This window comes from Paenibacillus sp. JDR-2, from assembly GCF_000023585.1.
GTDB lineage: Bacteria > Bacillota > Bacilli > Paenibacillales > Paenibacillaceae > Pristimantibacillus.
Genome location: NC_012914.1, coordinates 5,254,007 through 5,311,677, shown reverse-complemented (window position 1 = coordinate 5,311,677; position 57,671 = coordinate 5,254,007). Strand labels below are relative to the sequence as shown.

The following is a 57,671-nucleotide window of genomic DNA, read 5'->3' as shown; positions in this document are numbered from 1 at the left end:
CGGTGTATGCGGAAGAGGAATGGCATAGCGGCGAGAACGCGATGAAGTCGCTCGGCGCGATGAAGGCTTGGACGATCCAGTTTGCCGCCAAAGCATCGGACTGCCTGGTTAAACAGGGAAAGGACGTGTCGAATACGATCGCCAAGGTACAGGGGTACATCGAGGAGAACCTGCAGCACGACCTGAACCGGGAGGAGATCGCGAGGCATGTCTATTTGAATCCCGCCTATCTGTCACGGCTTTTCCGCAAGGAGACGGGAAAGTCGCTTACCGACTATATGGTTGATCGGCGCATGTTTAGATCAATACGCGAGCTCAAGCTGACGAACCATAAAATCAGCGATATCGCGATATCTGTTGGATATGCGAGCTTCTCCCACTTCTCCAAGCAGTTCAAGAAATCGACAGGAATGACGCCGCAAGATTACCGCAAGAAATACCAGAATATTCGGTAAAAAGTCACCTGAGCAATAAGGTGGTAACGACGCCGCTAGAGAGCGGTGTCTTTTTTTGTGTACGATTATAGCCATAGTAGATAGACAAGGAGGACCTAACATGGCTAAAGCGGAAGCGGCCGCGCTGCAAGCGACGGGAGCCAAGACGCGCAAGGGGACGCGCAAAAGGACGCTCACCTACCTGATCCGAAACTATTGGATGTTCTATTTGATGCTGCTTCCCGGGGTGCTGCTGCTCATTTTCAACAATTACATCCCTATGCTCGGTATTGTAATCGCATTCAAGTCGGTCCGGTTCGATATCGGTATTCTGAACAGCCCCTGGGCGGGCCTTACCAACTTCAAATTTCTGTTTCAATCCAGCGACTCGTACATTATCATCCGCAACACGCTACTGTACAATTCAGCGTTCATCGTACTTAATCTGATTTTCCCTCTGGCTTTCGCCCTTATGCTGAACGAGATGAAGAACCGTTTTCTATCCAAGCTGCATCAGACGATCATGTTCCTGCCGTACTTCCTCTCGATGACGGTTATCGCTTACCTGGTATACGGCTTCATGAGCGATGAGCACGGCTATCTGAATGGCACGCTTCTGCCCGCCCTCGGTCTCGACTCGGTCCGCTGGTACTTCACGAAGGAGGTATGGCCGTTCGTCCTGCCGCTCATCAATACATGGAAGAGCATGGGCTACTATACGGTTGTTTACATGGCGGCGATTATCGGCATCGACGACGAATATTACGAGGCGGCAACGATCGACGGAGCCAGCAAATGGCAGCAGATGACGAATATCACGATCCCTCTCATTATGCCGGTTATCACCATCATGACCCTGCTGCAAATCGGCCGGATATTCAACGCAGACTTCGGACTTTTCTTCCAGGTTCCGCGTGAATCCGGCACTTTGTTCCCCGTGACTAACGTCATCGACACTTACGTCTACCGTACGTTCCTTACCGTTGGCGACATCGGCCTCTCGTCTGCCGCCGGGCTGTTCCAATCCGTTGTAGGCTTCACGCTCGTCTTTCTATCCAACTGGGTCGTTCGCCGTATTAACAGCGACAACGCCCTATTCTAGGAGGGAACCGGATGGCTGCCATCTCCGACAAAAACACTGCGGGCTCAAATCCGAAAAACCGGTTGTCCGCCGCAGCTTCAAGCGGCATCAATATCTTCTTCATCCTCTATTCCGCCCTGTGCGTCATCCCGCTGCTGCTGCTGCTCTCCGTATCGTTTTCCGACGAGAAATCCGTCCTGACGCACGGCTACCGATTCATTCCGGAGAAGTTCAATCTGGCCGCCTATGCCTTCCTGTACAAGGACATAGGACAGATCGCTTATTCCTACGGAATCTCTATTACGGTTACGGTCGTCGGCACGGCGCTCAGCATGCTGATCATCGCGCTTTACGCCTATCCGATATCGCGCAGCCAATTTCCGCACGCCCGATTCTTCACCTTCTTTGTCTTCTTTACGATGCTCTTCTCCGGGGGGCTTGTTCCCTGGTATCTCGTCTACGTGCAGATGCTGAATCTGAAGGATACGCTCTGGGCTCTCATTATGCCGCTTCTGGTGTCCTCCTTCTGGGTTCTGATCGTTAGGACATTTTTCAAGGAGACCATACCCGCTGCGGTACTGGAGTCGGCGAAGATCGACGGAGCCGGCGAGCTTCGGATCTTCATCCGCATCGTTCTTCCGCTTTCCATGCCGGTGCTGGCGACGGTGGCGCTCTTCCAGACGCTGACGTATTGGAACGACTGGTTTCTAAGCCTCGTCTTCATCACCAACGATCACAACATCTCGGTCCAATATCTGCTCTATAAAATGCTTGCGAATATTCAGTATCTCTCCAGCAATCCGACGGCTGCGGCCGAGATTGCCAGGGCGGGCGGCATGTTCAACTTTCCCAGCGAAACCGTGCGGATGGCCCTCGTCGTGGTTGGTATCGGCCCGATCGTGTTCGCCTACCCGTTCTTCCAAAAATATTTCGTCCGCGGCCTGACGGTTGGCGCGGTGAAGGGCTAATCCCTTCCCGGCTATCCTGCCGGAACGATCTTGCATTTGGCTGTAACCGGTAATCCGGTTAAGCATACAAATCAACTATTGGGAGGTCCATCTTTATGAAGCAGACGAAAAAAACAATTTCACTGGTTGTCCTGCTCCTGCTCGTTATCACCCTCTTCATGTCCGCATGCAGCAAAAACCAGCCATCCGGTTCCGGCGGCAATGAATCGTCTGCCGGCAACGCCGGAGCCAGCGCAGCGGCGAATGACGGCGCGGACGCACCGGCCGATCTCAAGCCCTATAAGCTGAAGCTGGTGTACGAGGGGCCGCCGCAGGCGGACGAGGCGATGGTGGAGGATGCTCTGAACAAAATTTTGACGGAAAAAATCAACGCCACCATCGACATCGCTCCGATCGACTGGGGGGCGTGGGACGACAAGGTGAATCTGATGATTGCCTCCCGCGAGCCGGTAGATATTCTATTCACGGCGCAGTGGAACGGCTATTCGAAGAATGTTGCCAAGGGCGCCTATAAGGAGCTCGGCGATCTGCTGGGCAAATACGGCCAAGGGATTATCGGCTCGCTTGATCCATCGTTCCTCGAGGGCTCCAAAATCAACGGTAAAAACTACGGCATACCGACGAACAAGGAGCTCGCGTTCGCAGGCGGAGTCGTCTACCGCAAGGATATTGCCGATGAGCTGGGCCTTGATATGAGCACGGTGAAGACGGCAGAGGATCTGGACGCCATCTACAAGGTGGTGAAGGAAAAGAAGCCGGATATGACTCCTCTTTATATGCAAGGCGGTTCGTTCGGGCAACTGACCGAATTCGATTCCTTAGGCGACGGCACGATTCCCGGCGTCATTTCTAAGGAAGACAGCGACACGACGGTAAAGATGATGGAGGACTTCGATATTTACAAGCGTTATCTGAAGCTCGCCCGCGACTTCTTCCAGAAAGGCTATATCAACAAGGACGCCGCGACCACGCAGCTCTCGAGCGGCGACGCCTATAAGGGCGGCAACGTCTTCTCGACGATCGAGCCGCTCAAGCCCGGCAAGGCGGCGGAAATCGCCAATGCGGCCGGCATCGGAGGGAAGCTGGACCAAATCTATCTGACCGGTAAAACGGTCTCCACTTCCGAGACGGCGGGTGCCATGCTGGCGATCTCGACGACGTCCAAGAACCCTGAGCGGGCAATGATGTTCATTAACCTGCTTCACACGGACAAGGATATCGTCAATCTGCTGAACTTCGGCATCGAAGGCGTGCATTATACGCTCAGCGGCGACGTCATGACGCCTACCGATAAATCCGGCCAATACGCCCCGGGCGTCGCTTGGGAACTCGGCAACCAGTTCCTCAACCATGTGTGGAACACCGAAGCGCCCGACAAGTGGGAGCAATTCAAGGCGTTCAACGAGGGAGCCAAACCTTCGCCGGGTCTCGGCTTTGTCTTCAACAGCGATTCCGTGAAGTCGGAGGTCGGCGCGCTCGCGAACGTCATCAAGCAGTACCAGAAAGCACTGGAGACCGGTTCGGTCGACACCGACAAGGTCCTGCCCGAATATATCGCGGCGCTGAAATCCGCAGGCGTCGAAAAGGTTATCGCCGAGAAGCAGAAGCAGTTCGACGCCTTCTTAGCTGCGAAGGGCAAATAAGAACGTAAGTCACTTCGGGCAGCGAAAACGCGCTGCCCAGCCCGCCGAAGCTGTATTCGATGGGGTACGCATTGCCAGCACAAAAAAAGCCGTTGCCCCAGCTGCCTCGAGCGGGGGAGCAACAGCTTTTTTTTTGCAGCGATCGCCGGCCCTAATGTTGACATCTCTTTCCAAAGAGACTATCCTTAAAACAAATGTTAGTGAGTACTAACATGCAGGTGGGGTAAGGGTGATTAGTTTGGACAACAAAGTAAAACTCATGCAGGCCGCGATCGATTTAATGGCGGAGAAGGGTTATAAAGGCGTATCCACCAAGGAGATTGCCACGGTGGCAGGCGTAAGCGAGATGACGTTATTCCGGAACTTCGCCAATAAGCTGAATCTGCTCGACAAGGCTGTTGAGCATTTCCATTATTCGATCGAAATGAACCGGATTTTTCAAGAAGAAGTGGTATGGGATATACGGGCAGATTTGCTGCTCGTAAGCGAAATGTATCACGAGTTGATGGAGCGCAACCGCAAGCTGTTTTTAATAGTTCTCGCGGACAACGATTTGGCTGACATTAGGCAGAAGGCGCAGAAGCATCCCCGGATTTTGCTCGAGCTTCTAATGAATTATTTTACGGAAATGCAAAGACAGCACAAAATGATCGACACGGATGCGGAAACGCAGGCCATCACGTTTATGTGGATGAATTACGGGGCTTTTATCTCACGCTTGTATACGGCTGAGGCTGTCACTAAGGTTACGAGAGAGATGTTCGCGGAATCCAGCGTTGATTTGTTTGTACGGGCTTTAAGCCGATAAATTCGAGGAGGATGAAGAATGGGATATTCCGAAAAAATCGTTGGTAAAACGGCCTCGGTCGGTTTTCAGATTGGAGTCCGCAGGACGCTGCCTGTTTCTCCTGAAACAGCTTGGACATTTCTCACTTCGGCTAAAGGCTTGAAGTTATGGATTGGAAACGTCAAAGATATATCGATTGAAGCGGGCGAGACGTTTCAAAGTACCGAAGGGATATCGGGAGAATTGAGAATTGTTAAGCCTCTGCAGCAGCTGCGCCTGAAGTGGTCAAAGCCAGGCTGGGAGAAGCCTTCGACCTTGCAAATTCGGCTAATCTCCAGCCATCCGGGGAAAACAACGGTAAGCTTCCATCAGGAAAACCTGGATCATGCGGCTACACGTGAGCAGATGAAGCTGCATTGGGAGGATGTACTGAACGATATGCTGCAGATAACGAAAGCAAACTAAATACTATTCAAAAATAACAGGGCTATGACGATCGAACGTCATGGCCCTGTTATTGCTGACGCACGTTGCTCCTGTATATCCAGCATCGGCGGCCGCCCGTACATGCGGGCATATTCGCGGCTGAACTGAGACGGGCTTTCGTATCCAACGCGGAAGGCGGCTTCCGAAGCATGCACCGTTTCCGTCAGCATTAAGCGTCTTGCTTCCTGAAGGCGCAGGGTTTTCTGATATTGCAGCGGGCTCATCGACGTTACGCGCTTGAAATGTTTGTGAAAAGCCGAAGTGCTGAGGCTTGCTACCTTGGCCAGCTGATCGATGACAAGCGGCTCCGCATATTGCCGGTTAATCATCCGAATCGCTTGCGCAATGTTATGCGAATGGCTGCCAATCATGGCAAAGGAGTGAATAAGCGAGCCATGCTCGCTTTGCAGCACGCGGTACAGGATCTCGCGGACAATAAGCGGAGCGAGAACCGGGATGTCTTCCGGCGTATCCAGCAGCTGAACGAGCCTGACGGCGGCTTCGAGCAAGCCCGGAGACGTGCGGTTCATCGTTATGCCCGGTGAGGCATCCGCTGGGGATGCAGCCGCATGGCTGCTTTCTTTTACCATATCGAGAATGACATCGGGGTCGAAGCTTAGCTTTAAGCTTAAATAGGGGGCTTCGGGCGAAGCCTCTACGATTTTGCTTATAATCGGCAATTCGGCAGCAATAACAACAAAAGTCATCGGGTCGTACCGGTATGTCTCGTCTCCTAGAGTAGCCGTCTTTGCCCCTAGTGCCACAAGACAAAGGGATGGCTTATATACGGATTCCAGGGGCTCCGACAAATGCGTGGCATGCATCAATGACAGATTAGGAACAGATGTGGGAAACGTGCCGCTTGACGGAGCATGGCGCAGGATCAAGTCCGCTAGTTGCCGTAATGCCTGCTCCATTCGCAAAGTTTCGTCCATAGCTTGTGAATTCCTTTCCGAATAGGTAGTTATTTTTATTTTAAAATAGAAGTGCGAAAGTTTCACTATACTATGCTTATATTTCATCCGCGAAGAGAAATAGGCAAGGAATGAACGGTTCTGATCTAACGGCTTTCCCCTTGTATTCCCTATAATCAATGTTGTAGCCACGGCAATTAAATATCCAAAACATAAAGGAGAGAATGAATCATGAGTTTACGTGGAAAAGTCGCAATTGTCACCGGTGCTTCGAGAGGGATCGGACGTCAAATCGCCGTTCAGCTCGGCGAAGCCGGCGCGAAAGTCGTTGTCAATTATTCCTCCAACCAACAGAAAGCAAATGAGGTTGTTCAATTAATCGAGCAAGCGGGCGGAGAAGCTGCTGCCATCCGTGGGGATATCGGCAAGGTTAGCGATGTGGAAGGGCTGTTCTCGGAGACGCTTGAGCGGTTCGGTCGCATAGATATTCTCGTGAATAATGCAGGGATTATGGATCTGGCGCCGATTATGAACGTAACGGAAGAAATGTTCGACCGGCAGTTCATGATAAATGTAAAAGGGACGTATTTCGCCTGCCAGCAAGCGATGAAGCATATGGCAAGCGGCGGGACGATTATTAATTTCTCTACCTCCGTATCCGGCGCGATGCTTCCGACTTACAGCGTTTATGCCGCAACTAAAGGTGCCGTTGAACAGTTAACCAGACAGCTGGCAAAGGAATTTGGCCCAAAAGATATTATCATCAACTGTATCGCACCGGGGCAGGTGTCGACCGAGCTGTTCCTGAACGGCAAATCCGAAGAGCTTGTGGATTCGTTCCGTCGCATGAACGCGTTTGGACGCCTTGGAGAGCCTAATGATATCGCCAATGCCGTAGAGCTGCTTGTCAGCGATAAAGCCCGCTGGATTACCGGACAGACGCTTCGCGTGAACGGCGGATTCAACTAATAAAAGATCGCCAGCACCTGATCGATTCAGGCCGCTGGCGATTTTTTAATTTTCCACCCGGATTCCCGTTGCCCGGAATGCGGCAGCCGTATCTTCAGGGAGGCCTTTGTCGGTTAGAAGAGCCGTCAGTTCGGATAACCTCGCGAACGTGCGAAGCGCGCTATGACCAAACTTATGATGGTCGGCAACCCCGTAGCATTCGCGGGCGGTCGTCATCAACGCCTGCTTGAAATCGATCAAGTCGCCGGTATAGACGGACAAGCCATGCTCGAGATGTACGCCGGTGGCGGAAATAAACGCTTTATTAATGTTCAGGTTACGGACATAAGCGACAGCTTCCGGTCCCGCTAGAACGTTGCGGACGCGATACCCGCCGGGGACGACGAGGCGGACGTTTTCTTTTCCCGCCAGCTCGCTGATGATGTATACATCGTTGGTAATGACGGTCACCGGAAAATCATTAAGCCGCCTTGCGATCTCAAGAGTTGTGCTGCCGCCGTCCAGCGCAATAATGTCATTGCCGGAGATGAACCTCATCGCCGTATCCGCGATGTCGGTTTTCTCGTCGGCATGCTTCGCGAGCGGCTCCTTCACCGGAAGAATGCCGAATTGGTCGCTGTTTGCCAGTACGGCGCCGCCATGAACCCGTTTTACCAGGCCTTGCTCCTCCAGCTTCGTCAGATCCTCCCGGATCGTCTTGCCTGTTACGTTCAGCCGCTCGCTGAGCTCCGCAACCGTTACTTCCTTCTGAGTCAGCAGGACCTCCATAATACTCTCGTATCGGCGTAAATGGTTCATTTCATGTTCATCCGTTCTCATTGGTATTGCCATTATTTTAAACTTAGCTTGTCGTCTCGTCCATAGCCATCAGATGTTTAATTAGGTTCATATGAAATTTTATTAATGATTATTTCTATTAAATGAACTAAAATACACATAAATGAACTATTGGTTAGATAGAGAGGAGTAAACGAAACTAATGAACGGACAACAGCAGCGTCAAATAGAGATCATTCAGGCTGTAGCCTTATCGGCACAGAGCTTGCCTATGCTTGCCAGCGGATTATGGTTCCATCACGATATTCGGGATAACTTCTATTATGCCTCTTACTTATTTGCGGCAGCGGTGGACGAAGAAATTCAATCCGTATTGGATAACCCGGCCGACTCGAAAAAGAAAGCGGAAGGCGTGCTTGCACGAGTGCTGCAGCTTCAGCAAAAGGATCCGGCTGAGCCGTTGTATGGCCATTTTCCGCTAAATTTGAATCCTTCGCCTGAGCTTGCGAAAGCCCATGAGCTCCCGGTAGAGCTGATGGGCAGCTTGATGGTTTATTTCTATACGCGGTTTGGACAATATCTAGGTGCGGAATTGCAGGAAGGCTTCGAGCTTGCGCTCCATCATATTTATGAAGGAGGGTTCTATAGGAATCCGCTGCAGCTGTTTCACCACCATGAAGCGAAATATACGGCAGCCAAGATCATATTCGGTCAACGCTATGAGGATCAAGAACTTCTCGAAGACGGTATCGCATCCCTGAAGCGTACAGTGGAGCGGGTAACGGCTCAAGGAATGCCGGAATATGGGGCTTTGCCATGGTTCTGGCATTGGGTTCAGGCATTTACCTGCGCTTGGGAGCTGACGGCCGAGCCGGCATTAAAGCAGCAGCTTGCCGAACTGCTGGATTACTTGTGGCGGGAGAGAGCGCTGCTTTACCTGAAGGGTGCATGGGTTGGTGCCCATTCCAGGGGCTGGCCGCATGATGCGCCGGCAGACCGCAACGTCTTGCATGATTATGTGCAATTTGGAGATTTTCCGCGGGGGGATCGTATGCCTCGTACCGAGTATGCAGGCTTTCTCTGCTATCCTGCCCCGGAGGATGCTCTTCAGAGAGCGCTGGAGCGGGACCAGCCCGAGGTGGTCCGAAAACAAATCATCAAAATTGATACCGGTGAACAAATTCCGCTTCATTCCTATGCTTACGTGACGAAGGACTATGCAGCCGGCGGCATTTGGGAGAGGGTAAAAGAGTTTGATAACGAGCAAATCCGTTGGATGGTCTCGTTCCCGGTTACGGGAGAGAATAGCGTAAATCAGCTTTACTTCTTCCATCCGGGTGATGGCTGGAGAGAAGGAGATCCGCGGCATCAAAGCGAGTACGCGGAGGTGCTGTACGACAAAAACCGGATTCTGACGTTGTTCCCTGTCCCGGAGCATGCCGAGCAGCAAGAGATTATCGGTGTTCTTCCGGCAGGTACTTGGATAAGGCAAGAAGCTGGGTTGTTTGGCCAGGTGCAAAATTGTTTTGTTTCTATTCTGCTGCATGGGCATTTTACTTTCGAGGAGCTTGAGGAATACAATTTGGTTCGTCTGCAAGGAGAGCCTGCCGCGGTAGCGGTAGAAATATTGGGGCGGGATGAAGCGGAAAAGCTTGGAATCGGTAGCCTGGCTGCGTTCGCTGAGCGGATGGGCGGGGTAGAATTCACCTTGCAGCAAGCTTCAAGAATTGGCGGCAAACTTATCTATACCGGCATCAGCCATCAGAATTCGCTTGAGCTGATTGTCGCAAGCCCGGGGCAATCGGTCGCGCGAATGAACGGGGAAGAGATGAAAGATTTCCGTTATTAAAGACATGAGGTGAATGAAGGTCCTGACGGAGCTTCATTCACCTCTTTTTTGAATCAGCTTGCCCGCCCAGCGATAACACTCCTCAAGCTGTTCATCGGATACATGCTCCGAGCGATGCTCGAACATGATTTTTACATCCGGATTCTCGCTGGAGATCATCCGTAAATACCGTGCAATGGGAGCCCAGCCATCGCTTGGCTGCTGAGCGGGAAGGACGGGCGCTCGGCTCTGCGTAATTTGTCCCTCAATAATCCGTACATTGGACAAATGAATGGTTGCGGCATACTTGGCGTATCGGCGGAGAATCGTTTCAGCATGGAAATACGGATCGATCCGGTCCTGGATGTACAGCCTTGCGGTATCGAGACAAAGCTTGATGCTGCTATACTCCTCCAGTTTGCGCTGCAAATAATCGTGGTCATAGACGTAGCGGTTCAGAGCATCGAATTCTAAGACAGGAGTAAATCCGTACCAGGTGCCCATAAGGGACAACCATTCGAACAAATTATCGCTATGCTTCCGAAATTCATCAAAGGAATATTCGCTTTCGAATTCGTATTCCATCCGGTTGTCGAATCGCCAGTTAGCCCAATCCGCGCGATTATCCAGAATAACGGGCTTAGGGTAATGAAAGAGCACATAATCTGGCTGCATTCGCGAATGGATGTAAGCAAGCTCTTGCTCCGCTATGGAGTAGGCATCCAATCTTACGGTATCATTCTTGGCGATAAACAGCGCATCCCTGAGCGGAGAAATCCCCGCCCGCAGCGGAAAATGAATCCCGATCCGAAACCCGGCAGCATGAGATTCTCGGATTAGATTCTCAATATCTTGCTCGCTCTGGAATAGACAAGCTTCAATTCCAAAAAAGTCGTTCTTAAAGTCCCTGCTATATTTGTTGTAGTCGAATTGTCCATACTGTCCGATAAGGAAACGAGAATTCATAAATGGGATTGCGCCCCTTTTCGATTTAATTCTGGAGATTATTCTTCATACGAAGGCCTAGAACCTTTTGAACAGATAAAAATGGAGCTGTCAGTAAGCATCTCCGCCTTCTGTACCCGTTAGGCCTCACTAACTATGAGCCTAGCCTCACTGTTGAGCAGAAAAGCCCGCACGAGGCACGGTTTAAACCGAAATGCCTCACTAATCGTGAGGCATCCCGCTTTAAAGTAGCGCCGGAGTTGCTCTGGAGAGCAAATAGTGAGTATCTCCGCCTTCTGTACCCGTTACGCCTCACTAACTATGAGCCTAGCCTCACTGTTGAGCAGAAAAGCCCGCACGAGGCACGTTTTAAAGCGAAATGCCTCACTAATCGTGAGGCACTCCGCTTTAAAAATACGTCTTATTTTTGTGCCGCAAGCTCGAAGAGACGCTCCATAACCCGCTGGTTGTATAGTCCGCCATGGTAACAGACAATGGTCTGAATATCAAAATCCAGCAGTCCGGCGATGGAAGCTTGGGCGGTCAACGGATCTAATGTAGTAGCAGGGTCAGCTCCATATAGCTCGCCGTCTCTTACCATCAGAGCATCTCCGGCAATTAGCGTACGGGAAGGCTCGTGGTAAAGACTGATATGTCCCGGCGTGTGGCCCGGGGTATCGATTACGGTAATTCCTCCGCCTAGAGGAAGAAACTCGCCGCCGATCACTTCCCTGTCAACATTGGCCTTAGGCGGATTCAGCATCATCCGTTTTAAACCGTTGCGGAACGATTCGGGCACGGAGTCCGGCATCCTGTCGATGCTGGCAATAGCCTCGTCCGTGAAACGGATAAGCCGTATATCGCCTTGAATGTACGGTTTCTCGAGCGGATGGGCCAACACTTCGATCCCGACTCGTGAAGTTAATTCCGGCAAATTCCCGATATGATCAATATCCTGATGGGTAAGAATAATATGAGTAAGTTTCTCTGGGCTGCCTCCCGCAGCATCAATTGCTGCTTGGAGCTGTGGAAGCTGGGCGGGATAACCGGTATCCAGCAAGATTTGATGCTGATCGTCCCAGATAAGAACCGGATGAACGGTGTCGATTGTGCCCATCACCGGGGCGCTTATGGACAGCATGGCAAGTTGGGCTTGCATAAAGGTCACACTCCTCGTACAAAATGAAGGGGACCCGGCCGAGGTCATGTGACTATATTACAGACTCTCGGGAATTGTGTAAACAGAAAAATTTATTATTATAACACATAAAAATATTTTTGTCAATACTCTAATTCTGGTTTGGTGGGATGGATACATGAGAACAGTCGTTAGAGATATACGTTGGAATCGATACAGTAAAACTGATCAATATGAGGTAATAGTGTGGGCTACATTGGATGGCATACAGTATAATCTGTCAAATAAGCATTCGGAGAGCTAAAATGGACTTTTCACTGGATAGAATCCAACGTAAGCAACCGATTAAGCCATATTTCTTGATTTCATTGGACTGAATCCATTGTAGCTATTTTGCAGCAGCGTGCTATAAGTTACTTGACTTTTCATTTTGTTGTAACTACAATTGTTACAACGGCTAATCAATCAGATCCGGCCAGCGGAGGTGTTGTGCTCTTAAACGCCAGGCGGAGTGTTGTTTCGAGTTGAGTGCGACTTTGTACGTTTGTTCCAACCCTTGAAAATGATAATTCGAGGAACAAACTACATGGAGCAATCAACCGAAACAACACGTAGCCTAATCAACCGAAACAAACGCAGCCCCAACGCGGAGCGTCCTTGACTTCTATCCCAGTTGTAACTACAATTGTCACAACAATATTGGCTTTGTATTCGGTTTTGTGCTCGGTCTTGTGCCTTTTAAAAGGGCCAGCGGAGTGTTGTTTCGAGCTACATGGAGCAATCAACCGAAACAACCGGAGCCACACAAGAAGGTGACAATCATGAAAATCAGCAGCCGCTTCTCCATTGCGGTCCATATTTTATCGCTGCTGGAGATTTCCAAGGACGCTCATAACACTTCCGAATGGATTGCCGGCAGCGTCAATACCAACCCGGTTATTATCCGCCGGTTGTTGGGACAGCTGAAGAAGGCTGGTCTCGTTCAGGTCCGTGCCGGCACCGGCGGTTCGTATCTGACCAAGGAAATGAGCGAGATTACATTGCTGGATATTTTCCGGGCGGTAGACGTCGTAGAGGAGGGACAGCTTTTTCATATACATGAAGGGCCGAATCCCGACTGTCCGGTTGGAGCTAGCATACAGGTTGTGCTGGAGCTTGTGCTGAAGAAGTCGCAGGATGCCATGGAGAGTGTTCTCGCGCAGATTACTTTGGAGGAACTGGTCGCAGATCTGATAAGAACGAATCAAAACAAATAATTTCATTCTATTTAGGAGGTTTTTTATATGAAAATTGCAGTAGTAGGCGCTACAGGCAAAGCAGGTCAATTTATAGTGAAAGAAGCGCTTAGCCGCGGACATGAAGTAACGGCGGTTGTACGGAACCGTGCCAAGGTAACGGAGGAAGGCGTTCAAGTGATCGAGAAGGAAGTTTTCGATCTGACTGCAGCCGACCTGCAAGGCTTTGACGTCGTCGTGAATGCTTTTGGCGCACCGCTTGGACAGGAACAACTGCACGTAACAGCCGGCAAAGCCTTGATTGATGCCTTGTCCGGAACGGATACGCGCCTGATCGTAATTGGCGGAGCAGGCAGCTTGTACGTGGATGAAGCCAAGACGGTTCAGCTCTTTAACACGCCTGATTTCCCTGAGATGTTCCTTGCCACGGCGAAGAACCAAGGACAAAATCTTGAAGATCTGAAGCAATCGACAGGTCTGAAGTGGACCTTTGTCAGCCCGTCCGCTTTCTTTGATCCGGCAGGAGAGCGTACCGGTTCCTATACGAAAGGCAAAGACCATCTGCTTGTTAACTCGAAAGGCCACAGCTATGTCAGCTACGCGGACTTTGCGATCGCCATTGTGGATGAAGCCGAGAATGCCGCGCATGTCAACGAACGTTTCACCGTGTCTTCCGAAAACTAAGCAAACAAAAGAGGCTGCTCCCGTGAGGGAACAGCCTCTTTTGTTCATAGCAGGGCACCGCGTTTTTTTAGATGACGGTATAACGCGATCGACATGACCGAGCACAACAGGGCGCATGCGCCGATGAAAATATAACCCGCTTGCAGGCCGGCAATGAGACCCGCCTTCGGATGAGCCTCTTCCGCAAAGCCGTCCTTGAACAGCTCGATAATAAGCCCGATCAGATAGTTCCCCGCAACCGTTGCAACCCCCATTAAAGTCACCGTAAACGTAATGGCCGTATCGCTTTCCTTCGAATAACGTCTGGCAATAAGGGCCATAACCGTCGGATAGATTGGCGCAATGCCGATGCCGGCTGCCGCAAACAGGAAGGCTCCGGGCTCCCCGAGAATAACAGCCGCAATCGAGCAAAGACCGGAGAAAGCCGACAGCACGATAAGCGACATCGTATAGCCGATTTTATCGGTGACCGGACCAAGAACAAGTCTCGCAAAGGTAAAACAGAGGAAAAAGGCGGACAGCATAGCCGCGGACGTATCGCTGCTCCAGTCATAGGCCTTCTCCAGAAAGTTGACGAGCCAGCTCCCGATTGACATTTCGGATACAACGCCAAGGGAGAGAACGCCTACAAGCAGCCAAGCCGCTTTATCCCTTATATATTCCCGAAGCGACAGACGTTCGCCATGCTTCTCTTCCTGCTTGGGCGCTTTGGCGAAGATGGTAGGAATCATCGGCAGCAAAGTCAGAGAAAGCATCAAGCAGTACATTCCCCTCCAGCCAAGCTCGGAGCTTGAGCCGAACAGGTGAATCCCCATCAGATTAGCGGCCAGAAGCGGGGCGACAATCGAGCTGAGCCCGTAGAAGAAATGGGCCAGATTCATCATCGTACCGGTGTTTCGGGTAAAGATCTGGGCGGCCAGAATCGCAAGAGCGATCTCTAGCAGGCCGTTTCCGATATACATGAAGAAGTAGGACAATACCATCGTGGAATAGCTGATAGAGAAGTACAGGCACAAGCCGGATATAACCATCGAGCCAAAAGCGATAAGGGTCGTCAGCTTGATGCCGATTTTTTTCACCAGCCAGCCCGTAAAGCTGCAAGCGATCAGATAGCCGAGGGAATTAAGGGCAAGCAGCATGCCGATCTGCGCTTCGTTCAGCGAGAAGTCGGCCTGCATGCGCGGGATGGCGGGACCTTTAATATTTTCCGAGAAACCAAATATGAGAAAGCCGCCAAATACAACGGCCAAGAGCAGCGTGTAGTTGCTGAACAAGGACCGTTTCGACCGTGCTTCAAGTTCGGGTTGCATGTTATCCTCCTGGATCTGCGTTTATTTACATCTATGAAGTCCGTCTACTAATGTACCATTGATAGGGCCTTGGGGAAATATTTTCAGGAAGGAAATCGAGAGAAAAAAGCGAATATATGTACGGTTAAGGGTCTCGAAACGGAAAGGTACATGAGTAGCGGAAGGGAATGTTCATAGAGTGAAATTTTTTCATACTGCAGACTGGCATTTAGGCAAGCTTGTGCAGGGTGTATATATGACGGAAGACCAGCGGTATGTGCTGGAGCAATTTGCAAGCGCGGTAGAGCTTGAACGGCCGGATGCCGTTATTATCGCAGGCGATCTGTACGACCGGGCTATCCCACCGACGGAAGCGGTGGATCTGCTCGACGAGCTGCTCGAGAGGATCGTTGTTGGGCTGGATACGCCGGTGCTGGCGATCTCGGGCAACCATGACAGTCCGGACCGGATTGACTTCGGAACGGCAATGATGGAAAGCCGCGGGCTTCATATCGCCGGAAGACTAAGAACGGAACATAAGCCGGTTGTGCTGAAGGACGCGTTTGGCGAGGTGCATGTGCATCTGGTGCCTTATGCCGACCCGGCCCAAGTACGGATTACTTACGAAGACGAGAATATCCGGACGCATGATGAAGCCATGCGCGCGATCACGGGTCGGATTGCTTCGCATATGGACCCGGCTGCGAGACATATTGTCGTGGGACATGCTTTCGTCACGGCAACGGGCGCGGCGGAGCCTAATACAAGCGACTCGGAACGCCCGCTTTCGATTGGCGGAGCCGAGCATGTGCGGGCGGACTATTTTGCACCGTTCCATTATACCGCTCTTGGGCATTTGCATCAGGCGCATTTTGTCGGCAGCGAAAAAATCCGTTACGCGGGTTCCCCCCTCAAGTATTCGATCTCCGAGGAGCATCACAATAAAGGCTACCTGGTGGTGGAGATGGACGCGGGCGGGAATGTGGCCATTGAGAAAAGAGAGCTGAAGCCGCTCCGCGATATGCGGCGGATTGCCGGTCCGATTGAAGAGATCGAGACCCATCCGGTGAACGAGGATTATGTCTTCGTTACGCTGCTGAACGACAACCCCGTCTTGTTTCCGATGGAGAAGGTTCGGGCGGTTTACCCGAATGCCCTCCATGTGGAGCGCAGGGTAACGGCCGTTCGCGGCATTGGCGAGGATGGCGATGCCCCGGAGACGGCGGTGCGGAGGAGCGAGGCCGATCCGGTAAGCTTATTCGAATCTTTTTATCTCGAAGTGAAGGGTGTAGCGCTGGATGAGCCGAAAAAACGGCTGTTCGCCGATACGTTTGGCGGATTGCTGCGAGAGGAGGGGGACGCAGGGTGAGACCTCTCAAAATTACGATGACGGCCTTTGGCCCGTACCGCGATGCGGAGACCGTGGATTTCAGCGAGCTTGGGGAGCATCGTCTGTTTGTTATTTCGGGCAGTACCGGTGCCGGCAAAACAACGATTTTTGACGCGATTTGTTTTGCTCTATACGGAACTGCAAGCGGCGAGGACCGTTCGGAGCCGCGCATGCTGCGGAGCCATTTCGCCGATGACGAGAAGCATACGGCCGTTGAGCTGGATTTTGCCGTGGGGCGCCGGATGTACCGGGTATTCCGCCAGCTTCCCCACCGGAAGGGCGCGAACAAAAGCGAGACGGGCGGCAAAGCCGAGCTGTATGAACTGACAGGCGGCGAAGCCGTTCCGGCGGTAGACCGGTTTATGGTCGGCGACGTTAATGCCAAGCTGGAGACGATTATTGGCCTGACGAAGGAGCAGTTCAACCAGATCGTGATGCTGCCTCAGGGCGAATTCCGGAAGCTGCTCACTTCGGATACGGATAATAAAGAAGAGATATTGCGCCGGATTTTCCGGACGGAGCTGTACCAGCGGCTCGAGACGCGATTCCAGCAGCAGAACCGGGAGCTGGGAGACCAGCTGAAGGAAGCGAAGATCCGCGTGGACCACTTTATGAAGCAGGCGGCGGATAACCTGCCGCGCAGAGAAGACAGCCAGCTTGCGCAGACGCTTGCGCAGGAGCTGTACAATGCGGCGCAGCTGTCGGAAGCGCTGGAGCAGGAGATTGGCTACTACCGCCAGCTCATTGCGGAAGGGGAATCGGGCAAGCGCGAACTGCAGCGGCAGCTCGGCGAGCAGGAACAAGCGCTGCAAGGCGAGCTGGCGCTGCAAGCGCGGTTCGCGGAGCTGGCAAGCGAGCAGGCGAAGCGGGAGCGGCTCGCGGCGCAAAGCGGCGAACATGCGGAGCGTGAGCGCCGGCTGCTGCTTGCCGAGCGCGCGGCGCTGCTGGCGCCGTACGCGGAGCAGGCGGTCCGCGCGGAGCGGGATGCCGCGGCGAAGCAGCAGGCCCGCGATATGCGGCGCCAGGCGGCGGAGGCCGCGAAGGAGGCGCTCGCGGCAGCCGAGGAGCGGTATCGCCGCGAGGAGGAGCGCGGCGCGGAGCGGCAGGCGGCGGAGCGCGAGCTGCACCGCCTCGCGGAGCTGGCGCCGGCGGTGCAGACGCTGGAGGCGCAGCGCGTAGCGGTCGAGCAGCTGGCGGCCGCGGAGCAAAGCGGCGCGGCGAAGCTGACGTCGGCGGAGGCGTTGATCGCCGAAGCGAAGGAAGCCAAGCTGACGCTAGCGACGCAGCTCAAGGCGATAGAAGGCGCTGTCGAGGCGCTGCCGAGCGTCGTTGAGCAAAGAAATCAGGTCCTTCAGACGGGCAAATATATTTCCAAGTTAATCGAACTGGAGAAAGAGCTCGTCTCCCATTCCTCCGTGATTGAAGAGCGGGCTTTATCACTTGCTCAAATCCGCGAGGAGCATGACCGGCTGGAACGCAATTGGATTGAAGGGCAAGCGAGCCTCTTGGCCGCCCATCTTCATGACGGTCAGCCTTGCCCGGTCTGCGGCAGTCAGGAGCATCCTGGCAAAGCCGTTGCGGCGGAAGCCGTACCGTCCAGAGAGCAGCTTCAGCAGGCGAAGGAGCAGCTGTCCCGTTACGAACGCGAGCTGAATGAGGCGAAGCTCCAGGCGGCGGCGACGCGTTCGAGCTGGGAAGGAAGCGCGGCGGAGCTTGCGGAATACGGGGCGGAAGCTTCCGGGCTTGCCGAGCAGCAAGGCGAGCTTCGGAAACGCTGGAAGCAGCTGAATGAGGAAGCGGAACGGCTTGGCGCGCAGGTCGAGCAAGGCAAGCAGCTGAAGCAGCGTGCGGAAGAGATCGAGCAGAAGCTGGAGCAGCTGCTGCAAGAGAAGGACAAGCTGCAAGCGGAGCAGCAGCAGATTGCGGTCGAGCGTGGTGCCAAGCAGTCGGCGCTCGAGAAGGAGCTTGAACGTATTCCGGAGGAGCTGCGTTCTCCGAAGCAAATGGAGCTGCGGCTTAAGCAGCAGCGCAGCCTTGCGGAGTCTCTTGCCGCAGCTTGGAAAGAGGCTCAGGATGGACTGCTGCGGATGCGCGCGAAGTTTGCCGAAGAGCAGGCTCATGCGGAGCAGACCGAGCAGCAGCTTGCTGAAGCCCGGGTCAATGCGGCGCTCGCTGCCAAACGGTTCGAAGAAGAGCTTGCGAAGGCGGAGTTTAGCTCAGAGGAAGCTTTCCGCGAGGCTCATCTGCCGGATCAGGAGAGACGGGCTCTGAAGGAGCAGCTCGAGGCGTACAATACGGCCTTAGCAGCCGCTCGAAAGCGGATTGAAGAGCTGGAGCAGGAGTTATCGGGCAAGCAGCAAGCGGATATTGAAGCGCTGAAGGCTGCTATTGCCGAGCTGAAAGAGCGGATTGAGGCAGCAACGAATGCCCTGCAAATTGCTTCCCGGTTCGCCGAGGACGCAGGCAAGCTGAGGACGGCTATTGATCAGGCAGCGGCCAAGGTTAAGGAGCTGGAAGCAAAGCTTGAGCAGGTGCTGGATCTGTACCAGATGCTTAAAGGCGACAACGCACTCAAAATCTCATTCGAACGTTATATTCTTATCGAATATCTGGAACAGATTTTGCATGCCGCAAACGTCCGGCTCCGTCATTTATCCGGCGGCCAGTTCGTTCTGCAGCGTAGCGACCGGCTCGAGACGCGAGGCAAACAAAGCGGGCTTGGCCTTGATGTCTACGATGCCTACACCGGCCAGAACCGGGATGTGAAGACGATGTCGGGCGGCGAGAAGTTTAACGCTTCGTTATGCCTTGCGCTTGGCATGACCGATGTCATCCAATCGTTCCAAGGCGGCGTCTCCATCGAGATGATGTTTATTGACGAAGGCTTTGGCTCGCTGGATGAGGATTCGCTTAACAAAGCGATTGAGGCGCTTGTGGATCTGCAGCGTTCAGGCCGAATGATTGGCGTTATCTCTCACGTGCAAGAGCTTAAAGCAGCCTTCCCGGCTACGCTCGAAGTGTATAAGACGAAGGAAGGCTACAGCCGGACATCCATTGCAGTAAGGTGAGTCGGCTTTTGCGGAGCGATGTAAAATAATGGGTTGACACTTTTGCCGGTCAAGCCGTATAGTGAAAAGACATATGCGGCAACGCAATTTGAATTCGAACGGGAAGCACCCTTCGAACCAGCCTTTGGGCTTGGTTTGAAGGGTGCTTTTTTTGTTTTCGGCTGCCGCTATGAATATCTTCCAAGGAGGAGTTACACGTATGACATTTCGAATGCCGGCAGCGGCCTTGCTGCTAGCCATGCTGCTGTCTGCCATTCTCCCGGCGGCAGTTGCGGAGGCGGCTGTTCATTCCTTGTCCGCAACGGCGCAGAAGCAGTTCGACAAGACAAAAGCAGGATTGACGTCAGCTGACGCGGCGAAGCTCCAGTCGCTGTATCAAAGCTTTGTCCAGCAGCAGACTGTGATTGGAGACAAGGATACCCGGATAAAGACAACTGCCAAAACCAATGATGAGAAGGAGTCTGAGCTTCGGCAGAAGATCCGGCTGATCGACAAGGCGAAGCTGGATTCGCTGGACAAGAAGGTTGCGCAATTAAAGAATTATTATCAGCCTTTGTTTAATCGATACGAAGCTGCCCAAGCGGAGCTGAAGGCGGCGCGGAAGTTCGGCATCAAGGAGCTGACGGCAGCCGTACAGTTGAAGGTAGACCTGCTGGAGATTTCGGTGAAAAGCGCCAAAGAGGAGATTCGTGCCGCACAAAGCGCGTTAAGCTCGGCCAAATCATCGGCAAGCGACAAGATGAAGCGGCTGCGCGGCCAACTTGACGCCATTACCGAGGAGGAGCGAAAAATCTCTGTTGCGAAGTCCGCGATCAGCCAGCAGAACAAGCAAAAATCGGCGGAGTGGAGCGATCTGCTGTACGCGCTGCGAAGCTATGACGGCAAGACCTCCATTCGTTCCCTTACTACGCTGACCACGGTAGCGAAGCAAATAACGGATCAACAGGTGAAGATAGAAGGCTACGAGAAAAAGATTGCCGATATTAACAAGACCGTTGCTGGCCAGCTGAATTAGGGCGGAAATTCAAGAAGAGGCTGTTCCCTAGGGAACAGCCTCTTTCTTTATCAAAGATTACTCATTTGTTGCTAAATTGTCGATTGCGCAGCAGCGGAGACAAGGCCTATAATGACAAGGCCGACTGTTCCTAGCACGATCAGGCCGTTCAGCACGATGCCGATAATGGCAAATACTTTGCGGCGGTTTTTCTGAACGGCGCCAACAATGCCGAGGATCAGGCCGATAATGGCAACGCCGATGGATGCGATAATACATAATCCGGCGATCATAATCGGTACCAAGTCAGACGGAAGCGTGCCCTCGCTTTCGATATTCTCGACTTCATTCAGAAAACCTTGAGCATCACCGGTTACATTGCTGACAAACACAGTAGCGCTGATCACGCATCCAACGACAAGTAATAACGTTACGAGTGCCAATATGAAGGAAGCGATGCCAAGTCCCGATTGCTTTATCGGTCCATTCTCCCTAACCGGAGCAAATGGATGGGAAGGCCTTGATGCGTAGGGATTATCATAAGGTTGCTCGGGATTTGCGGATGAGCCGGTTTGCGGATCTGGCTGTGAAGGATTGCGCGGTTCTTCCAAGAATGATCGACTCCTTTGTAATAAGTGGATTTACTTGTAAGATTATACACAAACGAGAAAGGGATGAAAACAAGATGTCTAATAAATATTTCGCTTACGGCGCGATAGGCGCCGCATTAGCCGTAGCTCTCGGGGCGTTTGGCGCTCACGGCCTGAAGGATACTTTGTCCGAGGATATGCTGGAGGTCTATGAAACCGGCGTCCGCTATCATATGTATCACGCGATCGGCTTAATGCTGGTGGCTTTGTTAGCCGACCGAATTGGCGACGTCAAGCTTGTGAGAGTGGGAGCGCGCCTGCTTATTGCAGGGATCATTTTGTTCAGCGGCAGCCTGTACGTCCTTGCGTTAAGCGATGTTAAAATATTGGGCGCCATCACCCCTCTTGGCGGTGTTGCCTTCTTGGCCGGCTGGGGCTGCATAGCGGCCGCTGCGCTTCGTTCCGGAAAAAAAGCCTAGCAAAATAGATTAAGCAAGGCCGCTCCTAGATGACTTGGGGCGGCTTTTTTTTTGATATTCTCTTGCTCCGCCAAGGACGGCGATAGCCGTTTCATCTTGTGCCGAAGTATGAATGTTACTTGTCAAATATAGGTCTGTAAAGCTACATGTTACATGCAGTAAATGGCGAAATGCCTTGTTTTTCGACATAAAACGCCTTTATTCTACAAGAATTATTTATTGTTTTAGTAAATATTTCTATACCGCAAAGACCATTTCGTTTATAATGAATCTAACCTTGCTTGACCTGACAAGAGGAAGGAAGTTGGTGCGTGACGAAACGGATGGACGGTTCGCCTAATAGACGGTATCGGGCTTCGCAGCCACAAGTCATGCTGCGGACAGCCGCTCTTACGATAGCCATTGTGGCTGTGCTATTCTGTGCAGCAGCCTTGTATAGGAATGCCGACCCCGTGTTGGAATGGACTTCGTCAATGATTGCCGTATTGGCGATTGCAATAACGGCAATCTTGTTTGCCAGGAACGGGCAAATGATCGGATTCCGGAATTTCCATACGCCTATTGTAGAGACACTGCTTCAGTCGGAAGCTGTTCCTTTGGCGATTTTGGACCGGGATGGCGTAATTATGGAGATGAACGTTGCCTCCAGCAATACGCTGGGCTACATACGCCAGGACCTGCTTGGCAAGCCGCTTGCTCCGCTGCTCGAGCCGGGCAGCCGCAACAGCCTGCAGGAGATGCTGGATCATGCGCTTCAAGGAAAATCGGAGCAGCGCAATATTAATATTACGCACCGTTCCGGCTTTCCGCTTGAGCTTCAAATCATCAGCTCCCCAATGATGAGGGAGGATGAGGTGATAGGAACCGTCATCGTCAGCCAGGATCTGAGCGACCGGAAGCGTAATATCGAGCGGATCCGTTACATGGCTTATTACGACGATATGACGGGGCTGCCTAACCGTACCTTATTCCATATCCGGATGAATGAAAGCCTCGCTTTTGCCAGAGAGCATGACCGGATGATTGGCCTTTGTTATTTGGATCTGGACCGGTTTAAGCTGGTTAACGCTTCATTTGGACGCGAATTTGGCGATATGCTGCTACTGCAGGTAGCGGAGCGTCTGACGAGAGCGATCGGCGAGCAGGGAATCGTAGCCCGAATGGAGGGCGATGAATTCGCCTTGCTGCTTCAGGATATCGAATCGGAAGAGCAGCTGATGGAATTGTCCCGCGGCATGCTGCACGCCATTGACGAGCCGTTTGAGCTGAAGGGCTTTCCGCTGCATATTACGGGCAGTCTTGGAGCGGTGACCAGCCTTGTCAAAGAGGATGACGGGTATTCGCTTCTGAAGAAAGCCGATATTGCCCTGGTCAAGGTGAAGGAGAGCGGAAAGAACGACTGCATGCTCTACTCAGAGAGCTGGAGTAACTCTTCCTTCGAGCGGCTGACGCTTCAGCACGAGATGTACCGCGCTATTCAGCGCAAAGAATTTATTCTGCTCTACCAGCCGCAATACGATCTGGTCTCGGGCATGATGGTAGGCGTCGAAGCGCTGGTCCGCTGGAGACATCCGGCGAAAGGAATGATTCCGCCGGGTGAGTTTATTCCGATCGCGGAAGAGAGCGGAATGATCGTCCAGATCGGCGACTGGGTGCTGGAGGAAGCCTGCCGGCAGAACAAAGCTTGGCAGGACGCCGGCCTCCCGCCGATGCCGGTATCGGTGAATCTCTCGATCCGTCAGTTCGTGCAGCAGGATCTGGCGAGCAAAGTAGCTTCGGTGCTGGAGAAGACCGGGTTAAAGCCGGAATATCTTGACCTGGAAATCACCGAATCGATGACGATGGATACGGGCCATGTATCCCGCTGCCTGCTCGAGCTTACGGATATGGGAGTCGGCATTAGCGTAGACGATTTCGGAACGGGCTACAGCTCCTTCCATTACTTAAAGAACTTCCCGATTGACCGCCTGAAGATCGACCGCTCCTTCGTAAGGGATATTCAACAGGACCCTAGCGACGCGGAGATAGTCGCGGCCATTATCGCAATGGCGCATAACCTGAACATTCAGGTCATTGCCGAAGGCGTCGAGAACGCAGAGCAGATGGAGTTTTTACGGAAACATAACTGCGATGAAATGCAGGGCTATTTCTGGAGTCCTCCGGTGTCAAGCACCGACATCGAGCAAATGCTTGGAGCGGCCTATATTCAATAAATTCCTATAACGAACAAAGAAGCTGTCCTTTCGTCAAATACGAGAGGGCAGCTTCTTCATATTAGTCTTGGAAATCCTCGATCTCATTAAGCCTGAACGTATAGACCTGCTTCTCGTCCACGTGATAGACCGTGATCAGATTTCCTTCCTCGTCTATATTTAGAATGCGGCAAGGGATGCTGAGCTTGATTCCAAGTCCTTTGTTAACAATGAGGCGAATCAATTTATTGCTTTTCATGAAAGCCCGGATGGAATCGAGTCCATTGCTGGATGCGGGAACGACAGAAGAGACAAAAGCGACGGAAGCGGTAGAAGGTACAGGCGCCGGAGCGGCAGGAGCAGCTGATTTCGCAGCCCGAGGTACAGGAACCGGCTGACTGCCGGGCAACTCTGTTTTTCGTTGATCGATAAGCTGTCCGAGCTGAATGCCGTTAAGTATGCGATAGTCGGCGTAAGCACCTTGGTTAAGCGATTTCAAAAGCTTCTCCAAGGCTGCAGCGTTGCTGTCCCCTTCAACGAGCAATTCAACCTGGAATACGTATGAGTTTGTGCGGGCCGGTTGTGTTGGTTTCATAGTTCCTCCGGACTAAGAATTAATAATATCTTTATAAATATATCATCAAAAAGGTTGGACACATAGTCCTAAAAATAAGCAAGTAAACCAACACTGCTTTGCAGCTTCTGCATATAATGTTGTTGCGGTTCGAACTGACCTGTCATGGCCTGTAGTGAAGGAGGTGTCCAAAATGATGAGAATGGTTCCCGTACCCCTTGGGGACGGTATTACTGCGCTTGGCGTTGAGGTGAAGCTGCCGAAAACAACCCTGCTTGCGATCTCCACGGATAGAGGTTATATCATGTGCGGCGCGCTTGATGTGGGGCTGCTTAACGATCGGCTGAAAGATAGAGAAATAATCGCGGGTAGAGCAGTTGGCGTAAAAACGTTGGAGGAACTGCTTGCGGCGCCTCTTGAATCCGTAACAACTACTGCGGAAACGCTTGGCATCGCTGTCGGGATGAATGGCGCAGATGCACTCCGCTTAATGATATAGCACTCGAGTGCCAAACGAAGAGGCAGCCTCCCGCCCAAGGAGACTGCCTCTAATTGTGTTATTGCTCGAACAGCTTTTTAAGGTTGACGTCAAAAGGCGCTTCGATAATGCCCTTCTCCGTAATAATGGCCGTTACGTATTCGTTAGGCGTAATATCGAAGGCCGGGTTGTAGACCTTCACGCCTTGCGGAGCGGTACGTTTGCCGAAGCCTTCCGTAATCTCTTCCGCACTGCGCTCTTCGATTGGAATTTCAGCACCCGTAGGGGTATTCAGATCGATAGTCGAGAGCGGGCAGGCTACATAGAACGGAATGCCATGGGCTTTCGCCAGTACGGCAACGCTGTAAGTGCCGATCTTGTTAGCCACGTCGCCGTTGGCGGCAACACGGTCCGTGCCTACGATTACGGCGTTTACCCAGCCTTTGGACATGACATGACCGGCCATGTTGTCGCAAATAAGAGTAACGTCAACGCCTGCTTGCTGCAGCTCGAACGCCGTTAAGCGAGCGCCTTGCAGAACCGGGCGAGTCTCGTCCGCAAATACGCGGATGTTCATGCCTCGTTCCTTGGCCAGATAGAAAGGCGCAAGCGCAGTACCGTATTTCGCCGTAGCGAGTCCGCCTGCGTTGCAATGCGTGAGCACTCCGATATCGTCCTGGAACAAGGACAACGCATGCTCGCCGATCAGGCGGTTTGTTTCTTCGTCTTCGCTTTGAATGGCAATGGCTTCATCCAGCAAGGCCTGCTTCAAAGCTTCGAGCAAGCGGCCTTCGGAAGCCAGAGCTTCAGCGCGTGCTTTCATCCGGTCCAGCGCCCAGAACAGATTAACGGCAGTAGGGCGGGAAGTAGCCAGATACTCTGCAGCTTTGCGTACATCCGCGAGCCATTCCTCAGCGGAATTCGCATCGCGGCTTCCCAGCACAACGCCATAAGCGGCGGAAATACCGATAGCCGGTGCGCCTCTAACCTTCAGGTGGCGAATGGCTTCCCATACATCTTCTTGCGTTACGAGCGGCAGATAAACGATTTCTTCCGGCAGCAGCCGTTGGTCGAGCAGATCCAGCTTATCGTCATGCCAGATGACGGATTGCAGGCCAGCATAATTTTCTGTAGTCATGTTGTAAATCCTCTCCTGATTCAATATGGCTGTTACTGCTTAGCTTCGGCAGTCAGAACAACATCAATGGCTTGTTCAATGGATACCGCGCGGCGGTTCAGATGAATGAGGGAAGTACCGATTTCCAGGGCAAGACGCTGCGCGCGCTCGCGTGCGGCCGCATCCGGAATCGTATCGATATCGGCAACATGCGCCAGGCCAACGATGCGGCGTACAACCTTGCAGCCGGCATAACCGATCGCATCCTGAAGCAGACGGCTCATGTACAGATCCTGATAGCCCGGTGTTTCGTTAGCCATGCGGTCCACGCCATGCTCGTTCCACAAAGCGCGGAATTTCTGGTCGAACTTGGTCCACGTATCGCGGATAGTCTCGAGCAGGTAGCCGCGGAAATCGGCAAGCTCCTTCTCATCCGGAATCCAGTGGCCTTGTCCCGCATAGTTCAGCAGGAGATTCGCGATAACCGCGCCGATATCGAAGCCGATAGGGCCATAATAAGCAAATTCAGGGTCAATGACTTTTGTTGATTCCGGTGTAGCGAAGACGCTTCCGGTATGCAGATCGCCATGCAGCAAAGCTTGCGCGCTTGTCAGGAACTTCTCGCGGAGCAGAGCAACTTCAAGATGAAGAGCTTTATCCTCGCGGAGCGCTGCGGCAGCATCTTCAATGGCTGGTTCAATATTATTATTGGAAGACACCGTATACGGATCGTCGAAAATAAGATCTTCCGTTATTTTGCACAAATCCGGATTGATGAACTCTTTAACGCGTTGCTTTTTATCCTGCTGGTTCATGCCGAGATCCGAGGTGAAGAACAGCGTATTTGCCATAAAAGTTGAAATATCTTCCGCGAATTTCGGATAACGAATGCCTTTGACAAGACCTTGGCGCATAATCAGGTGATCGCTCAGATCCTCCATGATCGTAAGCGCAAGCTCGGCGTCATACCGGTATACAACGGGCACCAGGCCAGGAGCAAGCTTGTTCTGAAGAATCAGGGACTCGCTCTCGATCCGGGCGCGGTCAAGGGACAGCGGCCAGGATTCGCCGACAACCTTCGCATAAGGAAGGGCCTGCTTCATAATGAGGCTTTTGCCGCTTGCCGGATCGGTAATATGGAAGACGAGATTCAAGTTCCCGTCGCCGATTTCACGGCAGTTAAGCTTAGCATCTGCAGGGAAAAAGCCTTCGATGCCGCCTGCGATCTCAATCGCTTCTTGTTCGGTTAATGCATGATAAGCAGACATGGTTCGTCCACCTCCGGTTTCGTATTTGAAAAGGCGTCTTAATGCCTAGTAAACTCCTCAACATAGTATAGCGGATATTATTTCGCCTTGGAATACCTCCAAATGATATAATGTTACATGATTAAGGACAAGCGGGCAATGAGTGGAAGCTCTATAGAGCAAGAAGAATCAACATTTATATTCGAAGGGGGTCCTGTAATGTCGAATAACGAACGGGAGCCGGTCGCGCTTAAGGAATGGGCCGTCACGGTAAAAGCACTGCGGGAGGGGCATCTTATTCTTGTTATGCGCAAGGGCGGGATTATCGAGGAGACGCGGGATTTTCAGCTGGTGAGCAAAGGCTTCTATTTAATGCCCGCATACGAGCATCAGAAGGAGCATTTGCTGAAGGAGGCTTATCAGGGGCAGATACAGGGTACCATGCAGGGGTGGTCGCCCGACATGCCGTCCATGGAGCTGAACGCCTACGCGGAAGCGGTAGAGGATATCGAGATTACGGATCAGGAAACCTTGGACCGGATAAGGGATTTCCACATCTGGACGGATACGTTCGCCGAGGAGCGGCTCAAATGGAAGCGCACGAAGCCGCTGCATTTGCTTTTGCTGAGAGTGTACCGACTGGAGGAACCGGTAGAGCTGCCGATGCAGCCCGCTTATAACGGATGCAAATCTTGGGTAAAACTGGATGAGGGGATGCAGCAGCCGATTATGACACCCGTAATGCCGGATGAGCAATTCAATCAGCAAGTGGAATTAATCAAACAAGCATTAATAGGAAGAGATATTTCAGAAGGCTCCTAAATCCAGCCCATGGACGTTCCCGCATTGATTAATAACAAAACTTATAATAAAATAATTATTGAGAATCAATGAGAATCACTCTATAATATTCCCATTTGGAAAGCTTTTATAGGGATGAGCCTAAAAACCGATTACCAACCTTGGAGGGATAAGTATATTATGGCAACGCATTTTGTCATCGATGGCCTGAAAGCAGAGATCGAAGGAAAAGAGATTTTGAAAGGCATTAACCTTGAAATCAAGGGCGGAGAAATCCATGCGATCATGGGTCCTAACGGTACTGGTAAAAGTACTCTTGCGTCCGCGCTGATGGGTCACCCGAAATACGAAGTAACAGAAGGCTCCGCTACGATTGACGGCGAAGACCTGCTGGAGATGAGCGTTGACGAGAGAGCACGCGCCGGCCTGTTCCTTGCGATGCAATATCCTAGCGAGATTCCTGGCGTAACCAACTCCGACTTCCTGCGCAGCGCAATCAACGCACGCCGTGAAGAAGGCAGCGAAATTTCGCTTATCAAATTCATCCGTCAAATGGAAAAGAAAATGAAGGAGCTTGAGATGAACCCTGAGTTCGCTCACCGTTACCTGAACGAAGGCTTCTCCGGCGGCGAGAAAAAACGTAACGAAATTCTTCAAATGGCTATGCTTGAGCCGAAAATCGTTGTTCTTGACGAAATTGACTCCGGCCTTGACATTGACGCGCTGAAAATCGTATCCAACGGTGTTAACGCTATGCGTTCCGAAGACCGCGGATTCCTGATCATTACTCACTACCAACGTTTGCTGAACTACATCACGCCCGACTTCGTACACGTTATGATGCAAGGACGCATCGTGAAATCCGGTGGTCCGGAGCTTGCAGAGCGTCTTGAGAACGAAGGCTATGATTGGGTTAAAGAAGAACTCGGCATTGTTGACGAAACAGTAGGCCAAGCTTAATCGGCGGAGAAGGGAGCATAACGGGATGAGTACACAATTAACGACTCCGACGGACCGTCATTCGGCCGAAGCGCTTGCACGCAGCAAAGGCGAACCGCAATGGCTCGTCGATCTTCGCGGTGAAGCGGCTGAGCTGGCTGGCACATTGGAATGGCCTAAGCCGGAGAAAATGCGCATCGACCGCTGGAATTTGACAGCCGTCGGAGCTTATGAGCAAGGGAAAGCGGTAGGTTCGGTTGCCGAACTGCCGGAAGTAGTCCGCGAGCTGGTAGCTGAAGGTACGGAGAATATCGTTGTTCAGCACAACTCGAGCGCGGTTCTGAAGCAATTGTCTGCAGAGCTTGCCGCTAAAGGCGTTATTTTGACGGATCTCGAGACGGCATGCAAAGAGCATGCGGATCTCGTTAAACCATATTTGTTCCAAGCGGTATCCGCGGGCGAGAACAAGCTGACTGCCATGCATGCAGCACTATGGAACGGCGGCGTATTCGTATACGTGCCTAAGAATGTTGAAGTTGAGCTTCCGCTCCAAGCGGTATTGTTCAATAACAAGCCGGACGCTGCATTTGCTCCGCACATTCTGATCGTTGCGGAAAGCAACAGCTCGGTTACTTACGTGGATTACGTCGTATCCGAACCTGGTTCGATTGATGCGCCATTCGTTCATCATTCGATCGTGGAAGTATTCGTGAAGCCAGGCGCGCATGTTCGTTTCGGTTCCATTCATCATATGGCTGACAACGGCGTTGATATGACGCTCCGCCGCGCGGTTATTGAGAATGACGGCCAAATGGAATGGGTAATCGGCGACCTGAACGACGGCTATACGGTATCCGATACAGTGTCCGTGCTGAAGGGCAACGGCTCGAATTCGGATGCGAAAGTAATCAGCATTGGCGGCAGCGACCAAAAAATGAGCCTTACGACGCAAGCGACGCATTTCGGCCGCAGCTCGGAGAGCAACATGGTTACTCGCGCGGTTATGAGAGACAATGCTACAGCCATCATCAACGGCATCACGAAAATCGAGAAAGGCGCTACGAAAGCTAACGGCGTGCAAACGGAAAAAGTTCTGATGCTCAGCCCGAAAGCACGCGGTGACGCCAATCCGATTCTTCTGATTGACGAAGATGACGTTAAAGCAGGCCACGCGGCGAGCGTAGGCCAAGTTAACCCGGAACAGGTGTACTACCTGATGTCCCGCGGAATCAGCAAGCAAGACGCTGAGCGTTTGATTATTTACGGATTCTTGGCGCCTGTCGTATCGGAGATTCCGATTGATGCGGTACGCGAGCAGCTTCAGCGTTTGCTCGAAAGGAAGCTTGAAGGATGAATATAGAAGCGGTAAGGGAGCAATTCCCGATACTGCATCAGCAGGTAAACGGGCATCCGCTCGTTTACCTCGACAGCGCGGCGTCTTCCCAGAAGCCGCGTTCCGTCATTGATGCGGTTAGTCGTTATTACGAACTGGATCACTCCAATGTGCACCGCGGCGTTCATACCCTTGGTTCAAGGGCGACGGATGCTTACGAAGGCGCACGGGAGAAGGTAGCCAAGTTTCTGAATGCGAAGTCGGCGGAAGAGATCGTGTTTACACGAGGTACAACGACGGCGCTTAACCTAGTCGCATCGAGTTATGCCCGCAGCGTTTGCAAAGAAGGCGATGAGATCGTCATTAATCAGATGGAGCATCATGCCAACTTTATTCCATGGCAGCAGGCAGCCAAAGCGACGGGAGCGACTTTGAAGTTTATCCCTCTTCAACCGGATGGCACGATTTCGCTGGCAGATGCGGAGCAGACCATTACGCCAAATACGAAGGTTGTCGCGATGACATACGTATCCAACGTGCTTGGCGTCGTAAATCCGATTAAGGAAATTACGGCTATCGCCCATCGCAACGGTGCAGTCATGGTTGTAGACGGTGCGCAAAGCACGCCGCACATGAAGGTGGACGTACAGGATCTGGACTGCGATTTCTACGGATTATCCGGTCACAAGATGTGCGGCCCGACCGGTATTGGCGCTTTGTACGGCAAGAAAGAACTGTTGTCGAACATGGAGCCGATCGAGTACGGCGGCGAGATGATCGACTTTGTTGATTTGTATGAATCCACTTGGAAAGAAGCGCCGTACCGCTTCGAGGGCGGTACGCCGATTATTGCGGGCGCTGTGGGACTAGGCGCTGCGATCGATTTCCTGGAGCAGATAGGTATCGATGAGATTGATAAGCATGAGAGAAAAATGGCAGCCTACGCGTATGATAAATTGTCCACGATCGATGATATTACGATCTACGGGCCAAAAGCGAACCGCGTTGGTCTGGTTACCTTCAATCTCGGGGACATTCATCCTCATGACGTATCGACAGTACTTGATTCTTACGGCATTGCGATTCGAGCAGGCCATCATTGCTGCCAGCCGCTGATGCGCTGGCTGAATGTTTCGGCAACGGCGAGAGCAAGCTTTTATCTATACAATAACGAGGAAGAGATTGACCGCTTGGCGGAAGGTCTCATCCGGACAAAGGAGTTCTTCGGGGATGCAATTGGATGATTTATATCGTCGAGTCATCATGGATCATTATAAAAATCCACGCAACCGCGGAACATTGAATACCGATGCTGTCACCATCAACTTGAACAATCCGACTTGCGGCGACCGCATTTCCCTTCAGCTGCAAGTCGAGGACGGCAAAGTAATCGATGCAAAGTTCAGCGGGGAAGGCTGTTCCATCAGCTTAAGTTCCGCTTCAATGATGACGGAAGCTGTTAAAGGCAAAACTTACGAAGAGGCGTTAGGGCTTGCTGAACGATTCTCCGGCTTGATGAAGGGCGAAGATGTCGACTTCGAAGAGAACGAAGATATCGAAGCCTTGTCAGGGGTTAATAAGTTCCCCGCGCGGATCAAATGCGCGACGCTGGCGTGGAACGCCCTGCGCAAGGGGATCGAGCAGAAGCAGGTTTAATACGATCGACTAATTAAGGAGCGTGAATACCATGGCAGGGACAATGCCCGAAATGGAAGATTATAAATATGGTTTCCGTGATGAGCATAAAGCGGTCTTCCAATCCGGTAAAGGATTGACGGAGGAGATTGTTCGCACGATTTCCGAGATGAAAAATGAGCCGCAATGGATGCTCGAATTCCGTCTGAAATCGCTGGAGCAATTCAACAAAATGCCAATGCCTAACTGGGGCGGGGACATGGCTGATCTGGATTTCAACGATATCCAATACTATGTTAAGCCATCCGAGAAACAAGGCAAGACATGGGAAGAAGTACCGCAAGAGATTAAAGAAACTTTCGATAAGCTGGGTATCCCTGAAGCGGAGCAAAAGTTCCTCGCGGGCGTATCGGCTCAATACGAGTCCGAGGTCGTATACCACAGCATGCAGGAAGATCTGGAGAAGCAAGGCGTTATCTTCACGGACATGGATACGGCGCTTCGCGAATATCCGGACCTTGTAAAAGAATACTTCAGCACGATCATTCCTCGTACGGACAACAAATTTGCCGCTCTGAACAGCGCGGTATGGTCCGGCGGCAGCTTTATCTATGTTCCGAAAGGCGTGAAATGCGAAGTTCCGCTGCAAGCTTACTTCCGTATCAACTCCGAGAACATGGGCCAATTCGAACGTACGCTGATCATCGCCGACGAAGACAGCTTCGTACACTACGTAGAAGGCTGTACAGCACCTATCTACAGCACGAACTCGCTGCATAGCGCGGTTGTAGAGATTCTCGTTAAGAAGAACGCTCGCTGCCGTTACACAACGATCCAGAACTGGGCGCCGAACATCTACAACCTCGTTACAAAACGTGCGGTTGCAGAAGAAAATGCGACTATGGAATGGGTTGACGGCAACATCGGCTCCAAGCTGACGATGAAATATCCTGCGGTTATCCTGAAAGGCCGCGGCGCAAAAGGCATGGTTCTCTCCATCGCCGTTGCAGGCAAAGGCCAGCATCAGGACGCAGGCGCGAAAATGCTTCACCTGGCTCCTGACACAACTTCGACGATCGTATCGAAGTCGATCAGTAAGCATGGCGGTAAAGTAACTTATCGCGGTCTCGCATCGTTCGGACGCAACTCCGAAGGATCGAAATCCAACATCAAATGCGATACGCTCATTCTCGATAACGAATCGACATCCGATACGATTCCTTACAACGAGATTATGAACGACAACATTACGCTTGAGCACGAAGCAACCGTATCGAAGGTATCCGAGGATCAGCTGTTCTACCTGATGAGCCGCGGATTGTCCGAAGCGGAAGCGACGCAAATGATCGTAATGGGCTTCATCGAGCCGTTCACGAAAGAGCTCCCGATGGAATACGCGGTTGAGATGAACCGTCTCATCAAGTTTGAGATGGAAGGCTCGATCGGTTAATAAATGGTTTGGATACGTGTCCGAGATTCTCGGGCACGTATTTTTATTTTGGAGGGGAGGCAGGAGTGTGAGTGATCTTGCCTTATGTGAAAATATGCAAAAAACGAGAACGCCCGTCCAACCTGGACGGGCGTTCTCGACGGACAGTTATTCCTTTAGAAAATAATTTCCTTGATCTCATACTCCCGGTCAACGGTAAGATCGATAAACCGTTCACCCGTTTGAATAAGCGGGCGGAAAAATTCGGTTGGATGGGTCATGACGATCGTTCCCACTTCGCCGGATTCGAGGACGGCTTTTTTGCCGATAAAGTTAGGGATCATATGCTTGATAAACGTATGGGTCGTATGCGCATCGAGCTCGTTAAAGCTCATCTTGTACAGTTCCTTTAATACAAAGAACAAGTCGCGCTTTTTCTTGTAGACGCGTTCGGAGATCATAGCGCTGTAAATATCAACGACGGCAATGAGCTTGGCTACCGGGTGAATCTCGTCTCCCCGCAGGCCATGCGGATAACCGCTGCCGTCATTGCGTTCATGATGCTGAAGAGCGCTGACCGCCATTATTTCCGATTTGTCCTCAAACGATTGTTGAATAATATCATAGCCGTAAAGCGTATGCTTCTTTACTTCCTCAAATTCCTCGTCGGTTAGCTTGGCGGGCTTGTTCAGAATGCTGGAAGGAATTCTACTCTTGCCGATATCATGGAGATAGCCGGATTTCGAAATTTCAAGCGCTTCCATTTCCGTATAACCAAGCCATGAGGCCAAGTAATAAGATAACATGCCCACTTGTACAGAATGCTGATACGTATAATCATCAGCCGTATTTAACAGAAGAAGCATGGAGACAACATCGCGCTCCATTTGGAAATTTTTAAGAAGAGGCTGGAAGGCGGCTGCGACCTCGTCCTGCTTTACGACCCCGCCGTCCGTTGCCTTCTGGAACAAACCCTGGAAGCCTTTGACGGCATTCTCGTAATCGGGCCGCACATTGGGCAGCCATTTGGGATTTACGGTAGTCTCAAGCGTACGATGAATAGGTTGCTCTGTAGTCTGCCGGTCCTCAATGTCAACATAGTCAACTTGATGCTGAAACAGCTTCGCAATATCCTTCTGCGCCAGGACGGTACCTTTGGACAAAACGTGCAGGCCGTATCCGTTAAAGGTGTCCTTAAGCAGGATATCTCCCTCTTTTAAATCTGAAATATGCAGCCTCATCGTTGCACCTCTATAGTAAATTATGTACAGAATATATGAAATAATAGTAACAATGAATGAATGCAATGGCAATAAGAGGGATGCGAAAACATGACTATTGTCCTATACGTTTAGCACCACTCTCCAGTTTTCCATCCATTAATTGGATAAGGAATCAATCGGATTCCATGGGCTTCCCTGCTGGTGCCCTTTCCACTCGGAACCATCTTCCCAGATTTCCTTTTTCCAGATTGGAACGATCTGCTTCAATCTCTCGATAGCATACCGGCTTGCTTCATAGCAGGCATCCCTATGGGGGGAGGAAACAGCGATAACGACACTGGTCTCTGCCAGGTCAACAACACCGATCCGGTGGGAAATCGCCGTTAGCGTGCCTGGCCAGCGTTCTTCAAGCTCCACGCCAATCTGTTCCATTGTACGTACGGCCATAGGCGCATACGCTTCGTATTCCAGACGGACCGTGCGCTGTCCATTGGTCCATTCGCGCGTCGTCCCAACAAAAGCAATCGCTGCGCCATGTTCGGGCACAATGACTTTTGCGAGTACTTCATCCGAGGTGATCGTCTGCTTCGTAATGACGTAGCGGCCGTCCGAAGAGGAGCATTCCGATCCCTCTGCTTCGTTCTCCTCCGGCTCTCCGCCCGAGACGGGAGGGAGGACCGCAAGCTCGTCCGATGCTTGAATAACGGTATCGTCGGAGGCATAAGTCTGATTGCAAGCCACAAACGAAATTCGCACAAGATCTGCCTGCTCCGGAAAACGGCTGGCGAGCTCCTGCTTGAGGGCCGCTACCGTCATCGAGGGAGTGTCTGTCTCTATTTGAATAACCGGGCTTCCGAATCGGTCGGAAAGCCCGGCGAATAACTGGATTTTCCAAGTGTATGCCATGTTATATAACCTCTCATCGCTTAAGGGTGAACTCCGTATTAGCATACCATATTCATGTGAAAAATGTTATTCTAGTAAGAAGAGAAAAGGAGTGAGAGGCATGCCCCCATTGTTGGACCGTTTCGGGAGAGAACACGATTATTTGCGTATTTCGGTTACGGATAGATGCAATTTGCGTTGTTTATACTGCATGCCTGAGGAAGGTATGGAATTCGCTGACGCCAGTCATCTGCTCAGCTATGATCATATTGTGGAGGTCGTTCAGACCGCAGCGGAGCTTGGCATTACCAAGCTTCGGATCACTGGCGGCGAACCGCTTATCCGCCCGGACCTGGATAGTCTGATCCGCAGGCTGAAGGCGATTCCGGGCATTGAGGACATCGCCTTGACGACAAACGGCATGCTGCTTGGCAAATACGCCGAAGCTTTAAAGGCTGCGGGTTTGAACCGCGTGAATATAAGCCTGGATACGCTTGATCCCGCGAGGTTCAAGTTTATTGCCCGCCGCGGCGAGCTGAAACGGGTAATTGAGGGGATTGAGGCGGCCGGCAGGGCTGGTCTTGCTCCGATTAAGCTGAATTGCGTATTGCTCAAAGGAATTAACGAGGACGAAATCGCTTCGTTCCTGAAGCTGGCTTACGAACAGCCGATGCATGTCCGATTTATTGAATATATGCCGATTGGCCATGCGGACGATAATTGGCGCAACCATTATTTGCCGCTGTCTCATGTGCTGGATACGGCAGAACGCGAAGGCTACGCGATTGCAAGGCGTACGAACGTAAAAGGAAACGGCCCGTCCGATGATTGGCAGATGGAAGGCGGCAAGGGATCCTTTGGCCTTATTCATCCGGTCAGCGATCATTTCTGCAAGAGCTGCAACCGGCTGCGCCTGACGGCAGACGGTTCGATGAAGCCCTGCCTGTATTGGGTCGATGAGCTGAATGTGAAAGCGGCGCTTGGCGATCCGGAAGCGATGCGCGACATTTTCTACAAGGCAATGGATCTGAAGCCTGAAAATCATGAAATGGCGGCTAAGCTGGCGAATGAGGCGTTGTCCCATACGCCAACCGATCGCCGGATGTCTCAAATTGGCGGGTAAAGAACCGGAGGAGGCAGGCATGACATTCTCAAATCGATCAATCCTAATTTTGCACAGCAACGATATTCATAGCCGTCTCGAGAACGCAGCAAGAATAATGTCTTATATAGAGGAGCAGCGTGCCGCCTATGGCAGCGAACGTATTCTCTGCTTGGATATCGGCGATCATATGGACCGCATCCGGCTGGAAACCGAGGGCAGCGACGGCATGGTGAATGTCGAGCTGTTGAATGCGGCAGGCTATGACGCGGTGACGCTTGGCAATAACGAAGGCCTGACGTATTCGAAGGATACTCTTGAGCGGGTATACCGCGAGGCGAAGTTCACGATTCTTGGCGCCAATATGCGTGAGCTTGAAAGCGGAAAGCTGCCGGGATGGCTGCTGCCCAGCACGGTTATGGAGAAGAATGGCATCCGGATTGGTCTCGTCGCCGCTACGGCCCGTTATACGGACTTTTACGAGCTCCTAGGCTGGGATCTGACCGATCCGTTTGAAGCCATTGGGGAAGAAGTGAGGAGGCTTAGAGATCAGGTAGACGTGATAGCCGTGATGTCCCACCTCGGGATTAACGTCGATAAGCAGATGGCGGAAAAAATACCGGGCATCGATCTGATCATGGGCGGACATACGCATCATTTGCTTGAGGAGCCGCTTGTTATCGGCGGCACCTCAATCTGCGCCGCCGGGAAATACGGCGAGCAGATCGGACGCGTCGAGCTCGAGCTTGACGAGAGCGCGAAGCGCCCCATTATTCGCGCAGCATGCGTGCCGATGGCCGCCTATGCGGAGCATTCCGCAGCCGCCGCGATTATCGGCGGCTACCGCGAGGCGGGCGAGCGGCGGCTCAGCCGGGTAATTGCCCGGCTGGATGCGCCGCTGCCCGCCCTCCCCGAGCGGGAATCGCCGCTCGGGAACCTGCTGGCCGCCGGCCTGCGCCGCCATGCCGATGCCGAGATCGGCATCGTGAACACGGGGCAGCTGCTAGGCGGCCTGCAGCAGGGCGACGTGACAGAGGGGCAGCTGCATGCCCTCTGTCCGTCGCCGATTAATCCATGCCGCATGCTGCTCAGCGGCGCGAATATCCGGGCAGCGCTGGAAGAGGCGCTGCTGCCTTCCTTCACGGGCATGCCGATCAAAGGCTACGGCTTCCGCGGCGAGGTGCTCGGGACGCTTGCGATTGACGGCATAGAGGTCGAATATGATCCGTCCCTTCCGGAGCTGCATCGAATCGTGTCGATTCATGTTAACGGCGAGCTGCTCTCCGATGAGCGTGAATACGTGGTTGGCTGTATCGATATGTTTACGTTCCATATCGGCTATTTGTCGCTGGGACAGGCGACGGAGGTGTCCTACTATCTGCCCGAATTTATCCGGGATCTTCTGGCTGCAGAGCTGAGGGAAGGGCATGGAATTACGGCATGCCACCAAGAAAGATGGAGAATATTGTCGAATTTTTAGTATAAAATGGTTGCCAAGCGTGAATTTATACCTTACATTAACAATACGGCTAGTTTTGACCGAATATAGAATGTATAAGTCTTTTCTGTTAGTATAGACACCGTTTTGTTAAGGGGAAGGATCAGGAACATGCGCTTGGTACCCATATCGCAATGCCAGCCTGGCATGAGACTTGCCAAAAAGATTTTCTCGGGCGACGGACTCGTCCTCTTGGGAGAAAACATGGAATTAACGAGTCGCCATATTTTCCGTCTGGAACAATATGGTATTCATTATGTGTTTATTAAGGATCCGAGGACGGATGATATCGTAGTTCCGGAAATTATAAGCGAAAATACGATCAGTCTCGCCTTAAAGGAGATCAAGACGAATTTCCGTGCGATGATGGATTTGCCGAAGCAGAAAAAAGGCGCTCCTTACCCGTACATCGCACAGCCTTTTAAACAGATCATGAATATGATTATTGATGATTTGTCCAATCATAAAGATGCCATGATTATGCTGATGAACATGGGGATTGTCGATGAATATCTCTATCAGCATTCGCTGAATGTCTGTGTATACACGACATTGCTGGGCTCTGCCCACGGATATTCAAGGGATGAATTAATGAAGCTCGGAATGGGAGCATTGCTTCATGATATAGGGAAGACGCAAATCCCGATGGACGTGCTGAAAAAGCCGGGATCATTGACCGATCATGAATTCCAAATGATGCGCAATCACGCCAAAATCGGATTCGAGCTTCTGAAGGATGAACCTAATATGCCGCTAATTGTAGCGCATTGTGCTTTCCAGCATCATGAACGGGTTGACGGCAGCGGATATCCGCGCGGGATTAAAGGGGACGAAATCCATGATTTTGCCAAGTGGATCGGCCTGGTTGATTCCTACGACGCGATGACAACAAACCGTGTATACCGTGCGCCTATGCTGCCTCATCAAGCAATTGAATTGCTGTATGCCGGCACCGGCACTTTGTATGAGCAGCATATGGTGCAGCTCTTCAGAGACAAGGTGGCTATTTATCCGATCGGGATAACGGTAAAGATTCATACTGGCGAGACCGGAGTTGTGGTCGATTTCAACCATTCGTACCCACATCGGCCTATTATCCGACTGCTCTACAACGAAGCGGGCGAAGAACTGGCTGTACCTTACGAAGTTGATTTATCGAAGCAGCTCAGCACGATGATTGTCAGCGTAAACGGCGAGCAGTCGAATGTTGGTTTAGCCTCGGGAATATAATAGGAGAAAAGGAGGCTGCTTGGCCTCTTTTTTCGTTTTTTATACCTATTTCCATTTGCTTCATTCCCCTTCGAACATTACAATGGTATAAGCTATACCCAATTTAACCATGTAAGTCAGGTGCTGATATCAATGAAATTAGTGAACGCGATAGATTTTGCTTTGAAAAATAATTCCCTCACGCCATTATCTCCCCTTAATGATCCTTGGGACCCGATCCGATCCTTGCAGCAATATGGACGCCATACATTGACCAGTGTCGAGATGACCGTATCCAACCTGTGTAATATGCGCTGCGAGCATTGCGCCGTAGGCGATACGCTTGTGATGTCGGAGCCGGCTAAGCTTCCGCTGGAGCTGATGATTAAACGTCTGGATGAAGTGAAGCATTTGGAGACTATAAGCATTACGGGCGGTGAGCCTTCTTTCTCGGACCGTACCGTGAAAGAGTATATGGTTCCGCTTCTTCAATATGCCAGAAGCCGCGGCATCCGTTCGCAGATCAATTCGAATGTCACGCTGCCTTACAGCCGTTATGAGCAGCTCGCTCCTTATTTGGATGTGATGCATATTTCGTTCAATTACACGAATGCGGACGATTTCCACCAGATTGGCTTCGCTAAGGCCGGTCATGCGGTATCCCGCGAAGCGGCTGCCAAGCTATATGACCGGATGATTGATAATGCCAAGCGTTTGAGCGATGCGGGTGTTCTTGTATCCGCCGAGTCGATGATCAACTACCGGACCCATCAACAGATTGAAGAGATTCACCGGCTGATTATCGAGATGGGCTGCCAGCGCCATGAGGTGCATCCAATGTATCCAAGCTCGTTCGCGAAGGATCTCCCGGTTTTGTCGAAGGAAGATATGCAACGGGCGATTAGCAGACTGCTCGATACAAGAGACAAGAACGTATGGATGCTGTTCGGGACCTTGCCATTCTATCAATGCAGCGACAATCCGGAGGAACGGAAGCTCTTGTCGAGACTGGCTTCGGAGCCGAACGTGACGGTGCGCAATGATCCGGATGGCCGTAACCGTCTGAATGTGAATCTTTTTACCGGTGAAGTATTTGTAACCGACTTCTCTGATGTGCCTGCATTTGGCAATATTAATGATGAGCAGCTGGACCAATTGTTTGATCGCTGGCTTGACCATAAGCTCGCAAGAAGCGTGAACTGCCATTGTCCGGCGGCCGCATGCTGCGGTCCAAACCTTCTGGTGAAAGACATGTATTATAAGGATGAGGATTTCCACCAGAAGAAAGCAATTCTTTAAATCCGCGGATAGAAAAGGGGACATTACTTTCGTAATTGGGCGTATGCTGATAGTGGACGAAGCTCTTACGAAAGTCATAGCCCCGCTTACATAACGGCTCGCAAACTTTTCCAGAGGAAAGGAGGGTATCGTTAAAGTGTCGATAAAAACGCTAGTCATGGTTGCGTTTGGGCTGTTCCTTTTGTATCTGCTATTTACGGTTGGGGCGCCGTTCCTGCTTGCTTTGGTAGTCGCTATTTTCCTGGAGCCGCTGACTCAGTTTCTAATCCGCCGGCTTAAGACCAACCGTCTCGTAGCTTCTACGATTTCAAGCAGTTTGTTTACCGTGATCTTAATTGGATTAATGGCACTGCTGGGAGTTAAGGTAGTCGCGGAGCTGATCGCTTTCGCGCAGAAAGTCCCTAACTATGTTGGGGATGCAAGTACATACGTAACCGATCTAGTTGAGAATGCAAGATCGCTTTATGCGAATTTCTCTCCGGATACCGTAGGCCAGATCGAGAATTGGCTGACCGATATGAGCAAGTCACTCACGGGTATGGTAGGCTCATTATCGTCCTCCGTTATTTCTTTTGCTTCCGGGATTCCGAGCATGTTCATTTTCTTTATCGTCTTTCTGGTTGCGGTTTACATGTTTGGGTTCAGCCTCAATACGATGAAAGATACGTTCCTGACGCTGTTCGAGGAGAAATCAAGGCCGCAAGTAAATGAAGTGCTGGATAATTTGAAAAAGTCGATCTTTGGCTTTCTTCGCTCGCAAATTATTCTGAGTGCACTTACTTACATCCTCTCGTTAATCGGTCTGATTATCCTGGATATCAAATATCCGCTTGCGATTGCCCTTCTTATCGTAATCGTGGATATTATGCCAATTCTGGGCACAGGTACGGTGCTTGTCCCATGGGGAACTTATCTGGTGATAACCGGTGACTTGTATGCCGGGATTGGACTCTACATCCTGTTCTTGTTCATGACGGTATTCCGCCGTATCGTAGAGCCTAAGATTCTGGGCGATTCGGTAGGGATCGGGTCGTTGTCCGCATTGATCAGCTTGTACGTTGGTTTTAAGCTGGTGGGCGTAATCGGGGTCTTTCTTGGACCGTTGGTTGTTATTATCTACATGGCGATCCGCAAAGCAGGCTTGTTCAAAATTAATATTAAGCTATAACGTGATCCGGCAAATTCTGCCGGATTTTTTTATTGGATAGTACGCCAAGGACAATAATAAAAGGGCGAAGAATTTCTCTACGCCCTGCTTTTACCAATTTAATTGATGGTTGGTATATGGATATTATTCTCGGTGTGAATCATCGCCACTATCTTCAATAGCATCCGTAGCTTTATTGCCTAATGCTGCGCCGACGATACCGCCTATAACCGTTCCTACAGGTCCTAAAGCAGAACCCGCAACAGCACCAACAACACCGCCGCCTACTGTGCCTGCTGTTTTTCCAACTCCAGCTGTATTGTTGTGGTCAGAATCGTGTCGATCGCGGTCATTGTGATTAGTCATATGTCCCACCCCCTATGATTTTAGGAATGAAGCTACACTGTAACGACATTCTTATCGTATCTTTCCCCATCCTGGTTGAAAAATTCTTTATTGTAAAACAGTCCGGAATGGCGCAACGCTTATGCCTATTCCGGATTATCTAATTTCCAGTGAAACTCAGCAATGACCTTGATAATAATGATCCTGATGCGACGAAAGACTGTACCTTGGCTGAGACGTGTTCTGTCGGCATGTTTTCAGTCTCGCCGTTAGATGCTCCTTCGCTCTTTGGATCCGCCAATGTACTGAATATCCTGAATATCTTTAGAATAATCGGATAGCGGCTTAGAATGGCATTACCATATTGACGAGGGTACATAAAGCGCGCTTTGCGAATTTACGATACCTATGGTCGAATTTGACGATATTCATATGTGCTCATGTTTGTTGAACTTTGAACATTAAATATAAGATTCCCGGCAGATTCTGCCGGATTTTTTTTATTGTAATAATGGGGAAAAGCCCTGCTGGCATACAGTTATTAGGAGATGTCTAATTGTCAGGAGGGATATCCGTATGACCACCGAGAGTAATGACCGCGTGGAGAACAACGGTAATATGGCTGCTCAGGCTGTGAACAGTGCCCCAAGTGCTGCGAATGCTGCAAACGCTGCAAACGTACCTAATGCAGAGGCTAGTGCAGCTAATGCGGAAAATGTTGCGGCTGCAGCTAATAATGCCCCTATGCCTAATATGGCGGCAGTAGAGAATATGGCATTGGGTAAGGAAAATAAGGGGTACAAGACCGCGAATAACACAAACCCGCTTAATCAGGTCCATGTGTATGAGCCTTTTATTGGTCCATGCGATCCATGTCCGCCGATGAAGCTAAAAACCTATGTCGTACCGCCTAACCTATTCATCCCGTATCAGCCGCAGGGGCTGCCCCAGTACCCTATTCATGAGGCATTAAGGCGGGGGACACTCTGGCCGGCATTGTACAGCTCTTATCAATCCAAGTTTTACTTGTAATATTCGAAGTAAGAATGATCACAAATGGCTAAGAAAACGGCCAAATGTGTGACAATTCTTAAGGTGTATGCTTTCGAAGTAAGAATTGCTTCGCAATTCTTTTGAGGAGGTTGATTTTCTTGAGCATTGTTCTGGACGAACAATACTACAGCAAGCTGGAAGAGCTTCAGGCAATAGGTTTTGCCCTGGTAGAATTGACCTTATATTTGGACACCCATCCGCATGACGCACAGGCGATTCAGCAGTTTAATCAGCTTGCAATGCAGCAGCATCAATGCAGGCAGGCGTTTGAAAGCCTATACGGGCCAATGCTTCAATTCGGGAACAGCTTCTCAAATTATCCTTGGCAGTGGTCTCAAAGCCCATGGCCGTGGCAGGTGTAATAACGGATTAAGCCCGTATTTCCACTTGAGAAAGGGGACGTGTCAAACGGATGTGGTTATATGAGAAGAAGCTGCAATACCCAGTAAGAGTAAGCAAATGTGATCCGAGGATGGCCAGATACTTAATTGAGCAATATGGTGGGGCAGATGGCGAATTATCGGCTGCACTGCGGTATTTAAATCAGCGGTATTCGATTCCGGATAAAGTCATAGGGCTATTAACGGATATAGGCACAGAAGAATTTGCACATTTGGAAATGATCGCTACAATGGTGTACAAACTAACGAAAGATGCAACGCCAAGACAACTCGAGGAAGCGGGACTTGGAGAAAATTACGTTAATCATGATAATGGAATGATGTATGTGAATACTTCCGGGGTTCCGTGGACTGCGGCTTATATTCAGGCTAAAGGCGACCCAATCGCTGATCTATACGAGGATATTGCGGCTGAAGAGAAAGCACGTGCCACCTATCAATGGCTGATCGATATGACGGATGACGTTGATTTGCAAGACAGCTTAAAGTTTCTGCGTGAGCGAGAGATCGTTCACTCATTGAGGTTCAGGGAAGCGGTTGAGATGATAAAGTCCGACTGGGGCACCAAGAAAGTATTCAAGGTGTAGTTCAGAAATTAAGATCACCTAGAAATAGCATGTAGCAGCCGATATCGGCTGCTTTTTTTTACGCTAACGGGCAGGTTAGTTCCAATATATGTCGAAATTAAGCGTCTGTAAGGTGGAAGAAGAAATTAGAGGTGGTGATGGAAGTATTGCTTTTGGACGGTATATCCGGATTCCCAGTCGATGATAGAACAAGGGTTGATTCGTTACAATTCAAAAGACTTTGTTACACGTTGGCAAGTTATTCTAATGGGAAGCTTTTATCCTTTGAAGAACCACATGTATCACAGAACTTTTATAAAGTAGAGCTTGGCTGGGAAAACAAGAGCACAAGCACTTACATCCTGTTAAACAGTTCCTATCCCTTCGTTGCATTTGCTTCTTCAGTTCGATATTTCGATATTGACTATATTGATGACCCACTTTCTAATGATGTAAATTCCTTTAGCACTGGATTTAGGGTACTGCCTGTATTCGTGCTTAATCAACGAGTAATACTCGAAGAAAGAACTCAAACCGTGCTAAACGAAAACAGCCTTAATAAGGCCGAACTAAACCAAATCTTTCATTGGAAACCTAAAACAGTCGGGGATATAATCTTTAATTTTTGGGATTAGTGATTGATTAAGGCATTAAACTATCTGGGAACTTTAGTCCAAAACAATAAACCGGCAGCAGATCAGAGATCCGCTGCCGGTTTTATTGAAGTAAAGGGCAGCATAGTTCAATCACTTAACGAATAATCAGGTACATAGAATTTGTAAAGTACTTGAATAAGAAATTATCTGAAGCTACTCGAAGGCGGGAAAGAAAATTCTGGATCATGTTACATTAACCAATCAATTCTTATTAATTTGATTCGTAAAGGTAAGAAAAAGGCAAAAGAACTTTCCTTAAAGGTCGATTTGACTCAAAAATTAACTAGTTATCAAAAAAAATTAGGGGAACTTGAAAAGATTGTAGAGCACAAATCTTTTAAGTGGATCAGACTAGAGCATATGAACCAAAAGGCAAACTTCGGGATACGATTTGCAAGGTAGGATTTTAGGTGAGAATTAATAATTTGTGATTGTGAGAGATTGTATACCTGTCCAGTTTAAAGGGATTTAAAGGGATAGGTTTTTTATTGGAACGGAGCTTACGTTGGATATAGCATGTATATTTCATCAGTTGAGTGATTACGTAATCTCATGGTAGCGAAGCTGAAGCGGGAAGATCATTTGACTACTTCTAATGGTTTAATTTCACACCAACTATTTCAGTATCTTAATCGAAATTAAATCGATAGTCACTATACATATTAAAAATGCGAAACTTTGTGTCGATAGTAACCATATAACTCTCGTTATTATCACTCTAAGTGTTAATATAAATAGATAATTCGGGAGGGTTAACAATGATTCTTAGTTCAACTAAGAAGTTTCGCCGTATCGCGACATCTGTGACATTAGCAACTACAATTGTCGCATCGATGTTTGCGGGAACGGCGTTTGCAGGACCACAACCAACTGCAATAGAGTTGAGTGTGCTCCAACCAGACGAGGCTCCTATTTACAAGGGAACCACAACTGAGTTTATGGTCGATGCAGCTAATATTGCCGCAGTTGACGAAAATGGTCTATCACAAATGATTTTCCAAGTCGAGTATGATCCAGCTGTATTTGACGAGGAAGGTTACACAACTGATGACCAGCTTTATCAACCGTCTGGTGTAAGATTGAACCCTGCTGTTCCTGAAGGTATGCAGTTAATGGATACACTGATCAGTCATGACAACGGTAAAACGCAATTGACTTTCATACTGGTTAATACTACTGATGAGACTATTACACCTGCAATGCGGGCATTTTTATCCTTTAAGCTTCATGTAAAGGATGATGCGCCTGTTGGGGACACTGGAATTATTGTTCGTCCTTACGATGAAACATCAATTGTTGACAGCACAGGGGAATCGGTTCCAAGTGGACTTATTACATCGCCAGTTTCAAATTTCACTATTCAAGCTTTACCTACGTTGAGTAGTGTAACAGCAAGAGCGGATTCGCAATCCTTGCTTTTTGGCGGTACAACTAATGTTCATCTTCAAGGAACTTATTCCGACAGTGCGATAGCTGATCTTACGGGTTCAGCTACATGGACTTCCAGTAACCCTGTGGTTGCTACAGTAAGTTCTACTGGTACAGTTTTGGCTGGTTCAGTGATGGGTTCAACTACGATAACTGGCACATATAATGGTTTGATTTCTTTTGTGCAAATAAGTGTAGTTCCTATCATAACGCCACCACCAAGCACATTCTTAGGTTTTGTATCTAACCAAGAATCGCTTCAAATTGACAATGTCGGTGGTGTGGGCGTTCTTCTCATGCAAGAGATGTGGACTACAGGGGTAGTGGATGTAACTACAACCGGAACTTGGACTTCTTCCGATGCGAATGTGGCATTGGTATTCAATGGTGCAGTAAATGCGATGGGTTTAGGTGATGCAATTATTACTTACACTAACGCACATGGTTCTAAAAATATCCCTGTGCATGTTGGGCCAGTAGGGCAACCAGAACCTGTACTCGAATCGGTTTACTTCACTGACGATGCTAACGATCCACTTCGAGTAGACAAGCAAGTGTCACCACAAATCAAGGGGCATTTCTCGGATAATCATGAAGAGCTTATAGATCCATCAGCATTCACATTCACGATTGACGATGAAAGTGTTGCAATGATTGGTGCAGACGGTCTTCTAACAGGGGTAAAAGATGGCATCACTAAGATTACTGCTCAATACACGGCTGACGACTCAATCGAGCCGATTTGGAATTATGTTTGGGTAGTCAATGATGATGTACATCCTCCAGCCTTTGATCATATCGGCATTGAGCCATATGACGTTCCAATTATTGAGGTAGGAAACACACTCAACCTGAAAGCAAAAGCATACTTTGATGAGGGTTCGATTAGTTACGATCTGTCGCGATATGCGACTTGGACATCTTCCGATGATACGGTACTGTCAGTTGATAAACATGGTGAGCTGACAGCAATTGCTGAAGGTGCAGCAACAATTTCGGCTACTGTTCCTATCCTTGGAAGAGGAAACCAAAACTTCACAGTAGAAGCAGCAGCCGGCACTTCTGAACCTCAAGTTGTTTCTGTAGATGCTGACACTGACGATTTAGGTACTACCATTGATGATAGTGAAGGGTATCAATTTACGTTAACAGCTACTTACGATGACGAGAGTACAAAAGACGTAACATCCCAAGCTACATGGACTTCTGATGATGAGGATGTCGTAACAATCAGCGAAGGTGGTAAAATGACTCCTGTGGGTCTTGGCACTACGCATGTTCACGGCACTTTCAAAGGCTTTACTGCGGATATCTTGGTTACAGTAAATCCTCTTCCACCTGTATCCATTAGTGTATCGCCGTTGTCGGGTAACATTTTGGTTGGTGAAACTCTGCAATTACAGGTTATTGGTACATTCGCAGATTCTACAACAGCTGACGTAACAGATAGAGTGTCTATAGATTCGTCCGACCTTTCAATCGTTGGCGTTTCTTCAACTGGTTTACTTAAAGGATTATCAGCAGGTACTGCTGAAATCACAATAGCAAAAGGCGGTCAACTGGAGAAGAAGTTGTCCATTACTGTCCGTAATTCAAGTTCTGGTGGAGGCACCGTTATTTCCACACCTCCGGTTCAAGTGGAAAAGCCAATTGACCTGAAAGTAGACTTCGACAAAACGAAGCTTGAAGAGATGATCAAGAAAGCTTCAGATACTCCATCTAAAACGTTTACTGATGTAACACCAGGTACATGGAGTTCTGAAGCCATTCAAAAAGCTACTAGCATGGGTATTATCGATGGTTACGAGGATAACTCTTTCCGTCCTGACGCGAGCATAACTCGTGCAGAGTTTGCAACGATTGTAGCTAAAGCATTTAATCTGGTGTCCTCAAGCAGCACAACTTTCCCAGATGCTACTAACCATTGGGGTTCAAAAGCTATTGAGGCTTTGGTAGGGCAGGGGGTATTAACTGGTTATGGAGACGGCACTTTCAAACCAGATAAAGAAATCACTCGTGCTGAAATCGTTACCGTTCTCTCACGACTGACAGACTTCAAACCTGTTGAGAAAAGCACTTTTACGGATATTGATAACAACTGGGCATCCACACAAATTAAAGTGTTTGCTGAGCAAGGTATCGTGAAGGGGATATCAACTACTGAGTTCGCTCCAAATGATTCAGCAAGTCGTGCAGAAGCTGTATCGATGTTGATTGGTTTAATCGATCTGATAGTTAAAGCTTAATACTACTAATGGGACATGGTTGGGTTATTACAACTATGTCCCTTCTTGTTCTTTAAAATATCTACCAAAGCAATGAACATCTGCGACTATAAGCCTCTCTGAAATGTTAGAGAGCGAAGATGGGCATGATGTTGGACGACAACAACATCTATACAACGGAAGTGGTTTCTACAAGTATGGGGCGATCAGTTTTAGCGACGGGTTAAAGACCCAGGGGAACGTTCGATCTGCCCCGGCTACTGAGAAATACACCACCGTACCAAAAGAGGTCAACCAGTAAAAACTGGCTGACCTCTTAATACGACGGGGCACGTTAGTTCAGAACAACAAATGGCAACTGATCCGGATGATCAGTTGCCATTTTTATTGGGCTAAGGGCAGGATAATGTTACAAATCAATAAATATTCGCGTCTTTATTAAAGAGATGTTTTTTAGATTTATGTAAGGAGGGAAATGTATGAGGATGATGTTATTAGTTTTGTTGATGTCTTTCCTCTCAGCAGGTCGTAGTAGCCAATCAGAGGATCAGCTGCGGCTTAATTGAAGTAAAGGGCAGTATAGTCGTAATATGCGGTAAAATGAGTTGAGGCAGCAAATTTAGTTTTACAGTACTACCCCACAAAGGAGTTAACCATGTCACAACAACGTAAGATTATTTCTACCATAACCATATTCTATACAATGTTGATTCTTTATTTTTTATTTCTCGCTTTCGGTAGAGTAGGTGCTGCAGAGCGAACGACTGGCTACACTTTTATTTTCAGACCGGACGATTTCTTTAAGTTGCCAAGTATATCGGATCTTCTGTATCCTACCCTGATGGATTTTGTAGGATTTGGAAACCTCGCAGCCTTCATCCCTTTCGGAATATTGATTCCATTGTTATATCGGATCACCTTTGTTCGATTCATTACATTGTTCTTCCTGTCGATTCTCGTGATGGAAACCATACAGGCACTAACGTTGCTCGGCAGCTTCGATGTTAACGACGCCATTCGAAACTCATTAGGCGCAGCAGTCGGTTTTGGGGCATACAAGCTTGGTGTTCGCTCAAAAAACGGTTGGCGTAATATTGCGATGACCGCCATTTCCTGCATGGTTCTTTTATTAGGGTTATGGGGATTGTGTGGTATTGTAGATAAAACGTTCACTAAAGAAGAAGGTCCTTTTGTGGCGATAAACGAATTGAAGGACAGCTCCGGAAATTCATCAATGGGGAAAAAAACGAATAGCTTTAAAATTAGCGGTCAAAACGTAAAACCCCGCTATAATATGTATGGCGTTGAAGGTGAAAATTTAAAAACGTTTACGTACACGTATAAGGAGAAGTTTATTTTCTCCTTGTATTACGGAATACCCGATCAAACGGATTATTCCGGAAGCATCCGTGTTTCCGTCAATGGGCTCGAGGTAATGACCGGCTCTGGAGAGGATCAACGCCGTTATCCTGAACTGTTTCCGGCGATATGCGAGATTCCTATCGAAGCGGGGAGCGAGCTCACGATAACCATTGAGGGGAACGAAAAAATATGGGATGTTGGGTATAGAAAGATGAAATTTTTCTGGAACTGAGTCAATCGCCGTAAACCGTATCACAGTAAAACATTACGCTAACGGGGAACTTTTGTTCAACAATCTAGAAGCAGTGTCCGCCGCGGCAGCTGCTCCATGCAAATTACCCGTTTGTAAAAAATTTAGTAGATAGGAAGATTGTATTAAATGATGAAGCAAACTAAATTCACTGTGCTAACTCTAACACTAGTCGCAGATTTAACGATTCCAGCAATAATTAACGCTGATTCTGCCGAGGTAACACAGACAGAATCCAATCTTCCAATTGTAACTCCAGCCACGTCGACAGAATCACCTAACGATTTCATTGTTATTGTTCCACTGACAAACTATAGCAGTACTGATACTAGCGCTAGCTCTGCTTTTGTAGTGCCAGGTGGTTTCGGCTATGGAAAACTTCACTTTCACAACGTAGGTAAAGGCGCGGTAACTGTTACGGTACAACACGTTGCTACAGGCTTAGAATATGTAGCAGTAAATATAGCTCCAGGAGCAGAGTATACGTGGAGAAGCAGTACTAAATATCCGCAATGTCTGCGCTCTGGTGATTATAACGTCCAATTCCACTCTTCCACTGCTGCTGTAAACGTGGATTTTGATGGATACGCATCCAATAGTGTAACGGAACTGCACTGAATGAAGCTCTGGTTTATAAGGGGAAGTCGGATGGATTGGTATCTTTACTTTTTATTGTTAAGCTAACTAGAGACGATAGTTCAGTATTCAGGAGCAGTTTGCTACAACGGCAGCTGCTCTTTTTTTATTAAACTAAAGGGCAGGATAGTTCCAATATGTGGTATTGTTTAGGTGATACCAAAAAGAGCTTTTTAGGTTTCAAAATTAGCAGATAGGAGCTGAAGTTTTGTTACCTGCACTTATAGATAAGCAAATTAATTTTAAGAATGAGAGCTGTCGATTGAGGGTTACTTCTTTTCATGGGGATTATTTAATTACAGTAAACCAATACAGCGAAGACAATCATTCAGTGCTGAGTACAAAGGTGTTTCTTCACTTTGGGCACAGAAATACAAGATTTAGGGAGTTTTACCACGCATATAGGCATAAGGGTTTTGATGAAATGGCTGAGATTATACGAGAGCTTGCATATAGAGTATTTGGTGAAGGGAATTGGTCAAATAACGATAGAAAACGCAAAGTGCTACCAACTCCCTTGTAAAAACTCAGTAGCAGGTAACTATACTTTCAGCTAAACCGAGGGACGGGAAACTTTAGTTCAATGAACAAAGCTGTAGCGGATCGGAGGATCTATTGCAGCTTTGTTGAAGTAAAGGGCAGGATAGCTGAATGACTTCGCGAATAAATTTAAGTGCGAAGTTCGCAGTAAAGACGTTGTAAGAAATTCCCGCAAAGTCGATACAATTATTAATTATTTTTGAGGTGATAATTTGAATAATAATATAAATATAAAAACAATTAAATCTACCCTAATTCCTATAAGTCTTATTTTAATTATTTGTTGGTATCTATTTGATACTACAACTGGGGAGAGAGTTACTTTATTAGTAGCTGGTAGCCATAATATACTTATACAAGATAAAGATAATCATCCATCGGGCATTCGACAAAGTTCATTATGCTACCGGGAAACATTAGTTAATCCGAAGCCAATAATGCTTTTTGAAGTGAGGTTTAAAAGATGGCAATCTGTTTGAACTTCGAGTTAATTAAAGTAAGAGGAACTATTGCAGAATATCGATTTGGAGAATGCCTAAAGGAACTTGATGGGGTATTTGAAATTGACCTGTCTAGTTTGATAAACGGCGATACTCCATTGGACACCCCCATCTTCGATGTGGTCAGACTAAAGAATAAGAAACAGTCACAAGCAGCAGCAAATAGAGTTTTTAGTATTATACATAGCTATTTCCTTGAGCATAAAGAGTACCCTAGAAAAGGCGACTATTATGCGTAGTTGATTAAACGGGAGACGATAATATAAGGAGGTTCAAACAGACGGGAGTCCTAATGATGTTTCCAGTAAGAAAGAGTTAGTAGAATTTCTAAATACATTGCGACATGACCTTACTAATAATATTGTGAGTTGGGAAAACCCAAATCTGGAGAGCTTTCTTGAAGCCATGGAAGCATGGCTAACTGATTGTGACTATAATTCCGATTCGCCTACCTGGGGTCTCTTTGCAACATCTTTATTAGCAGGCAAGGCGTACGAGTGAACAGTGTTTGCCCTTAAGCTAACGGGGAACGATAGCTCAACAACACGACAGCAGCCGGCATATAAGCTGGCCGCTTTAACTAATGGGTAGATAATCGTGGAAAATGGTGTTAAGTAAAGAGTGCTTTTCTACTAGTATAAACGAGTAAAAATGTCCTTACGTTCAAATTAATAATCACAGAAGGAGAATGAAATGAAGAATAGCTTATTAATAATTATCATGATATTTTCCTTAATGATCTCGGCTTGTTCTAGCCAAGAGCAGAAGGATATTAAGGAAACCATGAATTCTTATATGTCACTAATGAGTAATCAAAACTTTGATGAAATGACAAGTTTTTTTGCAGAAAGGTATTTTACTAGTAGCGGAATAACTAAAGAAGAGTTAAGTTCAAGTCTAAAGGCCGATAATTTCAAGTTGGACAATTATACATTAGATGAAATTAACATTTCTGAAGACAATTTGTTTGCAACGATTGATATATCGATTGATTTAATTGATTCTGATGAATCCAAAAATATAAGATATTTACTTACAAAACAAGATGAACAATGGAAGATATACGGCGAGGACTGAAAGTGTTCAATTTACTGACCATACTTCGTTGCGCTAACGGGGACCATTAGTTGAATAAAGAAGAAAGGCCGCCGGTAATTATGGCGGCCTTTCTCTCAATTAAAGGGCAGGATAGTTAAATGGTTTCGAGAATATTACAAGTAAGTACAATGGCAACAGAATAAGCGATTACTTTTGGAGGAACTATTATGACAGTTTCTAGGTTTGATGATATAGGAGAAAGCATTTACGACTTCTTGTATAAATACGATATCCTTATAGAATGTCCTCATTGTTTAAAAAGTGCCAGAGGCTTAAGAAGAAGCGAGGGGGAGTTCGGATATCTTCTCCAGTGCAAACGATGTGGTATATTAAGTCATCCCAATGTTGGTTCTTGGGGAAATGGAACTTTTATGGGGTTCAATGTTTGGTTACGAACAAATTGCTGCGGCGAATTGCTTTGGGCGTATAATAAAGAGCATTTAGATTTGCTAGATGGTTATATTAACGCCTCATTGCGAGAAAGGATCCCAAATCAAAATCAGAGTTTGGCAAGTAGATTACCTGATTGGATTAAAAATCGGAAAAATCGGAATGAACTAGCAAAAGGAATTGCAAAACTACAAAATAAATTAATCAATCATGATTTGAACTAACGAGGAACTTTAGCTGAAATATAGAATTCTACTATTGAGCAAGGAAGGATGATCTCAGTGATAAAGAAACCAGTCAATTTGGATGAATTAGTCGGAGAGATTGAAATTGGTTTAGATGATACGTTTACTTATATAGATGTTACGACAGGTGAAGTGATTACGTTAACTAGAGAAGAAATTCGAGCTGCTGAAGATGAACGGCCGTTTGAAGATTTTCCCGAATGGCAAAGAGAGAACATTGAAAGAGCAAGTTGCATACTCGAGGATGAGCAAGGGAAATTTGCGGACTTCACGTTAAAAAACGACTACAACGAATATGAACTCATAGAAGAGTTCATAAAGACTGTTGAAGATGAAAATATCAATGAAGCGCTAAATGCAGCAATTAATGGGAAGGGCGCATTTCGCAGATTTAAAGATAAAATAATAGAATTTGGCATTGATAAGCAATGGTACACCTACAAGGAAAACAAGATAAAGGAATTTGTGATTGAATGGTGTATCGAACATGATATTGAGTTCCAAAATTAAAATACACCTAGAATGAAAGCTGCCGCGATGGCAGCTTCATTTCGTTAACGGCAGGTTAACATAACAAACTCCACTGATATACGTCTAAATACTTGATGTATATCTAGGGTTGTATGAACTATAGTTCTCCGTTAGTGCAACCCCTTAAGAATCATCAATATCTATCTAAAACCAGTCAGGATGCTCACCTCTTGTAATAACACCATCCATAGGGAATACCATATCTATAAAATTCACCTCAATACAACGTGATAACTAACATAAGGGGGGAATGTAGTGCGTGTCGGTAAGAAAATTGGGGGTGTGATTATCTTGTTGCTTATAATGGTTACTCTGTCATACATCAGTACTTCTGAAATGAAAACAGGAATTCCCGATTAAACACCTTTGTAGACTTACAGTGTTACAATGTTCTAGTCACCAGACATCACTCTATTTGTGTCTACCCCAAGTATAGGAGGAAAATAAATCATGCAAGTTTCTGATAAATCTCCTTTCCGCTTTGCTGGCTTTGGCGCACTTATTACTTCAGTAATCATCGGCGGTTCCCTTCTTTTCGATGATCCTGAACGGGCAGTCAATATTGGCATATCGGCCATGTTCTTCACAATCGTCCTTTATTGCATCGTGAATATCATTAACTATAGACGGCAAGGTGTTCGCTACCGGTTTCTTGGCGTTTGGATCGGCTTGGCTATGATGGCATCTATATTCGGTGCTATTGTTGCAAACGCTATATAGAAAGAACAAAAAAGACTGCCTAAAGGGCAGCCTTTTTCTTCTTTCAGGTTATGGTTTGATAATTTGTAAGGAAAACCAACACACCTAGGACGGTTGATGATGCCGAACTAAGATCACATCACCTGAAGGAAATGGATGAATCGAGTATAACATGGTTACAGGCATTTGAAAATCCACATGGCCTAAATATTTTTTAGTTACAACGTAGGGCGACTGAAAGGCTGCCGTTTGTTGTTTAACTTTTACGCTCTAATATAGGTGCCTTCATATATAAAGTTTCTGCATCTGGATAACAAATCTGTACTAAGCTTCCTACGGCTCTCATTCGTAATAAATCAAGACGTGGATCAGTCCCTTTGTCGGCTGACATCAAGGCATTCAAACAACTGGCACACCGTTTCAAATGAACCGCCACTGCCCTTCAACATCGACATGATGATACATCCTCCGGCCTACTGAGTTGCTCTTCGACGAAATGAGCGTATCGATTGAAGAGATGCCGTGTGAAGGCATCGGCTCCTTCAACGGTATTCAGCGCATTGTACTGCTCCATGGGCGGCAACAATGGGTGATTCTCCTCCAGTTCGAGCAAGCATTTTACACGTACACCTAGAGCTGTCAAATAGTTATGGAGGCGGGTTGCTGTCGTCGTTTTGCCGGAGCCGGGGATGCCGTCAATAATAAGCAATCGTTTTGTAGAATTGATTGTTGGTGAGTATAGATATTCGTCCATTTAAGTTTGTAGCGCCTCCTATAATCAGTCTATAATAAACCATATTTTCGGTATCAGAAATCAATACCCTTCTGAACTAACTGGGAACATTAGTTTAAAACAAAGACCGGCAACAGATCAGAGATACGCTGCCGGTCTTCTGTTGAAGTAAAGGGCAGAATAGTTGAAACATCGCAACCTTTATGTGGGACATTACGTCTCACATCTAAATGAAAAATTATGGGGGTGAATTTCAATAAAGAAAATTATCGTGATCCCGTGTATGTTTGAAATGGAAAATCCCACGGTATGGTTTTCCTCGATCTAAGAAAGCTTGTCCGTGACTTTCTTCTTTAGATATGTCTAGCCCTATAACAGGGTTCATTTTATCTCTCCTTGATTGAAATGGATTTACCGGTAGCCCCTATGAACCTCCTTGTCGTGCCACAGCATCGCATGTGATACGGGAACTCTGTTCCAACCAGCCTCAATCATGGTCATGACAAGTAGGGGGGAACATTATAGCGCTCGGGATCAAGTCCCACGGGCAGGTACGTTCGACCCGGCTACCTTAATCCTCGAAGCTAATGCAAAAAGGATCAACCAGAAAGAAATGGTTGATCTCATAATACGAACGGGCAGGATAGTTTAAAAGTTTCGCGAATACCCTAGATATGGAAGTGTTTACGAAGCTCGTGAATAAGACAGAAATTCCTTAGATCCAATAATAATGAAAAGAGGGAAGGAAATTTCGAACCTAATTACAATAATTCGAAGAAATATTTTTACAATAAATTTTTTGCCGATAATATTTTTTCATTTAATATTGTTACCTATTTGGTTGTTAGTGAATGTTTTTGAAGAGTTGTGGGTTGTTACTATTTTATCTTCAATAGGAACAACAATTATTATTCCGTTTTTTCAAGTCGTTATTAATGGATGGTTTAATATCAAATGTAACAATTATCGCTTTATAAAGAACTGGACAATAATATCTATTTCAACATTGCTGTCGCATGTTTTAAATTACATGAATTGGGGCATTTCTTCTCAAAGTTTACTAAAACCTGATTCAGAAACATTACTAATATTAAAATGGGAAATAATAATTTCTTTATTGATAGTTTTTATCATGAGTTGTATTCAACAAATAGAATTAATAAAGAGAAGATTAAACATATGGAAGTAATTTGAGAAGAAGGAACTTCTGATAACACTATATTCACGCTTCGGGCTAACGACCTCGGTCCGCGAGTGAACAGCGCAGCCAGCGACTATCTCGCTTAAAACGATGTATAACCAGCATGAATTTGTCATTCAACTAACGGGAAACGTTAGTTCAGCGATTTAGGAGCAGATTGCCACCGTGGCAGCTGCTTCTTTTTCTTTGAACTAAAGGGCAGAATACTTCCAATACATGGTATTATTGTTCTGTGAAATAAAGCATTAGACTGAAAAACAAAGTTTTAGACTGAGAAATAAAATTAAAGACTTGGAATAGTTCCCTTCAAAAAACAAGGAGGATTTTCATGGATAACAATCTGAATCAATCGTTCGAAATTTCAATTACGCGTGTATTCGATGTCCCTCGCGAACTCGTATTTAAAGCATGGACAGAGCTCGGTCATTTCGCGAAATGGTGGGGACCAAAGGGGGTCACCCTCGAAATCGTTAAAATGGACGCTCGATCAGGTGGCGAGTTTTTAGGTATTCAAACGTCACCTGACGGAAATCAGGTTATGTGGACAAAATTTGCATACCAAGAGGTTGTTGAACCTGAGAAATTGGCTTATATCCGATCCTTTTCAGATGATCAAGGCAATACGGTCCGAACGCCTTTTAGCGTGAGTTGGCCACTTGAAATTCTGAATATCATAACGCTAGAAGATGACGAAGGTAAAACTGTATTAAAACTGAAAGGTTGCCCTGTGAACGCTTCAGTTGAGGAACAGGAAGCCTACAAAGGTATGGCTCCAAAGCTTCAACAAGATCTTGAGGGTACTTTCGATAAACTTGCCGACTATCTTGCCTTCCTGAATTAAAATGCGATAAAAAAGTTAATCGATCAAAAAAACTTAATCACTTTGAACATTACATGCATTGCGCTAACGGGAGACATTAGTTCAAGTGGGGTTGCAGTAGCTGATTGTTTTTATAATATGCGTTAGAAATGGATGGATATCGTATGAGTAAGAAATTCATCATT

General features: G+C 48.5%; 54 protein-coding genes (2 of these 54 running past the window's edge). 41 read left to right on the top strand and 13 right to left on the bottom strand.

Translation table 11 applies throughout. The features are described 5' to 3' along the window. The 6 genes from PJDR2_RS23395 to PJDR2_RS23370 all read left to right on the top strand — a co-directional run. Nucleotides 1-455, top strand: the 3' portion of a protein-coding gene (locus PJDR2_RS23395; RefSeq protein ID WP_322597425.1) for a response regulator transcription factor. Its footprint begins 1,156 nt before the window's first position; only the last 455 of its 1,611 coding nucleotides appear in the window; the start codon falls outside the window, past its left edge; the stop codon is at nt 453-455. Between the two features lie 100 nt (nt 456-555). Then, on the top strand, nt 556-1,536 hold the full coding sequence (locus PJDR2_RS23390; RefSeq protein ID WP_015846196.1) for an ABC transporter permease: 981 nt from the start codon (nt 556-558) through the stop codon (nt 1,534-1,536). Between the two features lie 11 nt (nt 1,537-1,547). Continuing rightward, nucleotides 1,548-2,483: a carbohydrate ABC transporter permease gene (locus PJDR2_RS23385; protein WP_015846195.1), complete on the top strand. Its 936-nt coding sequence runs from the start codon at nt 1,548-1,550 to the stop codon at nt 2,481-2,483. A gap of 95 nt (nt 2,484-2,578) precedes the next feature. Further along, on the top strand, nt 2,579-4,126 hold the full coding sequence (locus PJDR2_RS23380; protein WP_015846194.1) for an ABC transporter substrate-binding protein: 1,548 nt from the start codon (nt 2,579-2,581) through the stop codon (nt 4,124-4,126). Nucleotides 4,127-4,355: 229 nt separating this feature from the next. After that, a complete protein-coding gene (locus PJDR2_RS23375) occupies nt 4,356-4,934 on the top strand; it encodes a TetR/AcrR family transcriptional regulator (protein ID WP_015846193.1) in 579 nt (192 codons plus the stop codon). Between the two features lie 18 nt (nt 4,935-4,952). Next, the gene (locus PJDR2_RS23370; RefSeq protein ID WP_015846192.1) at nt 4,953-5,378 is read left to right on the top strand and encodes an SRPBCC family protein; all 426 of its coding nucleotides are present in this window, start codon (nt 4,953-4,955) and stop codon (nt 5,376-5,378) included. Between the two features lie 38 nt (nt 5,379-5,416). On the opposite strand, the gene PJDR2_RS23365 is transcribed toward PJDR2_RS23370, so the two are convergent. Next, nucleotides 5,417-6,334, bottom strand: coding sequence for an AraC family transcriptional regulator (locus tag PJDR2_RS23365; protein WP_015846191.1), 918 nt, complete (start codon nt 6,332-6,334; stop codon nt 5,417-5,419). A gap of 210 nt (nt 6,335-6,544) precedes the next feature. Here PJDR2_RS23365 and PJDR2_RS23360 point away from each other — a divergent pair, with 210 nt between their 5' ends. Continuing rightward, entirely contained in the window at nt 6,545-7,282 is a 738-nt protein-coding gene (locus PJDR2_RS23360) for an SDR family oxidoreductase (protein ID WP_015846190.1), read from the top strand. 45 nt (nt 7,283-7,327) lie between these two features. Here the strand turns inward: PJDR2_RS23360 and PJDR2_RS23355 are convergent, their stop codons facing one another. Further along, nucleotides 7,328-8,080, bottom strand: coding sequence for a DeoR/GlpR family DNA-binding transcription regulator (locus PJDR2_RS23355; RefSeq protein WP_015846189.1), 753 nt, complete (start codon nt 8,078-8,080; stop codon nt 7,328-7,330). 181 nt (nt 8,081-8,261) lie between these two features. On the opposite strand from PJDR2_RS23355, the gene PJDR2_RS23350 reads away from it, so the two are divergent. Then, the gene (locus PJDR2_RS23350) at nt 8,262-9,908 is read left to right on the top strand and encodes a hypothetical protein (protein WP_015846188.1); all 1,647 of its coding nucleotides are present in this window, start codon (nt 8,262-8,264) and stop codon (nt 9,906-9,908) included. Between the two features lie 33 nt (nt 9,909-9,941). Here PJDR2_RS23350 and PJDR2_RS23345 read toward each other — a convergent pair whose 3' ends face one another. Continuing rightward, complete coding sequence (locus PJDR2_RS23345; RefSeq protein WP_015846187.1) at nt 9,942-10,853, bottom strand: hypothetical protein; 912 nt, start codon at nt 10,851-10,853, stop codon at nt 9,942-9,944. Between the two features lie 400 nt (nt 10,854-11,253). Beyond that, nucleotides 11,254-11,991: an MBL fold metallo-hydrolase gene (locus tag PJDR2_RS23340; RefSeq protein ID WP_015846186.1), complete on the bottom strand. Its 738-nt coding sequence runs from the start codon at nt 11,989-11,991 to the stop codon at nt 11,254-11,256. An 800-nt stretch (nt 11,992-12,791) separates the two neighbouring features. On the opposite strand from PJDR2_RS23340, the gene PJDR2_RS23335 reads away from it, so the two are divergent. Next, nucleotides 12,792-13,226: an Rrf2 family transcriptional regulator gene (locus PJDR2_RS23335; protein ID WP_015846185.1), complete on the top strand. Its 435-nt coding sequence runs from the start codon at nt 12,792-12,794 to the stop codon at nt 13,224-13,226. A 27-nt stretch (nt 13,227-13,253) separates the two neighbouring features. Continuing rightward, entirely contained in the window at nt 13,254-13,889 is a 636-nt protein-coding gene (locus PJDR2_RS23330; protein WP_015846184.1) for an NAD(P)-dependent oxidoreductase, read from the top strand. 44 nt (nt 13,890-13,933) lie between these two features. On the opposite strand, the gene PJDR2_RS23325 is transcribed toward PJDR2_RS23330, so the two are convergent. After that, nucleotides 13,934-15,199 (bottom strand): MFS transporter, encoded by a 1,266-nt coding sequence (locus PJDR2_RS23325; RefSeq protein ID WP_015846183.1) that lies wholly within the window; start codon nt 15,197-15,199, stop codon nt 13,934-13,936. 178 nt (nt 15,200-15,377) lie between these two features. Between PJDR2_RS23325 and PJDR2_RS23320 the strand changes: the two genes are divergently transcribed. The 3 genes from PJDR2_RS23320 to PJDR2_RS23310 all read left to right on the top strand — a co-directional run bounded on the left by PJDR2_RS23320 (nt 15,378) and on the right by PJDR2_RS23310 (nt 20,651). After that, a complete protein-coding gene (locus PJDR2_RS23320) occupies nt 15,378-16,547 on the top strand; it encodes an exonuclease SbcCD subunit D (protein WP_015846182.1) in 1,170 nt (389 codons plus the stop codon). After that, nucleotides 16,544-19,636 carry an SbcC/MukB-like Walker B domain-containing protein gene (locus PJDR2_RS23315; RefSeq protein WP_015846181.1) on the top strand — a complete coding sequence of 1,031 codons (3,093 nt, stop codon included), beginning with the start codon at nt 16,544-16,546 and terminating at the stop codon, nt 19,634-19,636. The genes PJDR2_RS23320 and PJDR2_RS23315 overlap by 4 nt, the downstream gene beginning before the upstream one ends. 199 nt (nt 19,637-19,835) lie before the next feature. Then, on the top strand, nt 19,836-20,651 hold the full coding sequence (locus PJDR2_RS23310; RefSeq protein ID WP_015846180.1) for a hypothetical protein: 816 nt from the start codon (nt 19,836-19,838) through the stop codon (nt 20,649-20,651). Nucleotides 20,652-20,722: 71 nt separating this feature from the next. Here the strand turns inward: PJDR2_RS23310 and PJDR2_RS23305 are convergent, their stop codons facing one another. Beyond that, nucleotides 20,723-21,241, bottom strand: coding sequence for a hypothetical protein (locus PJDR2_RS23305; RefSeq protein ID WP_015846179.1), 519 nt, complete (start codon nt 21,239-21,241; stop codon nt 20,723-20,725). Nucleotides 21,242-21,315: 74 nt separating this feature from the next. Here PJDR2_RS23305 and PJDR2_RS23300 point away from each other — a divergent pair, with 74 nt between their 5' ends. Beyond that, nucleotides 21,316-21,699, top strand: a complete 384-nt coding sequence (locus PJDR2_RS23300) for a DUF423 domain-containing protein (protein ID WP_015846178.1) — start codon at nt 21,316-21,318, stop codon at nt 21,697-21,699. 311 nt (nt 21,700-22,010) lie between these two features. Continuing rightward, on the top strand, nt 22,011-23,912 hold the full coding sequence (locus tag PJDR2_RS23295; RefSeq protein WP_015846177.1) for a putative bifunctional diguanylate cyclase/phosphodiesterase: 1,902 nt from the start codon (nt 22,011-22,013) through the stop codon (nt 23,910-23,912). 61 nt (nt 23,913-23,973) lie between these two features. Here the strand turns inward: PJDR2_RS23295 and PJDR2_RS23290 are convergent, their stop codons facing one another. After that, the gene (locus PJDR2_RS23290) at nt 23,974-24,486 is read right to left on the bottom strand and encodes a hypothetical protein (RefSeq protein WP_015846176.1); all 513 of its coding nucleotides are present in this window, start codon (nt 24,484-24,486) and stop codon (nt 23,974-23,976) included. A gap of 172 nt (nt 24,487-24,658) precedes the next feature. Between PJDR2_RS23290 and PJDR2_RS23285 the strand changes: the two genes are divergently transcribed. Further along, entirely contained in the window at nt 24,659-24,964 is a 306-nt protein-coding gene (locus tag PJDR2_RS23285; protein WP_015846175.1) for a YunC family protein, read from the top strand. Between the two features lie 58 nt (nt 24,965-25,022). Here PJDR2_RS23285 and mtnA read toward each other — a convergent pair whose 3' ends face one another. Further along, nucleotides 25,023-26,081 carry an S-methyl-5-thioribose-1-phosphate isomerase gene (gene mtnA / locus PJDR2_RS23280; RefSeq protein ID WP_015846174.1) on the bottom strand — a complete coding sequence of 353 codons (1,059 nt, stop codon included), beginning with the start codon at nt 26,079-26,081 and terminating at the stop codon, nt 25,023-25,025. Between the two features lie 32 nt (nt 26,082-26,113). Then, the gene (mtnK, locus tag PJDR2_RS23275; RefSeq protein ID WP_015846173.1) at nt 26,114-27,328 is read right to left on the bottom strand and encodes an S-methyl-5-thioribose kinase; all 1,215 of its coding nucleotides are present in this window, start codon (nt 27,326-27,328) and stop codon (nt 26,114-26,116) included. Nucleotides 27,329-27,526: 198 nt separating this feature from the next. Between mtnK and PJDR2_RS23270 the strand changes: the two genes are divergently transcribed. The 6 genes from PJDR2_RS23270 (at nt 27,527) to sufB (ending at nt 33,465) form a co-directional block, all read left to right on the top strand. Beyond that, complete coding sequence (locus tag PJDR2_RS23270; protein WP_015846172.1) at nt 27,527-28,129, top strand: DUF1802 family protein; 603 nt, start codon at nt 27,527-27,529, stop codon at nt 28,127-28,129. Between the two features lie 159 nt (nt 28,130-28,288). Continuing rightward, nucleotides 28,289-29,068 carry a Fe-S cluster assembly ATPase SufC gene (gene sufC / locus PJDR2_RS23265; protein WP_015846171.1) on the top strand — a complete coding sequence of 260 codons (780 nt, stop codon included), beginning with the start codon at nt 28,289-28,291 and terminating at the stop codon, nt 29,066-29,068. Between the two features lie 25 nt (nt 29,069-29,093). Further along, nucleotides 29,094-30,401, top strand: coding sequence for a Fe-S cluster assembly protein SufD (gene sufD / locus PJDR2_RS23260; RefSeq protein WP_015846170.1), 1,308 nt, complete (start codon nt 29,094-29,096; stop codon nt 30,399-30,401). Next, the gene (locus PJDR2_RS23255) at nt 30,398-31,624 is read left to right on the top strand and encodes a cysteine desulfurase (RefSeq protein ID WP_015846169.1); all 1,227 of its coding nucleotides are present in this window, start codon (nt 30,398-30,400) and stop codon (nt 31,622-31,624) included. The genes sufD and PJDR2_RS23255 overlap by 4 nt, the downstream gene beginning before the upstream one ends. After that, nucleotides 31,611-32,036 (top strand): Fe-S cluster assembly sulfur transfer protein SufU, encoded by a 426-nt coding sequence (sufU, locus tag PJDR2_RS23250; protein WP_015846168.1) that lies wholly within the window; start codon nt 31,611-31,613, stop codon nt 32,034-32,036. Before PJDR2_RS23255 ends, sufU begins: the two co-directional genes overlap by 14 nt. 31 nt (nt 32,037-32,067) lie before the next feature. After that, a complete protein-coding gene (gene sufB, locus PJDR2_RS23245) occupies nt 32,068-33,465 on the top strand; it encodes a Fe-S cluster assembly protein SufB (RefSeq protein ID WP_015846167.1) in 1,398 nt (465 codons plus the stop codon). A gap of 155 nt (nt 33,466-33,620) precedes the next feature. Here the strand turns inward: sufB and PJDR2_RS23240 are convergent, their stop codons facing one another. After that, entirely contained in the window at nt 33,621-34,685 is a 1,065-nt protein-coding gene (locus tag PJDR2_RS23240) for an HD-GYP domain-containing protein (protein ID WP_015846166.1), read from the bottom strand. 138 nt (nt 34,686-34,823) lie between these two features. After that, nucleotides 34,824-35,573: a molybdenum cofactor biosynthesis protein gene (locus PJDR2_RS23235; protein ID WP_015846165.1), complete on the bottom strand. Its 750-nt coding sequence runs from the start codon at nt 35,571-35,573 to the stop codon at nt 34,824-34,826. Nucleotides 35,574-35,673: 100 nt separating this feature from the next. On the opposite strand from PJDR2_RS23235, the gene moaA reads away from it, so the two are divergent. From moaA to ytvI, 5 genes are all read left to right on the top strand, one after another. After that, a complete protein-coding gene (moaA, locus tag PJDR2_RS23230; protein ID WP_015846164.1) occupies nt 35,674-36,675 on the top strand; it encodes a GTP 3',8-cyclase MoaA in 1,002 nt (333 codons plus the stop codon). A 19-nt stretch (nt 36,676-36,694) separates the two neighbouring features. Then, nucleotides 36,695-38,134 (top strand): bifunctional metallophosphatase/5'-nucleotidase, encoded by a 1,440-nt coding sequence (locus PJDR2_RS23225; RefSeq protein ID WP_015846163.1) that lies wholly within the window; start codon nt 36,695-36,697, stop codon nt 38,132-38,134. A 129-nt stretch (nt 38,135-38,263) separates the two neighbouring features. Next, a complete protein-coding gene (locus PJDR2_RS23220; RefSeq protein WP_015846162.1) occupies nt 38,264-39,382 on the top strand; it encodes an HD-GYP domain-containing protein in 1,119 nt (372 codons plus the stop codon). 132 nt (nt 39,383-39,514) lie between these two features. Beyond that, the gene (gene yfkAB / locus PJDR2_RS23215; RefSeq protein ID WP_015846161.1) at nt 39,515-40,660 is read left to right on the top strand and encodes a radical SAM/CxCxxxxC motif protein YfkAB; all 1,146 of its coding nucleotides are present in this window, start codon (nt 39,515-39,517) and stop codon (nt 40,658-40,660) included. Between the two features lie 136 nt (nt 40,661-40,796). Further along, nucleotides 40,797-41,828 (top strand): sporulation integral membrane protein YtvI, encoded by a 1,032-nt coding sequence (gene ytvI, locus PJDR2_RS23210; RefSeq protein WP_015846160.1) that lies wholly within the window; start codon nt 40,797-40,799, stop codon nt 41,826-41,828. A 123-nt stretch (nt 41,829-41,951) separates the two neighbouring features. On the opposite strand, the gene PJDR2_RS23205 is transcribed toward ytvI, so the two are convergent. After that, entirely contained in the window at nt 41,952-42,173 is a 222-nt protein-coding gene (locus PJDR2_RS23205; RefSeq protein ID WP_015846159.1) for a glycine zipper 2TM domain-containing protein, read from the bottom strand. An 861-nt stretch (nt 42,174-43,034) separates the two neighbouring features. Between PJDR2_RS23205 and PJDR2_RS33605 the strand changes: the two genes are divergently transcribed. From PJDR2_RS33605 to PJDR2_RS23140, 12 genes are all read left to right on the top strand, one after another. Continuing rightward, nucleotides 43,035-43,184: a spore coat associated protein CotJA gene (locus PJDR2_RS33605; RefSeq protein ID WP_265525205.1), complete on the top strand. Its 150-nt coding sequence runs from the start codon at nt 43,035-43,037 to the stop codon at nt 43,182-43,184. A 119-nt stretch (nt 43,185-43,303) separates the two neighbouring features. Further along, nucleotides 43,304-43,567, top strand: a complete 264-nt coding sequence (locus PJDR2_RS23195) for a spore coat protein CotJB (RefSeq protein WP_015846157.1) — start codon at nt 43,304-43,306, stop codon at nt 43,565-43,567. Nucleotides 43,568-43,617: 50 nt separating this feature from the next. Beyond that, nucleotides 43,618-44,193, top strand: a complete 576-nt coding sequence (locus tag PJDR2_RS23190; RefSeq protein ID WP_015846156.1) for a manganese catalase family protein — start codon at nt 43,618-43,620, stop codon at nt 44,191-44,193. A gap of 131 nt (nt 44,194-44,324) precedes the next feature. Next, a complete protein-coding gene (locus PJDR2_RS23185) occupies nt 44,325-44,807 on the top strand; it encodes a hypothetical protein (RefSeq protein ID WP_150106550.1) in 483 nt (160 codons plus the stop codon). Nucleotides 44,808-45,586: 779 nt separating this feature from the next. Then, nucleotides 45,587-48,502 (top strand): S-layer homology domain-containing protein, encoded by a 2,916-nt coding sequence (locus PJDR2_RS23180; protein ID WP_015846154.1) that lies wholly within the window; start codon nt 45,587-45,589, stop codon nt 48,500-48,502. Between the two features lie 634 nt (nt 48,503-49,136). Then, nucleotides 49,137-50,075 carry a VanZ family protein gene (locus PJDR2_RS23175; protein WP_015846153.1) on the top strand — a complete coding sequence of 313 codons (939 nt, stop codon included), beginning with the start codon at nt 49,137-49,139 and terminating at the stop codon, nt 50,073-50,075. A gap of 147 nt (nt 50,076-50,222) precedes the next feature. Next, complete coding sequence (locus PJDR2_RS32080; protein WP_015846152.1) at nt 50,223-50,711, top strand: hypothetical protein; 489 nt, start codon at nt 50,223-50,225, stop codon at nt 50,709-50,711. A gap of 1,021 nt (nt 50,712-51,732) precedes the next feature. Then, complete coding sequence (locus PJDR2_RS23160; RefSeq protein ID WP_015846151.1) at nt 51,733-52,008, top strand: hypothetical protein; 276 nt, start codon at nt 51,733-51,735, stop codon at nt 52,006-52,008. 454 nt (nt 52,009-52,462) lie between these two features. Further along, nucleotides 52,463-52,846, top strand: a complete 384-nt coding sequence (locus PJDR2_RS23155) for a hypothetical protein (RefSeq protein WP_015846150.1) — start codon at nt 52,463-52,465, stop codon at nt 52,844-52,846. A 188-nt stretch (nt 52,847-53,034) separates the two neighbouring features. Next, nucleotides 53,035-53,481, top strand: coding sequence for a hypothetical protein (locus tag PJDR2_RS32075; RefSeq protein ID WP_015846149.1), 447 nt, complete (start codon nt 53,035-53,037; stop codon nt 53,479-53,481). Between the two features lie 57 nt (nt 53,482-53,538). Beyond that, a complete protein-coding gene (locus PJDR2_RS23145) occupies nt 53,539-54,012 on the top strand; it encodes a UPF0158 family protein (RefSeq protein WP_015846128.1) in 474 nt (157 codons plus the stop codon). 471 nt (nt 54,013-54,483) lie between these two features. Then, nucleotides 54,484-54,753, top strand: a complete 270-nt coding sequence (locus tag PJDR2_RS23140) for a hypothetical protein (RefSeq protein WP_015846148.1) — start codon at nt 54,484-54,486, stop codon at nt 54,751-54,753. 421 nt (nt 54,754-55,174) lie between these two features. Here the strand turns inward: PJDR2_RS23140 and PJDR2_RS23135 are convergent, their stop codons facing one another. Continuing rightward, a complete protein-coding gene (locus tag PJDR2_RS23135; protein ID WP_015846147.1) occupies nt 55,175-55,486 on the bottom strand; it encodes a hypothetical protein in 312 nt (103 codons plus the stop codon). Nucleotides 55,487-56,994: 1,508 nt separating this feature from the next. On the opposite strand from PJDR2_RS23135, the gene PJDR2_RS23130 reads away from it, so the two are divergent. Beyond that, nucleotides 56,995-57,507, top strand: a complete 513-nt coding sequence (locus PJDR2_RS23130) for an SRPBCC family protein (protein WP_015846146.1) — start codon at nt 56,995-56,997, stop codon at nt 57,505-57,507. 143 nt (nt 57,508-57,650) lie between these two features. Further along, nucleotides 57,651-57,671, top strand: the start of a protein-coding gene (locus tag PJDR2_RS23125; RefSeq protein WP_015846145.1) for a barstar family protein. 369 nt of this gene lie beyond the right edge of the window; the window shows 21 of its 390 coding nt (coding positions 1-21); its start codon is at nt 57,651-57,653; the stop codon falls past the right edge of the window.

Excerpts from the sequence above, each read along its gene's own strand:
- sufC (WP_015846171.1), top strand. The coding sequence starts at position 28,289 with ATGGCAACGCATTTTGTCATCGATGGCCTGAAAGCAGAGATCGAAGGA.
- PJDR2_RS23385 (WP_015846195.1), top strand. The coding sequence starts at position 1,548 with ATGGCTGCCATCTCCGACAAAAACACTGCGGGCTCAAATCCGAAAAAC.
- sufU (WP_015846168.1), top strand. The coding sequence starts at position 31,611 with ATGCAATTGGATGATTTATATCGTCGAGTCATCATGGATCATTATAAA.
- PJDR2_RS23155 (WP_015846150.1), top strand. The coding sequence starts at position 52,463 with ATGAAGAATAGCTTATTAATAATTATCATGATATTTTCCTTAATGATC.
- PJDR2_RS23325 (WP_015846183.1), bottom strand. The coding sequence starts at position 15,199 with ATGCAACCCGAACTTGAAGCACGGTCGAAACGGTCCTTGTTCAGCAAC.
- PJDR2_RS23365 (WP_015846191.1), bottom strand. The coding sequence starts at position 6,334 with ATGGACGAAACTTTGCGAATGGAGCAGGCATTACGGCAACTAGCGGAC.
- PJDR2_RS23335 (WP_015846185.1), top strand. The coding sequence starts at position 12,792 with ATGAAAATCAGCAGCCGCTTCTCCATTGCGGTCCATATTTTATCGCTG.
- PJDR2_RS32080 (WP_015846152.1), top strand. The coding sequence starts at position 50,223 with ATGATGAAGCAAACTAAATTCACTGTGCTAACTCTAACACTAGTCGCA.
- sufD (WP_015846170.1), top strand. The coding sequence starts at position 29,094 with ATGAGTACACAATTAACGACTCCGACGGACCGTCATTCGGCCGAAGCG.
- PJDR2_RS23340 (WP_015846186.1), bottom strand. The coding sequence starts at position 11,991 with ATGCAAGCCCAACTTGCCATGCTGTCCATAAGCGCCCCGGTGATGGGC.
- PJDR2_RS23370 (WP_015846192.1), top strand. The coding sequence starts at position 4,953 with ATGGGATATTCCGAAAAAATCGTTGGTAAAACGGCCTCGGTCGGTTTT.
- PJDR2_RS23180 (WP_015846154.1), top strand. The coding sequence starts at position 45,587 with ATGATTCTTAGTTCAACTAAGAAGTTTCGCCGTATCGCGACATCTGTG.
- PJDR2_RS23290 (WP_015846176.1), bottom strand. The coding sequence starts at position 24,486 with ATGAAACCAACACAACCGGCCCGCACAAACTCATACGTATTCCAGGTT.
- PJDR2_RS32075 (WP_015846149.1), top strand. The coding sequence starts at position 53,035 with ATGACAGTTTCTAGGTTTGATGATATAGGAGAAAGCATTTACGACTTC.
- PJDR2_RS23300 (WP_015846178.1), top strand. The coding sequence starts at position 21,316 with ATGTCTAATAAATATTTCGCTTACGGCGCGATAGGCGCCGCATTAGCC.
- PJDR2_RS23220 (WP_015846162.1), top strand. The coding sequence starts at position 38,264 with ATGCGCTTGGTACCCATATCGCAATGCCAGCCTGGCATGAGACTTGCC.
- PJDR2_RS33605 (WP_265525205.1), top strand. The coding sequence starts at position 43,035 with ATGAAGCTAAAAACCTATGTCGTACCGCCTAACCTATTCATCCCGTAT.
- PJDR2_RS23235 (WP_015846165.1), bottom strand. The coding sequence starts at position 35,573 with ATGGCATACACTTGGAAAATCCAGTTATTCGCCGGGCTTTCCGACCGA.
- PJDR2_RS23255 (WP_015846169.1), top strand. The coding sequence starts at position 30,398 with ATGAATATAGAAGCGGTAAGGGAGCAATTCCCGATACTGCATCAGCAG.
- PJDR2_RS23330 (WP_015846184.1), top strand. The coding sequence starts at position 13,254 with ATGAAAATTGCAGTAGTAGGCGCTACAGGCAAAGCAGGTCAATTTATA.
- mtnK (WP_015846173.1), bottom strand. The coding sequence starts at position 27,328 with ATGTCTGCTTATCATGCATTAACCGAACAAGAAGCGATTGAGATCGCA.
- sufB (WP_015846167.1), top strand. The coding sequence starts at position 32,068 with ATGGCAGGGACAATGCCCGAAATGGAAGATTATAAATATGGTTTCCGT.
- PJDR2_RS23190 (WP_015846156.1), top strand. The coding sequence starts at position 43,618 with ATGTGGTTATATGAGAAGAAGCTGCAATACCCAGTAAGAGTAAGCAAA.
- PJDR2_RS23205 (WP_015846159.1), bottom strand. The coding sequence starts at position 42,173 with ATGACTAATCACAATGACCGCGATCGACACGATTCTGACCACAACAAT.
- yfkAB (WP_015846161.1), top strand. The coding sequence starts at position 39,515 with ATGAAATTAGTGAACGCGATAGATTTTGCTTTGAAAAATAATTCCCTC.
- PJDR2_RS23380 (WP_015846194.1), top strand. The coding sequence starts at position 2,579 with ATGAAGCAGACGAAAAAAACAATTTCACTGGTTGTCCTGCTCCTGCTC.
- PJDR2_RS23285 (WP_015846175.1), top strand. The coding sequence starts at position 24,659 with ATGATGAGAATGGTTCCCGTACCCCTTGGGGACGGTATTACTGCGCTT.
- PJDR2_RS23355 (WP_015846189.1), bottom strand. The coding sequence starts at position 8,080 with ATGAACCATTTACGCCGATACGAGAGTATTATGGAGGTCCTGCTGACT.
- PJDR2_RS23310 (WP_015846180.1), top strand. The coding sequence starts at position 19,836 with ATGACATTTCGAATGCCGGCAGCGGCCTTGCTGCTAGCCATGCTGCTG.
- PJDR2_RS23140 (WP_015846148.1), top strand. The coding sequence starts at position 54,484 with ATGCAAGTTTCTGATAAATCTCCTTTCCGCTTTGCTGGCTTTGGCGCA.
- PJDR2_RS23175 (WP_015846153.1), top strand. The coding sequence starts at position 49,137 with ATGTCACAACAACGTAAGATTATTTCTACCATAACCATATTCTATACA.
- PJDR2_RS23160 (WP_015846151.1), top strand. The coding sequence starts at position 51,733 with ATGGCAATCTGTTTGAACTTCGAGTTAATTAAAGTAAGAGGAACTATT.
- PJDR2_RS23135 (WP_015846147.1), bottom strand. The coding sequence starts at position 55,486 with ATGGACGAATATCTATACTCACCAACAATCAATTCTACAAAACGATTG.
- PJDR2_RS23360 (WP_015846190.1), top strand. The coding sequence starts at position 6,545 with ATGAGTTTACGTGGAAAAGTCGCAATTGTCACCGGTGCTTCGAGAGGG.
- moaA (WP_015846164.1), top strand. The coding sequence starts at position 35,674 with ATGCCCCCATTGTTGGACCGTTTCGGGAGAGAACACGATTATTTGCGT.
- PJDR2_RS23130 (WP_015846146.1), top strand. The coding sequence starts at position 56,995 with ATGGATAACAATCTGAATCAATCGTTCGAAATTTCAATTACGCGTGTA.
- PJDR2_RS23390 (WP_015846196.1), top strand. The coding sequence starts at position 556 with ATGGCTAAAGCGGAAGCGGCCGCGCTGCAAGCGACGGGAGCCAAGACG.
- PJDR2_RS23225 (WP_015846163.1), top strand. The coding sequence starts at position 36,695 with ATGACATTCTCAAATCGATCAATCCTAATTTTGCACAGCAACGATATT.
- PJDR2_RS23345 (WP_015846187.1), bottom strand. The coding sequence starts at position 10,853 with ATGAATTCTCGTTTCCTTATCGGACAGTATGGACAATTCGACTACAAC.
- mtnA (WP_015846174.1), bottom strand. The coding sequence starts at position 26,081 with ATGACTACAGAAAATTATGCTGGCCTGCAATCCGTCATCTGGCATGAC.
- PJDR2_RS23270 (WP_015846172.1), top strand. The coding sequence starts at position 27,527 with ATGTCGAATAACGAACGGGAGCCGGTCGCGCTTAAGGAATGGGCCGTC.
- PJDR2_RS23350 (WP_015846188.1), top strand. The coding sequence starts at position 8,262 with ATGAACGGACAACAGCAGCGTCAAATAGAGATCATTCAGGCTGTAGCC.
- PJDR2_RS23240 (WP_015846166.1), bottom strand. The coding sequence starts at position 34,685 with ATGAGGCTGCATATTTCAGATTTAAAAGAGGGAGATATCCTGCTTAAG.